48 protein-coding genes are annotated in these 57671 nt (G+C 72.5%); 19 read left to right on the top strand and 29 right to left on the bottom strand.

The annotated features are described in order from the left end of the window. Window positions 1–999 carry a ketopantoate reductase family protein gene (locus tag ACIBNA_RS36620; protein WP_399169521.1) on the bottom strand — a complete coding sequence of 333 codons (999 nt, stop codon included), beginning with the start codon at window positions 997–999 and terminating at the stop codon, window positions 1–3. 103 nt (window positions 1000–1102) lie between these two features. Here ACIBNA_RS36620 and ACIBNA_RS36615 point away from each other — a divergent pair, with 103 nt between their 5' ends. Beyond that, window positions 1103–1717: an RraA family protein gene (locus ACIBNA_RS36615; protein ID WP_399169520.1), complete on the top strand. Its 615-nt coding sequence runs from the start codon at window positions 1103–1105 to the stop codon at window positions 1715–1717. On the opposite strand, the gene uppS is transcribed toward ACIBNA_RS36615, so the two are convergent. Further along, entirely contained in the window at window positions 1707–3512 is a 1806-nt protein-coding gene (uppS, locus tag ACIBNA_RS36610; protein WP_399169518.1) for a polyprenyl diphosphate synthase, read from the bottom strand. The two genes, ACIBNA_RS36615 and uppS, sit on opposite strands and share 11 nt — an antisense overlap. A 343-nt stretch (window positions 3513–3855) precedes the next feature. Beyond that, window positions 3856–4548 (bottom strand): ANTAR domain-containing response regulator, encoded by a 693-nt coding sequence (locus tag ACIBNA_RS36605; protein WP_399169517.1) that lies wholly within the window; start codon window positions 4546–4548, stop codon window positions 3856–3858. A 187-nt stretch (window positions 4549–4735) separates the two neighbouring features. On the opposite strand from ACIBNA_RS36605, the gene ACIBNA_RS36600 reads away from it, so the two are divergent. Together ACIBNA_RS36600 and ACIBNA_RS36595 are read left to right on the top strand one after the other, a co-directional pair. Continuing rightward, window positions 4736–5092, top strand: a complete 357-nt coding sequence (locus ACIBNA_RS36600; RefSeq protein WP_399169516.1) for an STAS domain-containing protein — start codon at window positions 4736–4738, stop codon at window positions 5090–5092. After that, complete coding sequence (locus ACIBNA_RS36595; protein WP_399169515.1) at window positions 5089–6042, top strand: anti-sigma factor RsbA family regulatory protein; 954 nt, start codon at window positions 5089–5091, stop codon at window positions 6040–6042. Before ACIBNA_RS36600 ends, ACIBNA_RS36595 begins: the two co-directional genes overlap by 4 nt. A gap of 31 nt (window positions 6043–6073) precedes the next feature. Here ACIBNA_RS36595 and ACIBNA_RS36590 read toward each other — a convergent pair whose 3' ends face one another. The 8 genes from ACIBNA_RS36590 to ACIBNA_RS36555 form a co-directional block, all read right to left on the bottom strand. Then, window positions 6074–7111, bottom strand: coding sequence for a rod shape-determining protein (locus ACIBNA_RS36590; RefSeq protein WP_399169514.1), 1038 nt, complete (start codon window positions 7109–7111; stop codon window positions 6074–6076). 164 nt (window positions 7112–7275) lie between these two features. Continuing rightward, complete coding sequence (locus ACIBNA_RS36585; RefSeq protein WP_399169513.1) at window positions 7276–10515, bottom strand: SAV_2336 N-terminal domain-related protein; 3240 nt, start codon at window positions 10513–10515, stop codon at window positions 7276–7278. Continuing rightward, window positions 10505–11524, bottom strand: a complete 1020-nt coding sequence (locus tag ACIBNA_RS36580) for an AAA family ATPase (RefSeq protein ID WP_399169512.1) — start codon at window positions 11522–11524, stop codon at window positions 10505–10507. The genes ACIBNA_RS36585 and ACIBNA_RS36580 overlap by 11 nt, the downstream gene beginning before the upstream one ends. A gap of 70 nt (window positions 11525–11594) precedes the next feature. Further along, window positions 11595–13283: a trypsin-like peptidase domain-containing protein gene (locus tag ACIBNA_RS36575; RefSeq protein WP_399169551.1), complete on the bottom strand. Its 1689-nt coding sequence runs from the start codon at window positions 13281–13283 to the stop codon at window positions 11595–11597. 32 nt (window positions 13284–13315) lie between these two features. Further along, entirely contained in the window at window positions 13316–13690 is a 375-nt protein-coding gene (locus tag ACIBNA_RS36570; protein WP_399169550.1) for a CU044_2847 family protein, read from the bottom strand. A gap of 80 nt (window positions 13691–13770) precedes the next feature. Next, a complete protein-coding gene (locus tag ACIBNA_RS36565; RefSeq protein WP_399169511.1) occupies window positions 13771–15111 on the bottom strand; it encodes a carboxyl transferase domain-containing protein in 1341 nt (446 codons plus the stop codon). After that, entirely contained in the window at window positions 15104–16561 is a 1458-nt protein-coding gene (locus ACIBNA_RS36560; RefSeq protein ID WP_399169510.1) for an acyl-CoA synthetase, read from the bottom strand. The genes ACIBNA_RS36565 and ACIBNA_RS36560 overlap by 8 nt, the downstream gene beginning before the upstream one ends. A 48-nt stretch (window positions 16562–16609) precedes the next feature. Beyond that, window positions 16610–17938, bottom strand: coding sequence for an SLC13 family permease (locus ACIBNA_RS36555; RefSeq protein ID WP_399169509.1), 1329 nt, complete (start codon window positions 17936–17938; stop codon window positions 16610–16612). A 195-nt stretch (window positions 17939–18133) separates the two neighbouring features. Between ACIBNA_RS36555 and ACIBNA_RS36550 the strand changes: the two genes are divergently transcribed. Next, window positions 18134–18838 (top strand): FadR/GntR family transcriptional regulator, encoded by a 705-nt coding sequence (locus tag ACIBNA_RS36550; protein WP_399169508.1) that lies wholly within the window; start codon window positions 18134–18136, stop codon window positions 18836–18838. 141 nt (window positions 18839–18979) lie between these two features. Here ACIBNA_RS36550 and ACIBNA_RS36545 read toward each other — a convergent pair whose 3' ends face one another. Next, entirely contained in the window at window positions 18980–20074 is a 1095-nt protein-coding gene (locus ACIBNA_RS36545; protein ID WP_399169507.1) for a MerR family transcriptional regulator, read from the bottom strand. Between the two features lie 173 nt (window positions 20075–20247). Here ACIBNA_RS36545 and ACIBNA_RS36540 point away from each other — a divergent pair, with 173 nt between their 5' ends. The 5 genes from ACIBNA_RS36540 to ACIBNA_RS36520 all read left to right on the top strand — a co-directional run bounded on the left by ACIBNA_RS36540 (window position 20248) and on the right by ACIBNA_RS36520 (window position 25580). Continuing rightward, a complete protein-coding gene (locus ACIBNA_RS36540) occupies window positions 20248–21126 on the top strand; it encodes a RimK family alpha-L-glutamate ligase (protein ID WP_399169506.1) in 879 nt (292 codons plus the stop codon). 179 nt (window positions 21127–21305) lie between these two features. Beyond that, the gene (locus tag ACIBNA_RS36535) at window positions 21306–22247 is read left to right on the top strand and encodes a hypothetical protein (protein WP_399169505.1); all 942 of its coding nucleotides are present in this window, start codon (window positions 21306–21308) and stop codon (window positions 22245–22247) included. A gap of 74 nt (window positions 22248–22321) precedes the next feature. Further along, the gene (locus ACIBNA_RS36530) at window positions 22322–22780 is read left to right on the top strand and encodes a hypothetical protein (RefSeq protein ID WP_399169504.1); all 459 of its coding nucleotides are present in this window, start codon (window positions 22322–22324) and stop codon (window positions 22778–22780) included. Between the two features lie 178 nt (window positions 22781–22958). After that, entirely contained in the window at window positions 22959–23408 is a 450-nt protein-coding gene (locus ACIBNA_RS36525; protein ID WP_399169503.1) for a hypothetical protein, read from the top strand. 9 nt (window positions 23409–23417) lie between these two features. Next, complete coding sequence (locus ACIBNA_RS36520) at window positions 23418–25580, top strand: peptidoglycan-binding protein (protein WP_399169502.1); 2163 nt, start codon at window positions 23418–23420, stop codon at window positions 25578–25580. A gap of 17 nt (window positions 25581–25597) precedes the next feature. Here the strand turns inward: ACIBNA_RS36520 and ACIBNA_RS36515 are convergent, their stop codons facing one another. The 10 genes from ACIBNA_RS36515 to ACIBNA_RS36470 form a co-directional block, all read right to left on the bottom strand. Then, window positions 25598–26206 carry a hypothetical protein gene (locus ACIBNA_RS36515; protein ID WP_399169500.1) on the bottom strand — a complete coding sequence of 203 codons (609 nt, stop codon included), beginning with the start codon at window positions 26204–26206 and terminating at the stop codon, window positions 25598–25600. Then, complete coding sequence (locus ACIBNA_RS36510) at window positions 26172–26999, bottom strand: FkbM family methyltransferase (protein ID WP_399169499.1); 828 nt, start codon at window positions 26997–26999, stop codon at window positions 26172–26174. The genes ACIBNA_RS36515 and ACIBNA_RS36510 overlap by 35 nt, the downstream gene beginning before the upstream one ends. Then, window positions 26996–27217, bottom strand: coding sequence for a Trm112 family protein (locus tag ACIBNA_RS36505; protein WP_399169498.1), 222 nt, complete (start codon window positions 27215–27217; stop codon window positions 26996–26998). Before ACIBNA_RS36505 ends, ACIBNA_RS36510 begins: the two co-directional genes overlap by 4 nt. Continuing rightward, window positions 27214–28119, bottom strand: a complete 906-nt coding sequence (locus ACIBNA_RS36500; RefSeq protein ID WP_399169549.1) for a hypothetical protein — start codon at window positions 28117–28119, stop codon at window positions 27214–27216. The genes ACIBNA_RS36505 and ACIBNA_RS36500 overlap by 4 nt, the downstream gene beginning before the upstream one ends. 15 nt (window positions 28120–28134) lie before the next feature. Then, window positions 28135–28875: a methyltransferase domain-containing protein gene (locus ACIBNA_RS36495; RefSeq protein WP_399169497.1), complete on the bottom strand. Its 741-nt coding sequence runs from the start codon at window positions 28873–28875 to the stop codon at window positions 28135–28137. Continuing rightward, complete coding sequence (locus tag ACIBNA_RS36490) at window positions 28872–30119, bottom strand: condensation protein (protein WP_399169496.1); 1248 nt, start codon at window positions 30117–30119, stop codon at window positions 28872–28874. The genes ACIBNA_RS36495 and ACIBNA_RS36490 overlap by 4 nt, the downstream gene beginning before the upstream one ends. Further along, window positions 30116–34243: an alpha-(1->3)-arabinofuranosyltransferase family protein gene (locus ACIBNA_RS36485; protein ID WP_399169495.1), complete on the bottom strand. Its 4128-nt coding sequence runs from the start codon at window positions 34241–34243 to the stop codon at window positions 30116–30118. Before ACIBNA_RS36485 ends, ACIBNA_RS36490 begins: the two co-directional genes overlap by 4 nt. Continuing rightward, window positions 34240–35022, bottom strand: a complete 783-nt coding sequence (locus ACIBNA_RS36480; protein WP_399169547.1) for a class I SAM-dependent methyltransferase — start codon at window positions 35020–35022, stop codon at window positions 34240–34242. Before ACIBNA_RS36480 ends, ACIBNA_RS36485 begins: the two co-directional genes overlap by 4 nt. Then, complete coding sequence (locus ACIBNA_RS36475; protein ID WP_399169494.1) at window positions 35022–36173, bottom strand: glycosyltransferase family 4 protein; 1152 nt, start codon at window positions 36171–36173, stop codon at window positions 35022–35024. Before ACIBNA_RS36475 ends, ACIBNA_RS36480 begins: the two co-directional genes overlap by 1 nt. A 206-nt stretch (window positions 36174–36379) precedes the next feature. Continuing rightward, window positions 36380–37375, bottom strand: coding sequence for a DUF3068 domain-containing protein (locus tag ACIBNA_RS36470; RefSeq protein WP_399169493.1), 996 nt, complete (start codon window positions 37373–37375; stop codon window positions 36380–36382). A gap of 214 nt (window positions 37376–37589) precedes the next feature. Here ACIBNA_RS36470 and ACIBNA_RS36465 point away from each other — a divergent pair, with 214 nt between their 5' ends. Beyond that, entirely contained in the window at window positions 37590–37742 is a 153-nt protein-coding gene (locus ACIBNA_RS36465) for a hypothetical protein (protein WP_399169492.1), read from the top strand. 2 nt (window positions 37743–37744) lie between these two features. Beyond that, window positions 37745–38989, top strand: coding sequence for a PucR family transcriptional regulator (locus tag ACIBNA_RS36460; RefSeq protein WP_399169491.1), 1245 nt, complete (start codon window positions 37745–37747; stop codon window positions 38987–38989). A 41-nt stretch (window positions 38990–39030) separates the two neighbouring features. Here ACIBNA_RS36460 and ACIBNA_RS36455 read toward each other — a convergent pair whose 3' ends face one another. After that, complete coding sequence (locus ACIBNA_RS36455) at window positions 39031–41043, bottom strand: TerD family protein (RefSeq protein ID WP_399169545.1); 2013 nt, start codon at window positions 41041–41043, stop codon at window positions 39031–39033. A gap of 239 nt (window positions 41044–41282) precedes the next feature. On the opposite strand from ACIBNA_RS36455, the gene ACIBNA_RS36450 reads away from it, so the two are divergent. Both ACIBNA_RS36450 and ACIBNA_RS36445 read left to right on the top strand, forming a co-directional pair. Further along, window positions 41283–42056, top strand: coding sequence for an IclR family transcriptional regulator (locus ACIBNA_RS36450; RefSeq protein ID WP_399169490.1), 774 nt, complete (start codon window positions 41283–41285; stop codon window positions 42054–42056). After that, on the top strand, window positions 42053–42907 hold the full coding sequence (locus ACIBNA_RS36445) for an SMP-30/gluconolactonase/LRE family protein (RefSeq protein ID WP_399169489.1): 855 nt from the start codon (window positions 42053–42055) through the stop codon (window positions 42905–42907). The genes ACIBNA_RS36450 and ACIBNA_RS36445 overlap by 4 nt, the downstream gene beginning before the upstream one ends. Before the next feature lie 123 nt (window positions 42908–43030). On the opposite strand, the gene ACIBNA_RS36440 is transcribed toward ACIBNA_RS36445, so the two are convergent. Genes ACIBNA_RS36440 through ACIBNA_RS36430 form a run of 3 tightly spaced genes read right to left on the bottom strand, consistent with a single transcriptional unit; the run spans window position 43031 to window position 46262 of the window. Continuing rightward, entirely contained in the window at window positions 43031–44434 is a 1404-nt protein-coding gene (locus ACIBNA_RS36440) for an NAD(P)/FAD-dependent oxidoreductase (protein ID WP_399169488.1), read from the bottom strand. Next, complete coding sequence (locus tag ACIBNA_RS36435) at window positions 44431–45651, bottom strand: MAB_1171c family putative transporter (protein WP_399169487.1); 1221 nt, start codon at window positions 45649–45651, stop codon at window positions 44431–44433. The genes ACIBNA_RS36440 and ACIBNA_RS36435 overlap by 4 nt, the downstream gene beginning before the upstream one ends. Continuing rightward, a complete protein-coding gene (locus ACIBNA_RS36430; protein WP_399169486.1) occupies window positions 45648–46262 on the bottom strand; it encodes a toxin-antitoxin system, toxin component family protein in 615 nt (204 codons plus the stop codon). Before ACIBNA_RS36430 ends, ACIBNA_RS36435 begins: the two co-directional genes overlap by 4 nt. Before the next feature lie 237 nt (window positions 46263–46499). Here ACIBNA_RS36430 and ACIBNA_RS36425 point away from each other — a divergent pair, with 237 nt between their 5' ends. From ACIBNA_RS36425 to ACIBNA_RS36410, 4 genes are all read left to right on the top strand, one after another. Next, complete coding sequence (locus tag ACIBNA_RS36425; RefSeq protein ID WP_399169485.1) at window positions 46500–47858, top strand: extracellular solute-binding protein; 1359 nt, start codon at window positions 46500–46502, stop codon at window positions 47856–47858. Continuing rightward, window positions 47855–48796, top strand: coding sequence for a carbohydrate ABC transporter permease (locus ACIBNA_RS36420; RefSeq protein ID WP_399169484.1), 942 nt, complete (start codon window positions 47855–47857; stop codon window positions 48794–48796). Before ACIBNA_RS36425 ends, ACIBNA_RS36420 begins: the two co-directional genes overlap by 4 nt. Beyond that, window positions 48793–49647: a carbohydrate ABC transporter permease gene (locus ACIBNA_RS36415; RefSeq protein WP_399169483.1), complete on the top strand. Its 855-nt coding sequence runs from the start codon at window positions 48793–48795 to the stop codon at window positions 49645–49647. Before ACIBNA_RS36420 ends, ACIBNA_RS36415 begins: the two co-directional genes overlap by 4 nt. Window positions 49648–49741: 94 nt before the next feature. Next, window positions 49742–51256, top strand: coding sequence for an alpha-N-arabinofuranosidase (locus ACIBNA_RS36410; protein ID WP_399169481.1), 1515 nt, complete (start codon window positions 49742–49744; stop codon window positions 51254–51256). Window positions 51257–51271: 15 nt separating this feature from the next. Here the strand turns inward: ACIBNA_RS36410 and ACIBNA_RS36405 are convergent, their stop codons facing one another. After that, on the bottom strand, window positions 51272–52342 hold the full coding sequence (locus ACIBNA_RS36405) for a hypothetical protein (RefSeq protein WP_399169480.1): 1071 nt from the start codon (window positions 52340–52342) through the stop codon (window positions 51272–51274). 126 nt (window positions 52343–52468) lie between these two features. After that, on the bottom strand, window positions 52469–55447 hold the full coding sequence (locus ACIBNA_RS36400; RefSeq protein ID WP_399169479.1) for a beta-galactosidase: 2979 nt from the start codon (window positions 55445–55447) through the stop codon (window positions 52469–52471). A gap of 92 nt (window positions 55448–55539) precedes the next feature. On the opposite strand from ACIBNA_RS36400, the gene ACIBNA_RS36395 reads away from it, so the two are divergent. Beyond that, entirely contained in the window at window positions 55540–55998 is a 459-nt protein-coding gene (locus ACIBNA_RS36395; RefSeq protein ID WP_399169478.1) for an RrF2 family transcriptional regulator, read from the top strand. 340 nt (window positions 55999–56338) lie between these two features. After that, entirely contained in the window at window positions 56339–56989 is a 651-nt protein-coding gene (locus ACIBNA_RS36390) for a DUF4360 domain-containing protein (RefSeq protein WP_399169477.1), read from the top strand. A 53-nt stretch (window positions 56990–57042) separates the two neighbouring features. On the opposite strand, the gene ACIBNA_RS36385 is transcribed toward ACIBNA_RS36390, so the two are convergent. Continuing rightward, window positions 57043–57432: a hypothetical protein gene (locus ACIBNA_RS36385; RefSeq protein ID WP_399169476.1), complete on the bottom strand. Its 390-nt coding sequence runs from the start codon at window positions 57430–57432 to the stop codon at window positions 57043–57045. Window positions 57433–57671 lie beyond the last annotated feature (239 nt).

The raw sequence follows: 57671 nt of genomic DNA, 5'->3' as shown, positions 1-57671 counted from the left end.
TCAAGGGCTCGCCGCGATGCGCCTGCTCAGTTCCTCGGCCGTCAGGCTGCCCGGCTCCCGGCTCCGGCCCACGCTCTCCCGGGCGGCGTGCTGCAGGGCCGCGTTCACCGGGGTGGGCACGCCGTGCTCCCGGCCGAGCAGCACGATCTCCCCGTTGAGGTAGTCCGTCTCGATGGATCCCGCGCCCCGCGCCAGGCTCTGCCAGGACGAGCCGCGTGAGCGCTCGCCGTCGATCGGCTGCGGGTCGACCGTCCCGCTGCGCAGCTCGGTGATCTCGGCCTCGCTCGCGTGGGCGATGCCCGCGGCGTCGAGGGCCGCGGCACCCTCGGCCTTCGCCCGGGCGACCAGGTCCTGCGCGGTGGCGTCGGAGACGGAGCCGCACACGGCCTCGACCACGTTGGCGAGGTTGCCGAGGAGCTTGCCGTACTTCCAGCGCATCACGTCCGCCACCACCGGAGCCAGGAAGCGGGACTTCTCCAGGTCGTCCGCGATCCGCCGGGCGGTGTCGTCCGGGCCCGTCCCGTACCGGCCGATGACCAGAGCGCCGGTGTACGGGCCGCAGGACGCGACGACCTCACCGGGGTTCAGGTGGGTGCAGGGCAGGACGACGCACACGCCGTAGACCTCACGGAAGCGGCGCAGTGCCAGGCGCTCGTTCTCCACGCCGTTCTGGGCGCACACCACAGGCAGGCGTTCGCCCGCCGTGCCGCCGCCCGCCACCGGCCGCGCGGCCCACGCGTCCAGGGCGGCCACGCTGTCCTGGGTCTTCACGGCGAGTACGAGCACATCGTCCTCGCGCAGTTCGACGTCCTCGGGCCGTGCCACGACGGGCACGTCGAGGGTGAGCGTGCCGGTGGGGACCTTCAGCCGCAGCCCGCTGTCGCGCAGCGCCCCCAAGTGCGCGCCGCGGGCGACCAGGACGACGGACCGGCCGCTCTCGTGCAGCCGCCCCCCGATCGAACCGCCGACTGCCCCGGACCCGATGATGATGTAGCGCATTCCGCTCCCCGGCTCTCCGCTTCAGGTGTCGTGCCGAGCATCCCGCGGGCGCCGGCTGAAACCAAGTGGCGTCGGCTGGTGCCCTGTTGCTTGGATTCCCGGTGTGACTTCTGCCTTCAAGGACGTGCCCCCCACCACCCTCGCCGATCTGCTGGGCCGTGAGCAGGTCATGGACACCGGCATCCGTCCGTTGTGGAACTCGCCCCGCATCGCGGGGCCCGCGTACACCGTGCGGTGCGTGCCCGGCGACAACCTGATGCTGCACGCCGCGATCTACCGCGCCGAGCCCGGCTCGGTCATCGTCGTGGAGTCGGGCGACGTGGACTACGCGCTGGCCGGCGGCAACGTGTGCGCCGTCGCCCGGCGCCGGGGTGTCGCGGCCTTCGTGGTCGACGGTGTCATCCGCGATCTCGGCGAGGTGCGCGAGGCGGGCTTTCCCGTCTTCTCGCGCGGTGTCATCCCGATCCCCGGAACCAAGGAGAAGGCCGGCGCGCTCGGTGAGCCGGCCCGCGTCGGCGGCGTGCTCGTGCACCCCGGCGACATCGTCGTCGCCGACGAGGAGGGCATCGTCGTGACTCCCGCCGCCCGCCGGGAGGAGATCCTCGCCGCTGCCCGGGCGAAACTCGCGAAGGAGGCCGAGGAAACCCTCGACACCTGGGAGGCGAACCACCGTGCCCGCATCGAGAAGGCGCTGAGCGAGCAGGGCTTCACCGGCTGACCGGACCTCCCGGGATGCCCATCGGAGCGGTGCCGTGGCGGCGTTGGCGGTGGGTGTACGTGGTGATCGCCTGCCACAGGTGGCGGCGGTCGGTGTCGGGCCAGAGGTCCGGGGTGAAGTGCAGCTCGGCGTAGACGGTGTGCCAGGGCAGGAAGTTGGAGGTGCGCTGCTCGTTGCCGGTGCGCCAGAGCAGGTCGACGTCCGGCATGTCCGGGTGGGGCAGGTGCCGCGCGAAGTCCTCCTCGCCGATCAGGTCGGGATCGAGATGGCCGGCCCGGGCCCGGCGGGCGAGGGCGGCGGCGGTGCGGGTGAGCTCGTCGCGGCCGCCGTAGTCGATGCACATCGTCAGCGTCAGGCCGGTGCGGGCGCGGGTGCTGCGCTCCCGCAGGTGAAGGAGGTCGGCCAGGTCGGGCGGCAGGCGGCCGGTGCGGCCGTGCCAGCGCTGCCGGACGTCGAGGTCGCGGAAGGGGTCGTCGACGACCTCGCGGCGCAGCAGGTCGAGGATCGCGTCGACCTCCTGCGGATCGCGGTGCCAGTTCTCGGTGGAGAAGGTGTAGAGCGTCAGGTGCCGCAGGCCGATGTCCAGGGCGCCGTGCACCACCTCGCGGACGGCGGCGGCACCCGCCCGGTGTCCCTCGTGCCGGGGCAGGCCGCGCTGCTGGGCCCAGCGGCCGTTGCCGTCCATGATCACGGCGACGTGGGCGGGGAGCCGGCCCGGCGGGATGTCCGGGGGCCGGTGGCAGCCGGGGTGCGGTGGCGGGGGCCGGAAGGTCCGGGTGCGTGCCGTCCGGTCGGCCGGGAGCGGGCTGCCGTGTCCGGCGGGCCGTGCGGGCGGCACCGTCAGCGGAGTCAGGCTCCAGGCCAGGGCGGCGCGGGCCCGGGCGGGGACGAGGATGCGGGTCCGGGCGTGGAGCGCGGGCCGGGGCGGGCGCCGCAGGAGGGCCGGGCCGGCGGAGCCGATCGCGTCGAGCTGGGCGCACAGCAGGGCGGCCATGGTGTGCAGGACGGTGGCGGGCCCGGGGTGCATGCCGCGGCCGAGGCCGTCCTGGGTCACCCACTGGCGGGCCAGGCCGGTCAGCTGCGTGACCAGGGCGGCGACGGCGGGGCTCCAGCGCCGCTGCGCCAGGTCGTCCGCGGCCCCGGGGTAGGGCTTCAGGGCCTCGTCGGGCAGGAGGAGGTCGCCCTGGGCGAGGTCGGCGGACAGGTCGGTGAGGATGTCCGTGAGCCGCACGCCGTCCAGGAACTCCTCGTAGGTCTCCCGGGCGTCCAGACGCAGTGCCACGGGGACGCCGGCCCGGTCGAAGAGGGTGCGGACCTGGCCGAACCAGGGCAGCAGATTGTCCCGGCCCCAGGTGCGCCACGCGGCCCAGTCGGCGAAGTGCCTGCCGTGGGTGTCGTCCTGGACCTGGACCATGGCGCCGTGCAGTTCGGACAGGTCCAGGCGCCAGCGGGCCGCGGTGTCGACCAGGGCGTGGCGGATCGGGTCCGGGCTTGTGCCGGTGGGCAGTTCGCGGTGCAGGGCGGTGATCCACTCCTCGACTCGCGCGGCCCGTCCGGCGGCGGGCGCGGTGCGGTCGTCGCCCAGGTCGTCGAGCGCGTTGGCCGCCGCCCACAGGGCCCAGCAGGCCGGGCGCAGCGCCGCGGGCACCAGCTGGATCAGCGCGTACTCCGCCGGGTCCTGCTCCCTGGTCCGGCGCCGGCACAGCCCGTAGGCCGCCCGCAGCGCCGGATCGTCGCCGATCACAGCGCGCGCGGAGGGCGCTCGTCGGGTGTTCGCGGGAGGTGCGTCGCTCACAACGAGGACGGTACGTCAGGTTGCGCGGTGGCCCGTGCATGCGGGCCGGGGCCGCGTCGGGACACCTCCTGGGAGGCGGTGTCGTCCTCCTCGGCACCGGAGCGGCCGTGTGCTGCGCTCCGGCCGTGGCCGGCCGAGTACCCCCGTGGGCCCCGGAGCACCGTGGCCGGGGTGAGCGGACCGGGCGGGGTGGCAGGTCAGGGCCGGCGGGCCCGTCGAGCGCAGGCTCTCCACGAGGACGGCATGGGCGCGGCAGCCGCCGGCAGGGTGCCGCTCAGCGGCCTGAGGCCCGGCCGATGGCGTACGGGCCGACGGCGAGGGGGCGGATCTCCCGGGCTCGGTCTCAGGTTCGGCGGCGGGTGAGGGCTTGCTGCAGGGCCTCGCGGAGGGCGGGGGACGGGCGGGGGCCGTCGGGTTTCGCGCTGGCCGTCACGGCGGCGGCCACGTCGCGGAGCTTGGTGTTGGAAAGCTGGGACGTCTCGCGCAGGACGTGCCAGGCCTCGTCGGACGTACAGCCGTGGGTGGCCATGAGGATGCCCCGGGCCTGGTCGATGACCGGGCGGGAGGCGATGGCCTGGCGGAGCTGCTCGACCTCCTCCTCGAGGACGTGCAGGCGCTCCGCGCGTTCCACTGCGACCGCGGAGGGGGCCGGGGCCGACGGCTGGGCGGGCTCCGGGTCGGGGTGGGACGTGGCGCGCAGGGGGTCGGTCGTGTCCAGGCCCGCCAGCTCCAGGATCCGGCGCGGCTGGCCGTGCCAGTTCGTGGTCGTGACCGTCACAAAACGCCGGCGGGCGAAGTCGCCCAGCACGTCGAGGAACTGCAGACCCGCCGTGTCCATGAAGTGCACGCCCCCCATGTCCAGGTCCACCCGCGTGATCGTGGGCGGCAGCTCGGCCAGGGTCCTGGCCAGTGTTTCCGCGCAGCCGTGAACCAGCTCACCGCACGGGGTGAGCTCGGCCCGGTCCGCGCTCACGCGGCCACTGATGACCAGTGTGTTCAGCCCTCCTGTGTGATGTGGTGATGCCGCTGACGTCATGTCACCGCCCTTTCGGTGCTCGTCGGTCGTGTTCCTCCTCGCCGGAACTGCTCGACGTCACTCGCCCCCGTCGACGTCGATGTGAGGTGCGCCTGCCCGCCGTACGGCGTACTACACACCACAGCGGGGAATGAGCTTCGCCTGGACGGGTACGAGCGCTGTGGTCGACCAGCGTGGGGAGAGGGGCTTGAACACTCAGTATCGGGTGCCGGCCGCCGGGGCCTGTGGTCCCGTGCCGGGCCTGGCGGTGTTCCCGCTGTCCGGGCGGCAGGGTGTCCGGGCGGCGGGCGAGGTCGTCCTGACGACACGTGCGATCTGGGAAGGCGTACTGGAGCAGGCCGTTCACGAGGATGAGGACGTGTACTACCTGGAGTTGTCCGACGTGACGTTCGTCGACGTCGCGGGCGCGGGTGCGCTCGCGGCCGCCGCCGGGCAGCTCGGGGACGGTCGGCGGTTCGTGGTGCGTCGGCCGCCGCCGGCCCTGCGGCGGACGCTGGACCTGCTGTGGCCCGACCACGCCGGGATCGAGGTATCGGTGTCATGACCGCTGCCGTGGCCGAACCCTTCGGACCCCTGGAACCCTTCGTCCATCCCGCGCTCTTCTACCGCGACGAGGACGAGTACCTCGACGTCACCGTGCCCTTCGTGCGCGAGGGCCTGGCGGCCGGCGACCCCGTGGCCGTCGCGGTGCCCGGCAAGAACCTGGCGCTGATCCGGGACGCGCTGGGCGAGGCCGCCGAGGCGGTGCGGCTCCTGGACATGTGCGAGGCCGGCCGCAACCCCGGGCGGATCATTCCCGGCGTGCTACGCGCGTTCGCCGACGCCCAGCCGCCCGGACGCCGGGTGCGGATCATCGGCGAGCCCATCTGGGCCGGGCGCTCCGACACCGAGTACCCCGCCTGCGTCCAGCACGAGGCGCTCATCAACGCCGCCTTCCGGGGCCGTACGGCGACCATCCTGTGTCCGTACGACGTCGAGCAGCTCCCCGAGCGCGTCCTCGCCGACGCCCACGCCACCCACCCGACCGTCATCCCCTCCGGCTCCCGGCTGGAGCAGGGCAGCGACGCGTACGCCCCCGGGGACGTCGTCGCCCGCTACAACGAGGCGCTGCCGCCCGTGCCGGACGCGCTGACGTATCCCTTCGACTCCGGCTCGCTCTCCCAGGCCCGGCACGTGGCCGCCGGGGAGGGCGCGCGGCTCGGACTCACCGGCGTCAAGCTGGACGACCTGGCCCTCGCCGTGGCCGAGCTCACCACCAACAGCGTGGTGCACGGCGGCGGCTCCGGGGTGCTGCGGGTGTGGACCGAGGACGGGTACGTGGTGTGCGAGGTGCGCGACGAAGGTCGGCTCGCGGACCTTCTGGCCGGGCGCCGGCCCGTGCCCCGCGACCAGCGCGGCGGGCGCGGGCTGCTGCTGGTGAACCTCATCGCCGACCTGGTGCGGGTGCACAGGGGAGACGACGGGACGACCGTGCGCTGCTGGTTCGCCCGCTGAGACCCGCTGAGGGCCTCGCCCCGCCGGCCGCTCAGGATCCCAGCGGATCCAGCGCCAGCGGTTCGATCCTGCCCTCCAGCATCGCGCCGAGGCCCTGCACGGCGCACACGTCCGGCCGCTCGGCGATGTGCACGGGCATGCCGGTCGCCTGGCGCAGCATCTGGTCCAGGCCCGGCAGCAGCGCGCTGCCGCCGACCATCATGATCCCCCGGTCGGCGAGGTCGGCGACCAGGTCGGGCGGGCAGGCCCGCAGCACCGTGCCGATGCCGTCGAGGACGGCGGTGAGCGGCGTCTGGATGGCGTCCCGCACGGCGGCGGTGTCGACCTGGACGGAGCGGGCCAGGCCGGTGGCGACGTCCCGCCCGTGGATCTCCGTCGAGGCCGGGCCGTGCGGGGTGAGGCCGTTGCCGGACAGGGCGAGCTGCAACGGCCGTACCGACTGGCTGGGCAGCATCAGCTCGTGCTCGTGCCGCAGGTGCTGCACGATCGCGTGGTCGACGGCCTCGCCGCCCACCGGGATGCGCTCGGCGGTGACGATCGAGCCGAGGGACAGCACGGCCACCTGCGTCGCCGCGGCACCGCACACCATGATCATCGTGGCCTCGGGCTGCTCCACGGGCAGTCCGCAGCCGACGGCGGCGGCGATCAGCGTGTCGACCAGCTCCACGCGGCGGGCCCCGAGTCCGACCAGCGTCTCGATGGCGGCGCGCTGGGCGAGCGGGTCGGCGTCGTGCGGGATGCAGGCCGCGGCGCGCAGGATCGGCTTGCGGCGCAGGCTGCGGCGCATCTTGTCGCCGAGCAGGTGCCGCAGCATGCGCTGCGCCATCTCGATGTCGACGACGGTGCCGCCGGAGACCGGATGTACCACCCGGATGTAGTCCGGTGTGCGGCCCGTCATCTTCTCCGCGAGCTCGCCGACCGCGATCAGCGCGCCGGTGCGGGTGTTCACGGCGGCGGCGGACGGCTGGTCGACGACGAGCCCGGCGCCCTTGACGTAGACGCGTGTGCGGGCCGCCCCGAGATCGACGGCGAAGTGGCAGCGGCGCAACTGCTCCAGACTGGCGGTCATGGCAGGTCCTCCCGAGAGCACAGACCGTGGGAGGCCGCCAGGTGGCGGGCCTCGCATACGTGGGGCCGCCGGGCGGCGGGCCTCCCTCGCATCGTGCGCGGGAGAGGGCGGGGGCGCCTTTCGGAGGGGGCCGGGCGGGGTGCCGCCGAACGGGGGGTCCGGCCTCACCGGGCCTGGAGAGAGCGCGCGGCCTCCAGGAGCGGTGCCAGGGAGGTGACGGTGGTCTCGCAGCCCGCCTCGTCGAGCTGACGGGCGGCGGTGGTGTTGCGGGCGAGGCCGATGAAGCGCACTCCGGCCTGTTGGGCGGCGGTGAGTTCGGCGACCGTGGAGCCGATCAGTACGCCGGTCGCGGCGGCGCCGCCCAAGGAGTGCATCGCGCGCAGGAGGCAGTCGGGGTGCGGGGTCAGCAGGGCGAGGTCCTCGCCGCGGGCGTGGATGCCGGTCAGGGGGAGGCCGTAGGGCTCGAGGTAGCGGTGTACGGCCGGGGCGCCGACGTCCGTGACCACGCTGACGCGGCGGCCGGAGTCGTGCAGGGCCCGGACCAGCGGCACGGAGTTGTGGGTCGTCGGCGCGTCGGGGACCGCGCGCAGTTCGATCGCGTCGAGACGGTCGCGGAGCAGGGGGCCGAGCCGGTCCTGGGCGAAGGCCCGCAGGACGTCGAGCGGATGCACGAACGTCTCCCGTGCCGCGGCGGCGGCCAGGGGCCGGCCGGTCAGGGCGTCCTGCGGGTCGCGGTGCTCGGTGACGAGGGCGAGCAGGTCGAGTGCTGCCTCGCGGGCGGCGGTCGCCGAGAACAGGCGGGCCATGGGGCCGTCGAAGCCGAGCAGGACGGTCTCGGCCTCGCCGAGGAGACCGGACAGCGGACGTGCCGAGGGGGCCGGGACCCGCGGCATGCCGGGCAGGGCCGCCCCCTCGGGGGCCAGCTGCACCGATGCCGCCACCGACAGCCCCGGCACCGGCCACCTGCGCAGCCCGGCGTTGACCGCGCGCTGGGCCGCGCCCGCCCGGCGCAGCGGATGGCGGCGGGTGAGACGGGCCGCCTCCTCCAGCAGATGGCCGAGCAGCGGCTCGGACACCCGGGTGACCTCGGCGCGGACGAAGGCGACCGGGTCGTCCACCCGCCAGGACAGCTCGACCGCGGCGGTGAAGGCGCCCTTGCCGGAGCTCGGCAGGGAGACCCAGTGGTGGGACTGGTGGGTGGTGAGGTCCACCTCGTAGTACGTCTCGAGGCGCGGGGGCCGGTCGCCGTGCGGCTGGGCGGGGTTGAGGAGGGTGAGCGGGCCCTCGGGCTGGGTGTGGACGATGGCCGTGCGGCCCGGGGCCGGTATGCCGAGCCGGCGCAGGTCGTGCGTGATGAAGGGGCCCCGCACCAGGTCGCGGGCCTCGGGTTCGGGGTCGGCCGTGGAAGGGGACAGCGGGCAGTACCAGGCGACGGGCGGGGTGTCCGTGGCGCCGCCCCGGTAGAGGGGCTGGAAGCGCTGCGGCCCCTGCGCCGCCGAGCTGTCGGCGAACTGCTCGTAGACGTCCGGGGAGACGACCACCTGGATGTCGGCGGGCACGGGCGGTGCCTGCGGCGGCGGGGTGGGCCGGTCCCAGAACGTCACGGTCAGACGCGGCGGGTCCACCAGCCCGGTGAGCACCTCGGGCAGCCCGCGCAGGACCGCGACCAGCACGGGGAGCACGTAGGTGCCGGGTTCGGTGTGGACGACGTAGCCGTTGCCGCGGACCCTGACCTCGAACTGGGAGGCGGTGAGGGAGCCGCGGGAGAGCATCTCGTGCACCGCGTACTCGAGGGTGATGCGCGCCTCGGGGTGGCCGGTGAGGTCGTCGGCCTCGAAGAGGATCGTGGGGCGGGCGCGGTGGCCCAGCCGTCGTACCGTCTCCTCGCTCACCGTCGCGAACGTCGTGCCCGAGCCGTCGCGTTCGCCCGTCGTCTCGGCGTGGAACTCGCCGGCCGCGAGGCCCGCCCGTTCGTCGATCAGGCCCCCGACCTGTTCGAGGAACTCGCGGGTGCGGCTGCGGGTCGTGCGGGGCAGGGAGCGCAGGAGCAACTCCCGTACGCCGGGGCGGAACTCGTAGGAGCCGGGTGGGCCGGGGACGGAGGCGAGCATGCCGCTGAGGATCACCTCGGCCAGGTGCTGGGGGCGCGGGTCGCGGTCCACGGTGCGCTGGACCAGGCGCATCACCGGGACCGAGGGGACCGCCAGGGCGAGGTGCCCGGCGAGGCGGAAGGCCTCCGGGGACGCGGTCGCGCGGAAGCGCAGGACCAGGTCCTCCGGGGAGGACGAGGCGATGTCGGGGGTCGGTTCGGCGGGCGGGGCGGGGGAGGGCGGCAGCCATGCCGCCGCGCCCGGGGTGCGGGTGCCGCCCGGGTCGGCGACCAGGGCCGCCCAGTGGGCGAGCCAAGGGGCGCCCGGTTCCAGAACCGGAATGGGGAGGGCCTGGTCGGGGGGTGGTGCGGCTTCGTAGGGGGTGAAGGCGAGCGTCGCCGAGGGGGCCGCCGTGGACGAGGAGGTCAGCAGACCCGGCTCGGCGGGGAGTGCGGTGGTGGGCCAGAGGTGTTCCGGGAGGGGCTGGACCACGGCGAGCGGCAGGTGGCGGGCCCAGTGGCGCAGGGTGCGGTACCAGCGGTCGCCCGCCGCGCCCGGACGCCACTGCGGTCCCATGCAGTCGCTGACCACGAGGGTGACGGTGCGGCCGTCGTCGAGGACGGGGACGTGGCGGGCCCGGCCGTCCGGGGTCGCCGGGTGCAGGGTGACCGTACGGAAGATGCCCGACTGGGCGAGCGCGGTGTGCAGTTCGCTCACCAGGGGGCGCCAGACCGGCATGGTGGGGCCGGTGTCGTGCACGAGGTTCAGGCGCAGCCAGCGGTCGGGGGCCGGGCGCAGGACCGGGAACCACACATCGGGGTGGGCGCCGAGCCGGGCGATGCGGTCGGCCGTCGCCCGCTCGTCCAGGACCCGGACGTGCGGGGAGGGCACCTTGCGCTTCAGCGGGCGCAGGGCGCGCTGGAGCGCGAGGGGGTGGGGCAGCATCGCGGGTGCGGGGGCGAGGAGGGGGGATCCGCCGCCGCCCGGGGAGTCGTGCCGGTGGTGCGGGGAGCGTGGGGCGGGCAGGGCCAGCGGGACGCGGTCGGAGGTGTGGGGGACCGGCTCCGGCTCCGGTTGTGGGGGCGCGGGGGCGGGGGTTTCCGCCTCCGCGGGGGTGCTTCCCTCGTGTGCGGACGGGGCGTCGCCCTCGCCGGGCTCCCCCGACGGCTCCCCTTCCGGCCGGTCCGGCTCCAACTGGGCGGCCATCCACAGCAGTTCGGCCAGCTCCCGCGGCGTCGGCGGCGCACCGGCCGCGGACAGGGCCGCGGCCAGCCGGGCGACCGGGGACGGCCCGGGGCCGTGGTCAGAAGCCATCGCCGTCGGCCGTCGCGCTGAGGTACGGCATCAGCTGCTCGGCGAGGTCGTCCCGGGACTCGGCGTCGAGGCCCGCGACTCCCGTGAGGTAAAGGGCGTTCAGCAGCTGGTCGGTGGCGAGTTCGCCGCCGCTCGCCCGCTCCAGGAAGCGGTTGATCAGCCGGTCCGCGTGACCGTCCGGGGTGTCGAGGTGGGCGCGGACGATGTCGGTGAGCTGGTCCCGGTCGGGGCGGCGCAGCTTCAGCCGGACGCAGCGGCGCAGGAAGGCGGGCGGGAACTCACGTTCGCCGTTGCTGGTCAGCACGACGAACGGGAAGGCCCTGCAGCGGACCCGGCCGCGGTGGACGGTGACCGGGGTGTCCGTGCCGTCCGCGAGGACCTCGGCCGCGCCGTCGCCGAAGTGGCGGGCGGCACGGACCAGTTCCGGGATCTCGTACTGGCCCTCCTCCAGCACGTTCAGCAGGTCGTTCGGCAGGTCGAGGTCGCTCTTGTCGATCTCGTCGACGAGCAGGGCGCGGGGCCGGTCGTAGGGGAGCAGGGCCGTGCCGAGCGGGCCGAGGCGGAGGTGGTCCTCGACGTCACCGGCGGCACGGCCGGGCCCGTCCTGCCGCTCCCTGGCCGCGTACAGCCGGGACAGCGGGTCGTACTGGTAGAGGCCGTCGGCGAGGGTGCTGCGGCTGGTGATGTTCCAGCGCAGGACCGGGCCGAGGCGCAGCTCGCGCGCCACCGCGTAGGCGAGCGAGGACTTGCCGGTGCCGGGCGGGCCGGTGACGAGCAGGGGGCGGCGCAGGCAGAGCGCGGCGTTGACGAGCCGGACGCTCTCCGCGGTGGCCACGTAGGACTTCGCCCGGTGCACGCGGTCGGGCGAGACGGCCGTCGCGTCGTCGCTGTCGTGGGGCGGCGGCAGCGCGGGCCCGCCGTCGAAGGCACGCCAGGGCGGTGGGGCGGGGAGGTGGTCGATGCCGTCGTGCGGCTCGTTCCTGCCGGTGTAGACGGACCAGTGCGGCATGGGGGATGGTCTCCGCTCTCCGTTTTCGAGCTGGTGTTTCTCAAGGGCGCCGGGCCGTGCCCGCGGTGGGTCAGGCCACCGGGGTCCGGGCGTGGGCCGCGGCGACGGCGTGCGGGTCGGTGAAGAGGCGCGGGTCGTCCCACAGCAGCTGGATGCCGTGGGCCCAGTGGTCCTCCTCGGCGTCGGCCTCCTCGCGCAGGGCCAGGATCCGGCGGGGGAGTTCGGCGGGCGGTACGGCCGTGAGGCAGGCGTCGAGCGCGTCGAGGAAGGCCTTGCCGGTGCAGCCGTCCGCTCCGGAGCAGTCCTCCTGCCCCGAGCCGCAGCCGTCACGCGACCACACGATCACCGGGGCCGGCGCGGTGAGCGAGATGTCGAACTGCGGCCGGGTGCGGGAGGCGGCCGGGGCGGTGCCGAACCCGGCGAGGCAGGCGTCGGGCCGTCGCAGCCGCATCCGCAGCCGCCCGGGCTCCTTTGGCCCGCCGCACTCCACGCGGTGCATCCGCGCGCCCGGCAAGGAGTCCAGGCGCTTCCAGGCCCGGGTCAGGACATGCCGGGTGCTGGCCTTGCGCCGGGCGTGGTCGGTGACGACCAGCGGGTAGACGCAGCCGAGCGGCGTGGCGTCGTCGGGGGCGCTCTCCCAGCGGTCGACGGGCCAGTCCAGCCAGTCCCGGGGCAGCGCGAAGGCGACCAACTCGTCGGCGCCGGGCGTCAGATACCGGAAGGCCGCCTCGATACGGTCCTGGACGTACGCGCGCAGCCGGTGCTGCTCGACCGTGCCGGAGTCCACCGGGTGCCGCCGCCCCTCGCTGTACGCGGACACCTCGACGCGGACCAGGCCGTCGCCCGCGCCGCTGTGCCCGAGCTCGACGAGGATGGGCGACCAGTCGGGCGCCGACGGCTCCACGGCCGGGGTGTGCAGCAGGGCCTGAAGGCGGTCGGCGAACCGGGACACCGTCCGCGCGGCGCCCGGGCCGTCCAGTTCGCACAGCACGAACAGGGCCGCCGACCACAGCGAGTCGAACCCCTCCTCGGGCGGCGGCGGATCGAACGGGTCGGCCGCCGCGGTGTAGAGCCGTACCGGGTCGCAGTCCACGCCGGCGCGGGCCGCCTTCTCGACCAGGGCACGCAGCCGGGCCCGGTCGGCGGTGGTGTGGTCCGAGGTGGGGACCAGGCTCTGGAGGGCGGGCCAGTAGCGGGCCATGACCTCGGTGGGCATCATCCGGCCGGTGCGCACGTCCCGGGTGCCGGCCGCCGCCGTGGCCATGCCGACGACTTCGCCGGTGTCGGCCAGGGTGACGGCGGCCCCGCTGAAGCCGGGGGCCAGGGGCTGGCCGCCCGGGTGCCAGGCCTCCAGCTGGATCCACTCCCGTTTGATCAACTGGGGTGCGGTGACGCGGTATTCGGCGAGGGTGCCCTCGTCGAAGCCGGCCGGGAAGCCGTAGACGACGAGCTTGCGCGGTGTGGTGCCGTGCGCGGCGTCGACCGGGGCCAGCGCGGCCGGGGCGATGGGCACCTCCCGGTCGAGTTCCAGCACGGCGAGGTCGCCGAGGTCCGTGCTGGAGCCGGTCCAGCCGCCGTGGGCCACCACCCGGGCGGGCACGGGCGGGGAGCCGGGCCGCTCCGTGAAGGTCACGGCCAGGCCTTCGCCGTCGCCCACGACGTGGGCGCACGTCAGCACCGTGCCGGGTGCGACCAGGAACCCCGCTCCGGCCACCCGGCCCCGTAACTCGATCCGGGCGTGCCACTCGGCGCTGTTCAGGGCGCTCACCACTGCGCTGTCCACGGCGCTGTTCATGACGCGGCGCCGGCCTCCGGGGCGGACGGGGCCACCGGCGTGGACGGTGCTTCCGGCGCGGACGGCGACCATGACAGTTTCACCACCAGATGGCCCTCGGCGGTGCCCTTGGCGATGAACGCGCCCGTCTCCGCGGACAGTTTCACCCCGAACTCGATCTCCACGCCGTCGGGCTTCAGCGAGCCGTCCCGGAACACCCGCAGCGCGGACTCCGCCGCCGAGCGCACCCCGTCCAGGGCGCCCTCGAAGGTGCGGGTCGCCTGGACCGTACCGTCGCCGCGGGAGACCAGGCGGGAGCCGGACCGCTCCTCCACCGCCTCGACCGCGACCACGGCACCGTCACCGGTCCTGAATTCGACCAACCCGTCCACGACACCCCCGTCGTCCCACTGCACTGAGCATTTCCGTTGTTACGGAAGGTACTTGATGTCGCGTGGGGCATCCACCGCACTCACGGTCCCACCGTCCCCCGGATCACCCCCAGCTCCACCAGATCCTGCGGCCGGATGCGGAGCTGGTCCGCCGTCGCCTCCACCTCGCGCGGCGGCCGCTTGAGGATGGCCGCCGCGAGCTCCGGCGCGATCACCGAGAAGTAACTGTCCGGGGTGGCCCAGGTGTTGCCGGGCGCGGCCAGCGCCAGCGCCCCGCCGGACCCGCCCTCACCGATCACCAGAGTGGTCACCGGGGTGCGGGCGCCCGCCACGGCCCCGAACAGGTCCGCGATCGCGGCGCCCGCGCCCTGCCGCTCCGCCTCCGCGTCGCTGGCGGCGCCCGGGGTGTCCACGAGGGTCAGCACAGGGATGCCCAGCCGGTCCGCGAGGCGGATCAGACGGGCGGCGGTGCGGTAGCCGGCGGGGCGGGTCGCGGTCCCGGTCTGCGCGGCGTACGCGACTGTACGGCCCTCGTGCGTGCCGAAGCCGCACAGCATGCCGTCCGGGTCCGTGCCGCCGCAGCGGTCGCCGCTGATCGCGGCCCGGTCGGAGAAGTAGGCGTCCAAGTAGGCGGCGGCGCGCGGGCGTCGGGGTGAGCGGGCGCGCCGTACGGCGTCCCACCCGGTGGCGGGCAGGCCCGCGTCGGCGCCGAGCGGTTCGGGCGGCGGGGCCGGCGTGGTGGACGGGCACGTCAGCAGTCGCAGCCACCGGCCCAGCGTCTCCCGCAGCTCCTCCGGCCGTACGACCGCGTCCGCCGCCCCCGCCGCGACCTGCGCCTCGGCCGTGTACGCCGCCGGGTCCGCGTCCGCCGGCCGCACCCGGGAGCCGGCGAAGCCGACCTGGGCCCCGGGCAGCGCGAGGACCACGTCGGCGCCCGCGCCCAGGGTGGCCCAGCCGCCCCCGGTGGTCGGATCGCGCAGCACGGCGATCTGCGCGAGCCCCGCCTCCCTGGTGAGCGCCGACTCGCGGGCCACGCGCTGGAGTTGGCCCAGGGCGAGCATGCCCTCCTGCATCCGGCTGCCACCGGTGGCGACCAGCGGCACGACCGGGAGGCGGTGCTCACGGGCGTAGGTGTACGCCGCCTCCAGCCGGTCGCCGGTGCGCTCCCCCAGGGAGCCGCCGAGGAAGCCGAACTCGAACGCGATCAGCACGGCCCGGGTGCCGCCGACCCGGGCGGTGCCGCAGACCACCGACTCCTGCTCGCCGGTGCGTTCGGCGGCACGGGCGCGGGCGGCGTCGTAGCCGGGCCAGGCGAGCGGGCCGTCCGGCCTGGGCTCCCTTATGGAGATGGGCAGTTCGGCGAAGGTGGAGTCGTCGGCGAGGGCGTCGACGACCGCGCGGGCACTGAGGCGCTCAGTCATGGGGCAGCGCCCGCTTCATGATCTTCCCCATGTCGTTGCGGGGCAGGGCGTCGAGGTGGTGGACGACCCGTGGGCGCTTGTGCGGGGCGAGACGCCTGGCCACGTGATCCGCCAACTCCTCCAGCGACGGCGGTGACTGGGGCTGCGCCGGGACGATCCACGCCACGATCCGCTCGCCGAGGTCGGGGTCCGGCTCCCCGGTGACGGCGGCCTCCCGCACCCCCGGGTGTTCCAGGAGCGCGTTCTCGATCTCACCCGCCCCGATCTTGTAACCGCCGCTCTTGATCAGGTCGGTGGCCTTGCGGCCGACGATCCGGACATAGCCGTCGGGGTCGCGCACCGCCATGTCGCCGGTGCGGAACCAGCCGTCGGCGGTGAAGGCGGCGGCGGTCGCGTCGGGCCGGTTCAGGTACTCGGTGAACAGGTTCGGGCCGCGCACCTGGATCTCGCCGACGGTCTCACCGTCCAACGCGGTGACCTCCGAGCCGTCCTCCTCGACGAGCCGCAGCTCCACGCCCGGCAGCGGCACACCGACCGTGCCCGGGCGGGCCTCGCCGTCGGCCCGGACGCTGGTGTTCATCAGCGTCTCCGTCATGCCGTACCGCTCGATCACCCGCCGCCCGGTCGCGGTCGCGATCCTGCCGTGGTCGTGCACGGGCAGCGCGGCGGAACCGGACACCAGCAGCCGCGCCCCGGCCAGCGCCTTCACCAGCTCGGGGTCGCCGGTCACCGCCTCCGCGATCCTGTGGTACATCGTCGGCACACCGAACAGCATGGTCGCCCCGGCGTTCAGCTCCCGGGCGACGCCCTGCGTCGTGAAACGGCCCAGGTGCCGCACCGAGCCGCCGCGCCGCAGCGGGCCGAGGGTGCCCAGGACCAGGCCGTGCACATGGAACAGCGGCAGTCCGTGGACGAGTACGTCGTCGCCGGTCCACTGCCACGCGTCGGCCAGCGCGTCCAGGGTCGAGGCGATCGCCCGGCGCGGGATGACCGCGCCCTTGGGCGGGCCGGTGGTGCCGGAGGTGTAGACGATCAGCGCCGGGTCCTCGTCGTCCGCGTGGTCCTCGGGGACCGGGCCGGTGCCGTGCACGTCGACGTCCAGGCGGGCAAGGTCCCGTACGGGGGCGGGGAGTTGGTCGTCCGGGGCCGTGAGCACCAGGTCGGGCGCGCTGTCGGACAGGATGTGCCCGAGTTCCTTCTCGCCCGACTTCGGGTTGAGCGGCACGGCGGGCACGCCGGCCAGCAGCGCGGCGACGACGGCGACGGCGGTCTCCATGGTGGGCGTCGCCCAGACGGCGACCCGGCGGGCCTCCTGGATGCGTCCGGCCGTCGCACCGGCCGCGGCGGCGAGCTGCGCGTAGGTCAGGGAGCGCTCGCCGAACCGGAGGGCGGAGCGGTCGGCCGGGGCGCCGGCCGGGGCTTCGGTCAGGGCCGGGAAGAGAGGGGTCACGCGTCACATCTCCTTAGCTGTTTTCCTGTCGGACCGGTCAGCGGCCGGCTATCCCCAGCCGGGGACGACCATCACCAGCCAGGCCGCCGCCGGTACGACCGCCACCACGATCCCTCCGTACACCATCAACTGCCGGAAGAAACGCTCGCGGTCGACGTCCGGGGCGGCGGCGAGGACCAGTGCGCCGTTCGTGGAGAACGGGCTCACGTCCACGACCGTCGCCGATACGGCCAGTGCGGCGACCATGCCGATGGCCCCGATCTCGCCCCGTTCCAGGAACGGCACGGCCAGGGGGATCAGCGCGCCCATGATTCCCACGGAGGAGGCGAAGGCCGAGACGAGGGCGCCGATGTAGCAGAGCAGGACTGCGGCGAGCAGGGGGACGCCGATGTTGCCTACGCCCTCGCCTGCCCAGGTGATGGTGCCCATCTCGTCGAGGACGCCTACGTAGGTGAGGACGCCGCAGATGAGGAGGACTGTCGGCCAGGCGATTTCGCCCACTGCCTTTCGGCTGTCTTCCGGCCAGGCGGTGCTGAGGATGACGGCGAGGGTGATGGCGGTGAGGCCGGCGTCGAGGTCGAAGACGAGGACGGCGACTACCAGAGCCAGGAGGGAGGTGAGGGTGGCAACGCGGGACGGAGTGAGGCTGGTCGTTTCCGGGCTCGGCGTGCCGGTTGCCGAGGTCGGGTCGGGCCGCAGCTCGGCGGGGCGAGGTGCCGCTCTCTGTGGGACGGGCGCCGCCCCAGCGGCACGATCGCCCACAGTTATGTCTCCCCGCAGTTTCAGGCCACCGCACACCACGAACACCACCCCCGCGATCACCAAGTTCGCGGCGAGGGACGACAGGAACAAGACCACCTCGTTGCCGGGGAGCCTCTCGCGTTCCACGATGCCGTTGACGATCGAGCCGTAGATGCTGATGGGGGAGAAGCCGCCGGCCTGGGCGCCGTGGACCACCATCGCGCCCATCAGCAGCGGGCTGATCCCGTACCGGGCGGCGAAGCTCAGCGCGATCGGGGCGACGATCGCCACCGCGGCCGGGCTGACCGCGCCGATCGCCGTGAGCGCGCCGGTCAGCGCGAACATCACCCACGGGATGAGCGACACCCGCCCCCGCACGAGCCGGACGGCGGCGTGCACCAGCCAGTCGGTGGTGCCGTTGGCGCGGGCGATCGCGAAGAGGTACGTGACGCCGACCAGGACGACGAACAGGTCGCCGGGGAAGCCGGCGAAGATGCCGTCCGCGTCGAGACCGGCGACGAGCCCACCCACCCCGAAGGCGGCGGCGAAGGCGAGCGCGCCCATGTTGACGGAACGGGTGGTGGCGATGACGAACACCACGACGAGGACGAGGATCGAGATGAGTTCGGGGGACATACGGGCTCCCGTCTTTGGGCCCCGGAGCGGCTGGGAACACCCAGAAGAGTGGCCGAGTGGCTGAGCCACTTGAGTGCGTTGGCTGAACAGCGTGGGTGCGGCCCGGGTGTCCGTCAAGGGGTCGCGCGAGAATTGGTTCAGCCACTCGGCCAGTGAGGGGCGCCGGTGTTACGCTCCCCGCGAGAGGGGGACCCCGTGACCGACGCCCTGCGCCCCATGACGAAGCAGCGCCTCTACGAACAGGTGCTGGAGCGGCTGCGTCAGTACGTCGCCGAGGGGGGCCTGCGCGCCGGCGACCGGCTGCCGCCCGAGCGGGATCTGGCCCAGCGCCTCGGGGTGAGCCGCGCCTCGGTGAAGCAGGCGATCGTGGTGCTGGAGGTCCAGGGCCTGGTGGAGGCCCGGCACGGCGGGGGCACGTACCTCGTGCGGGACAGCCTGGACACCGAACCGGTCGAGCGGATGGTGGAACGCCGCCGGCGCCTGCCCGACGTACTGGAGGCGCGGGAGGCGCTGGAGACGAAGCTCGCCGAACTGGCCGCGGAGCGGCGCTCGGAGGAGGACCTGGCCGCGATGCGCTCGGCGCTCGCGCACATGTCGGAGGAGATCGCGGCGGGCGGTCACGGCGTCGAGGGCGACCGGCTGTTCCACGCGGCCGTGACGGCGGCGGCCCACAGCGCTCTGCTCGCGGAGTTCATGCGCTCCATCGCCGAGCAGATCGCCGAGAGCCGCACCGAGTCCCTCCGCCAGCCGGGCCGCCCGTCCCGCTCCCTCTCCCAGCACCAGGCCATCCTCGACGCGATCGCCGCACAGCAGCCCCGCCAGGCGGCCACGGCGATGCGGCGCCACGTCCGTACGGTGGCGAAGGTGCGGTTGCTGGACTGGGAACCGGAGGAGTCCTAGGGGGTGTCCGCAAAGTCCCGCCTGCCCCGCGACGCCCGGCACGCTCCGCCAAGCTCTTCGAGCAGGGGGGACCCCCAGAGCACGCACCGAACGCCGCGGGGCCCGCCCTCCGGGCGGACGACGGGACTTTGCGGACACCCCCTAGCGGCCCGCGCGCTCTCCCCTCTCCACGACGTCCGCCACCACACAGCTGACGTTGTCCGGCCCGCCGGCCTCGTTCGCCGCCGTGACCAGGGCCTGAACCGTTTCGTCAGGGGCGGTGGGCGAGGTGAGGAGCTCCCGGATCCGGTCCTCGGGGACGACGCCCGACAGGCCGTCGGAGCACAGCAGGTAGCGGCCGCCCGGGTGGGCGTCGTGCAGGCGGAGGTCCGGGATCGTGGTGGCGCCGTCGCCCGTCAGGGCCTTCAGGAGGAAGGATCGCTGGGGGTGGGAGGTGGCCTCCTCGGGCGTCAGGCGCCCCTCGTCGATCATCGACTGGACGACCGTGTGGTCGTGGGTGATGAGGAACAGTTCGTCGTCGCGCAGCAGGTAGACGCGGGAGTCACCGATGTGCACCAGGGCCAGCCGTGAGCCCGTCCACAGCAGGGCGGTCAGGGTCGTGCCGATGTCGTCGGCGCCGTCGGCCACATCGCGGACGGCCTGCGCCGCGCCCCGTACCGCGTCCTCCAGGAGGTTGAGGACCCCGCCGGCCGGGATCTCGTCCGAGTCCAGGAAACGCAGTGCCTCCACGGCGGCGCTGCTCGCGGGGGCGCCCGCCGGCCCGAAGCCGTCGGCGACGGCGAGCAGCCGGGTGCCCGCGTAGGCCGTGTCCTGGTTGGCGGGGCGGACGCGACCGGTGTCCGAGTGGGCGGAGTAACGCAGTTCCAGCATGGCGGTGTCCTTTCCGGACTCTCGTGATTCCGCTGTCAGGTGATCGACCAGGAACGCGGCGAGATCCCGCCGTACCGCCGTCTCCGCCTCGACCCGCGCCCAGTAGGCGCGGATCTCCCGGGCGGCGGCCGTGGAGTCGCGGTCGTAGAGCCGGCACACCTGGCGGATCTCGGCCAGCGGCATGCCCAGCCGCCGCAGCCACGCCACCAGTCGAGCCTGCTCCAACTGCCCGACGGCGTAGTACCGGTATCCGGTGTCCGGGTCCACCCGGGCGGGCCGCAGCAGGTCCAGCTCGTCGTACAGGCGCAGTGCCTTCGGTGAGAGCCGGCCCGCCTTCGCGAACGCGCCGATCGTCAGCATGCCCATGCGATCTCCATGAGATTCCCCTGCGCTCCGCGCGTTCCTCGCGCTTGCCTGGTTCCGCCACCGATGCTGGGGCTTCACCAAAGGTGAAGGTCAAACAGGGTGTCGCGGTTCCGGGCGGGATTGTTAGCCTGCGCCGGAATCGAATCGATCGTTCGTCCGAGGATGGAGTCGCCGTGGCCGGCACCCCGCGCATAGCGCTCGTCACCTACGACCCCGGTGGCGTGGAGAGCAAGGACCGGGATCTGCCGGTGCTGGTGGGGGCGCTGCGAGAGGCCGGGGCCGAGGCCGCCGCCGTCCACTGGGACGACCCGTCGGTCGACTGGGCCGGCTTCGACCTGGCCCTCATACGCTCCACCTGGGACTACAGCTGGCGGGCCGAGGAGTTCGCGGCGTGGGCCGAGCGGTGCGGGAAGGCCACGCGGCTGGCCAACCCGGTGGACATCGTGCGGTGGAACGCCGACAAGAGGTACCTGGGGCAGCTCGCGGAGGCCGGTGTGCCCGCCGTGCCGACCCGCTACTTCGCGCCCGGCGATCCCGTCGAGCTTCCCGACGACCGCGAGTACGTCGTGAAGCCCACCTCCGGGGCAGGGGCCCGGTACGCCGCCCGCTACCCGGCCGGGGAGCGGGACGCCGCCGTACGCCAGGTCGAGCGGATGCACGCCGAGGGCTTCACCGTCATGCTCCAGCCCTACCTGACCAGCATCGACACGCACGGCGAGCGGGCCCTCCAGTTCTTCGGCGGACGCCTCCTGCACGCCAGCCGCAAGGGCGCGGTCCTCGCCCCGGACACACCGTACGACACCGAGAAGGTCGCCCACCCCGACCTCCGGCCCTGGGAGCCGACCGCCGCCGAACTCGACGTCGCCGAGCGGGCACTGGCCGCCGTACCCGGGCAGCCGGAGCTGCTGTACGCGCGCGTGGACCTCGTCACCGGGCCGGACGGGGAGCCATGTGTGATGGAACTGGAGCTGATCGAACCGAACCTGTTCCTGTGGCTGCACCCGGAGTCCGTGCCGCGGGTGGTCGAGGCGGTCCTGGCCGCGGCCGGCTGACCACGACGGGCGCTGCCGGCGCAGCGTCGGGCCCGATACGGAGCATGCGATTCCCCCTGGTGTTCCTGGGCTTTTGCGGCTGAACGAAAGACCCTGGATGCTCACGCTCGCCTCGGACAAGCTCAAGGAGCGAAGGGGCGCGAGGAATCGCGCCACGACTCGGGGGAGTGCGTACCACCATGAGGCGAGCGATCAATTCCGCATGCACGGCCACGGTGATCGTCACGTTGGCTGTGGCCGGCTGCACCACGACCACGAACGAGCAGTCGGACTCCGCACGGACGCAGCAGGGCGCCGCGGCCGAGGGCGCCGCGGGCCCGGTACGGGAGCTGACCGACGCCGAGGTGATCCTGATCGAGCGAGCCGAGCAGCTGCTGGTCAGGAAATGCGTGGAGAAGGAAGGCTTCAGATACTGGCTGACGCCGGTGACGAGCGTCGAGGAACGGCAGAGCCGGGGCTTTGTACTGAGCGACGTCGACTGGGCGCGCACATACGGTTATGGCGGACAGCTCGAGAAGAAGGCCGAGAAGATCCGCCGGAGCGATCCGAACCACGCGTACGCCAATTCCCTCCCGGAGGCGGAACGCATTCGCTACTCCAAGACCGTCAGCGGCGATCCTTCGAAGGGCATGCTGTCGGTCGAACTGCCCGCGGGCGGTACCGTTCAGACTCCTCGCGACGGCTGCTGGGCCGACACCAGGGAGCGACTCTACGGTGATCGCGCGACCTGGTTCCGCGTCAAGAAGATCGCCACGAGTCTGACTCCGCTGTACGTACCGGATCTCGTCAAGGACAAGCGCCTGGTGAACGCCGTCAAGGCGTGGGCCCGGTGTATGCGTGCGGAGGGCCACGACTACGCCGACCCGAACGAGCTCCGCGACAAGCGGTACGTCGTCACCGAGGGGCTGAGCCCCGCGCGAGCACACGCCACCGAGGTGGAGCTGGCTGTCGCCGAAGCCACGTGCGCCGTGAAGACTTCCCTGGCCACGACGGCACGCTCCCTCGAACGCGAATACCGCACCAGGAAACTCGGGCGGTACAGCGACGACATCGCCCAGTACCAGCGCATGAGGCTGGACGCACTGGCCAGGGCCAAGGACGTCATCGACTCGCAGGTCTGACGCCTCACCGATTTCCGCAGCATCGCAGCTACGGGATGTCTCACAGAACCCCATGAAAGAAGGAGTGACGCATCATGCGTAAAATCCCTGCCGTTCTGGCGGCTCTCGCCTTCGCCGGCCTCGGGGCATTCGTCCCTGCGACAACCGCGCAGGCGGCCGTGAGCTGCAGTGACAACTACACGAATGCGCGGTCCGGGTACATGTACGCCTACAAGCACGCGTACTGCGAGTCGCACATCGGCAACTCCGACAGCTGGGACTCGGACTGGGGCAACAGCTCCGGACCCTTCCAGGGCGGTGACACCAACGAGGCGTCATCGATCCTGAACAAGGGGAGCAGCTACGAAGTCCAGTTCTTCAACGGGACCGGTCAGGACTGGGCGGGTGGGCACATCTGCCTGTCGAGGGACGAGTCCTACGCCTCCAACCTCGAAGACGACGAGTTCCACAACGGTGTGGACGCGAACGACGAAATCAGCTCTCACCGCTGGGTGAACCCCAACTCCAACAACTGCGACCAGTGGGCGACGTGACCTTCCAGCCGCGCAGCTGAGTTGGCGCACCCCGCCATGGCCCACCGGTCAGTCACCGGTGGGCCATGGCGCCCCGGACACCCGGTGCCGCCCGGCCTCGTCCCGGCACCCGGCCACGCGACGCCCCGCTTCCCGACGCGACGTCCCGCTTTCCCGACGGCACAAGGAGCGATTCACCATGCGCAAGATGCTGACCGCGGCCGCGACTCTCGCTCTCGCGGCGTCCGGTGTGCTCATCCCCGCGACCAGCGCTCAGGCGTCCACGGCCTGTGACCGTTTCTGGAGCGGGGCGTTGCCCGGTTACGTCTACGCGTTCGGCAACACCGATTGTGGGGGCTACTTCGGCCGAGCCGGCAGCCACGACGCCGACTGGGGCGACAACGCCGGCGCCTTCCGAGGCGGGGACGACAACGCGGCGACCTCCGTCCTGAGCAAGGATTCCGCAGGCCTCGCCGTCATGTTCCACGAGCGCCCCGGCTACGACGGCGGCCATCTCTGCCTGGAGCCGTCCGAGGCCTATGCGGACAACCTCGCCGGGAAAACGTTCAGCAATGGCGCCGCCGCGAACGACAACATCAGCTCCCACCGCTGGGTGCCGAGTTCGGCGTGCGGCACCTTTCTCGACTAGGAGTTCCCGATGCCCATCGACATCCGGCCCAGATCGGCCTGGGCCCCGTATGCCGCCACCACCGTGACGGGAGGCCTGCTCATCTCCCAGAAGGCATGGGCGGATTTCCACGGCGACTACACGAAGGCGACCCAGGAGCTGATCGACGAGGTAGGAGCCGCACCGAAACCGACGCCCCATCGTGAGTGGTCCCCCTGGAAAGGGGGAGCGTTCATTCACCACCGCGGCGGCGGCTCCTCCGGTCTCGACACCGAGGAGAAATGCGCCAAGGACGTGGCCGACGCCTGGTCGGACATGCACGGCAAGGCCGACGAGGACATCGGCTACAACTACTTCGTCTGCCCGCACGGAAAGATATACGAGGGACGCGGCCTCGAACGGGGAGAGGCCAACGGAGGCGACGCCCCCGCCCAGGGAAACGTGCCCAAAGGGCACATCTGGGTAGCGGAGCACGGTGCGGTCGGCCGGAACGCCGCCTTCTACTCCATCTGCGGTCTCCTCCGCTCCGAGGACGAGCCGACATCCGCGATGCGAACCTCGATCAAGAGCCTGATCGCGCATCTGCGGTCGGAGGTTCCGGCCGGCAGAAAGGCCGGCCCCAACATGTTCCCGCACTCCAAGGGATACGGCACGGAATGCCCCGGCAACCTCCTGCCCTATGCGCACACCGGCTCCCTGATGGATCCAGGAGTTCCCGCCACGAGTACGCCGAAGCAGCTTCAGATCATCTCGCGTGCGCAGTGGGGAGCACGTCCGCCCCGCAGTGAGGTGAAGGTCCCGCTCTCGCAGCGCACCGCCTTCACCGTCCACTATTCCGCGGGGCCGGCCGGCCAGTCACCCAGGGCGATCCAGAACTACCACATGGATTCCAACGGCTGGTGGGACATCGGCTACAACTTCCTCGTCGACAGGCAGGGCCGCATCTTCGAAGGGCGCGGCTGGGCCAACGAGGGCGCGCACGCGAAGGGTTACAACACCACCCACTTCGGGGTCTGTTTCATCGGCCGGGACGGCGATGCCACCACGGCGGCGAAGAACTCCATTCGGAGCCTCTTCTTCGCCGCCCGGGAGAAGACCGGCAAGCCACTCACCTCGACCTATCACGGCGCGCTCGACTCCACCCAGTGCCCGGGCGCGGCGCTCCGCGCCTGGACACAGAACGGGTTGCCGGGAACCACGTATCCCATCGTGGGCGGTGAACCGGTCTACGACGGCGATCCCCCGGACGACGGCTCCAGCGGGGGGCTGACCACCGTGCGGTCCATCGCCGCGCAGCAACGAGCCGTCAACGGGCTCGGTCACAGCCCGCCCCTGACCGTGGACGGCCTCTTCGGCCCGCTCACCGACGCCGGTGTGCGCTGGCTGCAGGGCAAGGTCGGCGTGGCCGCCGACGGCCTGTGGGGGCCGCGGACCGAGGCGGCGTACGTGGCCTACCTCGGTGCGGGCGGCGGCGGCGGGCTGGCCACGATCCGTTCCATCGCCTCCCAGCAGCACGCGGTGAACGGGCTCGGCTACACTCCGCCCCTCGACGTGGACGGCGAGTTCGGTTCGCTCACCGACGCCGGTGTGCGCTGGCTGCAGGGCAAGGTCGGCACCAAGGCCGACGGGCTGTGGGGATCCGACACCGAAGCGGCCTACGTGGCCCACACCGGGGGCTCGGGGCACACGGGCGGTGGGCTCACCACCGTACGCTCGGTCGCCTCCCAGCAGCACGCCGTGAACGGACTCGGCCACACCCCGCCCCTCGACGTGGACGGCGTCTACGGCCCCCGCACCGAAGCCGGAGTCCGCTGGCTGCAGGGCAAGGTCGGAGTCGAGGCGGACGGGCTCTGGGGGCCGGCCACCGAGGCGGCGTACGGCAGCTATGCCGATGGTGAACAGCTCGACGTGGACGGGAACTTCGGGCCCGCCACCATCGCCGCGACGCAGCGGGCGATCGGCGTCACCGCCGACGGCGCCTGGGGACCCGGGTCCAAGCGCGCCCTGCAACAGCACCTCAACACCTGGGCCGGCACCGCCCTGATCGAGGACGGCGACATCGGTCCGGACACGGTGAAGGCGCTTCAGGGCCACCTCAACAAGATGATCGCCGCCGGTCTGATCATGGACGGCCACTGGGGTACCGCCACCACCAAGGCGCTCCAGACCGCCCTCAACCAGGGGAGGTTCTGACCGCGGGCCGGAGCGCCTCAGCCCTGACCGCCGGTGACGGCCACCCGCTGCAACAGCCCCCACGTGAACTCCGCGACGACCTCCCACCGCACACCCTGCGCGTCCGGCGCGGTGAACGCCAGTCCCCAGCGGGTCGGGGCCGAGCCCTCCAGGGGACGGGCGGGGGCGAAGGCGCGGGCCGCCTCGTCGACCGTGCAGGACCAGGGGGTGAGGTCCTCGAGCGTGCGCAGGCCGGGTCCCTCGGCGCCCTGGGCACGGACCAGCCACTCGTTCCACACCGCGCCGTTAGGGGCGGTCAGGACCTCGAAGCGCAGGCCGGGCCAGAGGGAGACGGGCCAGAGCCAGGCCTCGCAGTCCAGGTCGCCGATCCGGCGGGCGGTACGGGACTCGGGTTCGCCCAGCACCGATCGGTAGCGTGACAGGGGTGCCCGGGACCGCGGGGAGCGGACCATCGCCTGCCAGCGCTTGTTGGCCTCGCGCATGTCCGCGAGGGACACCCCCAGCTCGTGGCGGGCGTCCTCCACCAGCTCGGGGTTGTGGTCGGCCATGCGGCGCAGCAGCACCAGCTGGAAATCGAGTGGTGTGAAGGGGCTAGCGGGGCGCTTTCCGGAGGGCATGGGAACCATCGTCGCCCACCGGCGCGGTGCCCGGGCGGCGGCCGTCCGGGAGGAAGAGGACCGAGTTGACGTAGCGCGGGCCCCGCAGGGCGTTGTGCGGCAGGACGCGGCGCAGCAGGCCGTGCGAGACGACGTAGGAGGCGTCCGCCTGGTGGTCCTCCAGGGGGAACTTCGCCAGCGGCACCCACCTGTCGCCGGGCAGCACCCAGCCCTCGTAGCCCAGCAGGGACAGGTACGTCACCACCGGGCTGATCGGCTGGATGCGGGACTCCAGCTCCACGAACAGGGCCGGGCGGTCGCGGGCCAGCAGGCCCGTCGCGCCCCGCAGGACCGCCGGCTCGTTGCCGTCCACGTCGATCTTGATGAAGCCGACGTTCCGCAGGCCCAGCTCGTCCAGTGTGACGCACGGGACGTCCAGCGCCCGGCCGTGGATGTCACGCCGCACCAGCGACGACACGCCCCGGTCGCCCGAGTCGTCCGACGGCAGCCACAGGCGGGCGATGCCCGGGCGGTCCGAGGCCGCGGCACGGATCACCCGAACGTTCGGCGGGACGGCGGCGGCCAGCAGGCGGGCCAGATGGGGCACCGGTTCGATCGTCACGACGTGCTCGGCCAGGCCGGACAGCCGGTGCGTCCACGGCCCGTACCAGCCGCCGACGTCCACCGCCGTGCCGCAGTCCGGCGGGCACAGCTCGGCGAGCCGGGCCAGCTCCGGTTCGAACCGGGGATAGAGCGCCCGGGCCGTCGCGGCCACCAGGCGGGTGGGCAGGAAGGGAGCGAGGCGGGCTGCCAGGCTGGTCATGGGGCCATCCTCTGGAGAAGTTCCTCGTGCTCGTCGTCCGAGACCTGCTCACCCGAGGCCGGCAACAGCTGCGGAATGCCGTCGACGATCGGATAGCGGCGGCGCAGCCGCGGGTTGTACAGCGCCTCCTCCTGCTCGGCCTCCTCGGCCAGCAGATGCAGCGGGCCCTTGTCGAGCGGGCACGCCAGGATCTTCAGCAGCGGGTCGTCGGGCTTCATGGGGATGCCAACTCCTTGGCTGATGCGGGGGGTTGGGGAGCGGGGTCGTGCTTCGGCATGGTCAGCAGCACGGCGACCGCCAGGGCCGTGCCCGCCACCCGCAGCGCGAGCCGCAGCGGCTCGTCCGGCAGGGCCTCGCCGAACGACAACGTGCCGAGCACCGCCGTGAACAGGGACGTCACGGTCGTGCACACCGGCACGATCAGCGAGGCCCGGCAGCGCTGGAGCGCCGCCTGCGACATCACCAGGCCGAACGCGCCGGTGAACAGCAGCAGATACGGATACGGGGAGCTCAGCAGGTCCAGCACCGCACCGCCGATCCCGCTGGTCGTCAGATGGCTCGACACGCCCTTGATGGCCAGCGAACTGACGCCGTACAGCAGCCCCACGGCCACGCCGTACTCGACGCCGGTCGTCGGCCGCCGGTGCCGGTTGCGGGCCCGCCGCTCGGCGGAGCCGTACAGCCACAGCCCGGCCGCCAGCGACGGCACGCACACCAGCAGGATCAACGGGTACGGCGCGTCCTGGCTGACGGTGTCCGAGCCCTCGCGCAGCGACAGCACCACCATCAGCAGCGCGAGCAGGATCGCACCCAGCGCGTACCGCTCCCGGCCGCTCGTCTCCTCCCCGAGCAGCCGGGCCGACAGCAGCACGAGCAGCACCAGGCCGGAGACGAAGATGCCCTGCGCGGCGGCGATCGGGAGGGTGCGGTAGACGACGAGCTGCGCGGCGAAACCGGCGGCCAGGGCGAGGGAACCGCCGATCCACAGGGGGCTGCCGAGGACGAGACGCAACAGCCGGGCCGGCTGCCGGATCGTCACCTCGGGCAGGGAGGTGAGCGCCCGTTTCTCCAGCACGAAGCCCAGGCTGTACAGGGTGTTCGCCAGCAGCGCCGCGGCCACTCCCCACCACATGGGCTACGTCCTCCTGGCGTGCAGCAGCAGGATCGACGCGAGCTGCGGCCGGGCGCAGGCCAGCCGGTCCAGCGGCCGCAGCGGGCGCGGTACGCCGTGGAAGGGAGCGCCTTCGAGCGTCACGACCGTGAACCCGGACGCGGCGACGAACTCCCGCAGCGCGCGGGGTGTGTACAGGCGCAGATGGCCCACGACCTCCGACCCGGGGCGGCCGTGGATCGCCCGCAGGCTGACCTCGGAGAACACCGGCTGGACCCCGGCCAGCAGCAGGGCGCGGTTGTACCAGGCGGCCAGGTTCGGGGTGGACAGCATCAGATGGCCCCCGGGGCGCAGCACCCGGCGGATCTCGTCCAGGGCGGCGTCCGGATCGACGAGATGCTCGATCACCTCGCTGAACAGCACGGCGTCGGCCGACTCCGGCGCGAACGGCAGTCCGCCGCCGGTGAGTTCACCGCGGACCGCGTACGGGATGCGGGTGCGGGCGCGCCTGAGGGCGTCCTGGGACCAGTCGACGCCGATGACGCGGTGGCCGGGCAGGAGCGGGGCTGCGGTGGCGGCGGCGGTGCCGTCCCCGCAGCCGATGTCGAGGATCGTCCGCGGCCTGGGGTCCGCCGAGCCGAGTGCCCCTGCCAGCATGCGGGCCTGGCGGATGCTGCGCGGGGTGCCGGAGGCGACGGGGACGGCCGGGTTCTCGTAGAAGTCGCGCAGGTCGCGGGGCGGGGACGCCGGGGTGGTCGTCGTCACGGGGTCACCTCCGTGGTGTGCAGATAGTGCTCGAAGAGGTCGCGGAGGTGGGCGCCGTCGCCGTGGCTGAGCAGGGCCCGGGACCAGCGCAGGGCGAGGTGGAGGCGGCCGGCGGTGGAGGCGGTGGTCACGGTGAGGCCGCGCGGCATCCGGGCCGGCGCCGAGAACCAGACCGCGTGCGCGCGGCCCGTCTCCTCCCCGAAGTCCAGGGGGTACGGGATGCGGCCGATGTTGCTGAGCAGGGTGGTCGACGTCCAGGGCGCGGCGGCCCGGCGCAGGGTGCGGGTGAGGGCGGCGCGGGCGGCGACGGGGGCCCAGGGGGTGGTGAGGAGGGCGGCGCCGTGGCCCAGTTGGGGGCGGGGCAGGGACTTCAGTGCGCGGGTGCGGGTTGCCGTGCGGCGCAGGAGGGCGGGCATGTCGCTGACGTCCAGCTCTTCTGGAGCGAAGGGGACTTCCACCAGGCGGGTGCCGTTGCCGATGGGCATCGTGGTGTCGCGGGGGCGGTCGTCGACGGGCATGGTGATGCGGAGGGTGCGGGGGTGTGCGCCGTGCTCCCTGTTCCAGTGGGCGATGGTCAGGGCCGTGGTGACCATGAGCTGGTCGTTGACGGTGTACGGGGAGCCCTTGGGGCGGTGGGGGAGAGGGAGCTCGGTGACGAGCATGCCGTTGCCGGGGGAGGAGTCGGGAGTGCCGGGCGCGACCCTCGCAGGACGGGACCAGGTGGTCGGGCTGTCCGGGGCTTCTTGGAGGGCTTGGGGCGTACGGGTGGGGGGCGATGCCGGGGAGTTGTCACTGCCTCCGTACAACTCTGCGGCGGTGGCCAGGATCCGGAGGCAGGCCGGGCCGTCGAGGGCGGTGTGGTTGATGGTGAGGAACAGGACCGAGCCGACCCCCTCAAGGCGTATCGGCGGTGACGCCGACAGGGGTGGGGCCTTTGTCAGAGCCCGGGCCCTCGCGTCCTGCAAGGCCCGCGGGCCCGTCGGCTTGAAGGTCACCACCTCCGTGTCCGGGGCGTCCGTCAGCTCCCACTCGTAGCGGCGTCGGTACCACGGGCCCCGGGCCTCCCGCATCAGGATCCGCGGGTGCCTGTGCAGGGCCTCCGTGAACGCCTTGCGCAGGCGGGTCTGGTCGACCGGGCCGGGGAGGTGGACCTCGATGTGGACCGTTTCCGGCTCCGCCTCCTGGAGGCAGTGCCGGGACACCTCGTCCACCACCGGGAACGGGATGCGTACCGGTGTCGTCATGCGGGCTCGTTCCTCCCCGTGGAGGGCTCGTGCAGGCTCACCAGTCCTGCGAACAGGCCGATCAGTGCCAGCAGTTGGGCCGTACGGCCGAACGCGCCCTCGCCCACCGGCTCCCCGGCCCCGATCGCGGCAGCGATGCCCGCTCCCGCCAGCGCCACGAACGCGATCGGCACCAGCAGCGCGTGCCGCCTGGCCGCGAGCAACGCCAGGGCCGGGACCAGCAGCGCGAGCCAGCCCGCGATCACCGCCCCGACCAGCGTCAGTGCCACCGTGCCGAGCCACAGGCCGGGCAGCGGCGGGACCGGTTGCGGTGCGTCGGGGTTGGGGGCGTTGCGGCGCCAGAGCGCCAGGCCCAGCAGCAGCGCGATGCCGACGCCGCTGCCGATCAGCCCGGCGTCGTAGGTGGTGGCCGGTTCGTAGGACAGCTTGACCGTGCCGCCCGCCCCGGCCGGGATCCGCCAGCCCTGCTGCCAGCCGTCCAGCCGCAGCGGGGCGAGTTCCTTGCCGTTGAGGGTAGCCCTCCAGCCGTCGTTGTAGTTCTCGTACGTCGTCAGGTAGGAGGCCGCGCCCGAGCCGAGTGCCACCTCGCGCCGGTCGCCCAGCCAGTCCCTCACCCGCAGCTCACGCCCGGCCACGGCGGCCTCCGGGACCGTCCCGCGGGTCAGGGTCACGTCCGTGAGCGCGAGCGGGCCCGCGTCGCCGCCCTCCAGACGGTGGTCACCCGAGGACAGCTGCACCTCGGCGTCACCCCGGCCCTCCTGGCAGAGCGTCACCTCCACGCCCCGCCGCTCCACCAGGTCCCGCACCGTGCCCTTCGCGCTCGTCTGGTACAGCTCGCCGTCCAGCGCGACGTCGGGGCCTTTGCCGCACGGCAGGGAGAACTTGCGGGTGCCGTCCGGCTGCGGGGTGCGGTACTGGTCGAGGGAGGGGATGTACGCCTCCGTGAGGCCCACCGGGAGGCGCAGCTTCTCGTCGGCGACCGGGTTGTGCAGGGTCAGCGGGGCGGTCTCGGTGATCGTGATGTCGAGCCGGTCCGTGGTGATCGGCGGGAAGCGGACCCAGCCGTTCTCGTCGACGCCGGCGATCGTCGCGCCGTCCGGGGAGCTGATGTGCACCTGGGAGGCGCGGGTGGACAGGCCGCCCGCGGGGGCCAGGACCAGTTCGCCGACCGGCTGCTTGCCCTCCCAGCTCAGGTGGATCGTCGGCTGGTCGCCCGCGATCCACGCCGTCGTCAGGTCGCCGTCGGTGAGGTTGCGTGCCGCGAGGCCCGCGCCGAGGCTCGCCGTGGAGTCGGCGGTGGCGACGATCCGGGACTGCTGCTCGGGCGCGACCTCGTACAGCAGCCGGTCCAGTTCCTCGCCCGGCACCGGCACCGCGCTCGCCGTCACCTCGTACGTCCCGGCGGCCGGTGTCGTGAAGCGGCGGTGCAGGCCGGCCTCGGTGCCGGTCGCCCAGAGGCCGGTCGGGTCGGAGGCCCGGTGCAGGGAGACGACTGTGGCGTCCGACGTCGCTTCGTCCGCGTCCGTCGGGAGCCGCAGCAGCCGCGTCACCTGCACGTCCGGCAGGTCGATCTCGGAGAAGCCCGCGCCCGTGAGCCCGGCCCGGCGCTCCACCGAGTCCACGATCGTCAGCTTCATCCACCGCGTGCCGCCCTCGGGCGCCTTGACGCTCTGCGCCGTGCCGTTCGGCCGGAGGAAGCTCGTCCGCGCGCCCTTCTCCGTCTCCACCCGCACCTTCGTCGCCGCCGCCCGCACGCTCTCCTGCGGCAACGGCGTGACCTTGAAGGAGGACGGCATGTCGTAGGAGCCGGTGAAGCCGATGCGCAGCCACTGCCCGTCCGGCGTGTCCGGCGAGCCCTCCGTCCACGCGGTGTCCGGGTTGCCGTCGAAGGCGTTCACCGGGTCGTACTGCGGCAGATGGAAGAGCCAGTTGCCGTACGAGGAGGCCGTCACCGAGCGGGCGCCGCGCAGTTCGGCCACCGTCTGGTGGCCCGCGCCCTCGGTCGGCAGGATCTGGCGCGGCTTCTCGCCCGGGTCCTGCTGGGCGTCGGGCGCGTTGCGCTCGTCGCGCGTGTACGTGTACGACGTGCCGGCGTTGACCAGGCCGAACCGGGTGTCGGCGCGCCGCATCCCGTCGCCCACCACCTGCACCGCCGGGGTGCCGAGCCCCGGGTGGTGGTCGCCGGTCAGGACGGTCGCCCGCCCGCGCAGTCGCGACGCCAGCGGCAGCAGCGCCTCCGGGCCGCCGGACACCACGGCCGTGTCGGAGACCGGCATGAGTCCCGCCTGCCCGGGCCGGAGCACGTCGTCCCCGGCCGGCCGGTAGATCTCCACCGCCCGCTGCCGCGGGTACAGCCCCTCGACCTGGAGCGGGGCGTCCTGCGCGATCCGGCCGCCGGTCATCACCGGCCCCAGCCCCGTCACCCGCTCGTACCCCGACTGTTCGAGGGTGCGCTTGACGGTCGCGGTCGGCACATGGCCGATCTGGTCCGGGTCGAGATCGTTGCGTACGACGACGTAGTACAGCCCGGCCCGGCTCAAGTAGTCGGCGAGACCGGGGACTTCGGCGCCGGACAGCAGTGCCTGCTCGACGGCGTCCATGGCGCGCCGATTGCCGGGCGTGCCGAACGGGACGTAGTCGCGCTGGGCCCACCGAGACTCGGCGAGCACGTCGAGCGGCTGGTCGATGGGCGAGCCCCAGGTGTAGACGCCGTGCGCGGTCGCCGGCACGACCAGGGCGCGGGAGTCGGGCGAGTACTTCCCCAGCCAGTCGGCCGTGGCCTGCCAGTAGGTGGGGAGCTTCTGGAAGGAACCCGGGTTGAGGATCGAGCCGTTGAGGTACGGCCACAGCAGCCCCGGCAGGATCAGCACCGCCGCGACCAGCGGGGCGAAGCGCCGGCCGCGCACCGGGCGGGCCCCGCGCGGCTCGGCGGCCACACCGACCAGATGGGCCAGGCCCAGCACGAACGCCAGCGCCAGGCCCGTCTGGAACTTGTAGATGTTCCGGAACGGCGACAGCCACCCGTCCAGCCAGCCCTGCACGACCCCGTGGAACGGCGCCCCGAACGCCCCGCCGTACCCGGCGAGCAGCACCAGCGCCGCGACGAGCACCGTCAGCACGAGCCACCGCCGCTCGGGCATGTCCCGCCGGGCGAGCCCGGCAAGACCGAGCCCGGCCGCGAGCGCCGAGCACACGATCACGACGACGGAGGAGGCCACGGCCCACCCCGCGGGCAGCCACGCCTCACCGAAGTGCAGATAGGCGACCCAGTTCCCGGCGCCGCGCAGCGCCTCGGTCGCCGACATGGTGTCCGTCGTCGTCTGCGACGTCTCTATATAGGGCAGGAAGTTCTCGCCGTAGACCCCGAGCAGCAACAGCGGCACCCACCACCAGGCCGTCACGACGATCACGGCCGGAGCCCACCAGGCGATCAGCTTGCGCTGCCGTGGCCCGGGCGGCCGGGACAGCAGATACAGCCCGACCGGCAGCAGGGACGCCAGCGTCGCCGAGGCGTTCACGCCGCCCATGAACGGCACGAGCAGCGCCGACCGCAGGGCCGCGACCCGGGCGGCGTACCGCTCGTTCGTCAGCGGCAACAGCACCCACGGCAGGAACGCACCGGGCAGCGCGGCGGCCGACGTCGACCCGACGACTGTCGTGAACACCGGCCACAGCGCGTACGCCACAGCCCCCAGCAGCCGGGACGCACCGCTGCCCACCCGTAGCCGCTCGGCCAGCCGCAGCGCGCCCCAGAAGGCGACCGACACGACGATCGACAGCCACAGCCGCTCGGCCAGCCACACCGGCAACTGCACGAGGTCGCACAGCCAGTAGAACGGCAGCATCGGCCACAGATAACCGACGTACTGGTCCTGGATCCCACCGAACCCGGCCCGGTCGTGCCACAACTGCCCCAGGTCGGCGAGGAACTGACCCGGGTCGACCGTGACACCGAGCTTGGTGTCGAAGGTCTGCCGTCCCGGCTGCACCGCCAGGAACAGCACGAACACCACGGCCCAGAAACCCAGCAGCCAGCGCCGCGACCGCGGGCCCTCGGGGGGACCCGCCGCGGTCGCGGTGGTGGGGACGGCTGCCGGTGGAGGAGCCTGGACCGTGGTTGTCATGTAGGACACCGCCGCAGGATGAGGAGGAGGTTCCAGGTGGCGAACTCGCGGATGCCGGGCGCCTTGACGACGGTCTCCGCGAGGAACGGCCAGTAGCGGGAGCGCGCCGAGACGACCGTGACGTCGTCCCGGGCACGCACCTGCCGCAGGGTGGATCCGATGTGCACCGCGAACAGGTTCTCGCCGAGCGTGTGCTTGGCGGGCCTGCCGGTCCGCCGCAGATAGCGGGCCCGGGCCCGCTCGGCACCGAAGTAGTGCCACGGGGCCCACTCGTGCCCGCCCCACGGCGACAGCCAGTTGGTGAACGACACGTAGATCAGCCCGCCGGGCCGCGTCACCCGGGCCAGCTCACTCAGGAACGTCTCCGGGTCGGCCACGTGCTCCAGCACGTTGGAGGAGAACGTGACGTCCGCGACGCCGTCCCGCAGGGGCAGCAGGTATCCGTCGGCGACGACGGCGGAGTCGGGGGGTTTCTCGCCGAGTTCGGCCATGTCCGGCTCGAAGAGGAACGCGTGCGCTCCGCGTCGCCGGAACTCCTCGGTGAAGTAACCGCTGCCGCCGCCGACGTCGATGACGGTACGCCCGGCGACGGGACCGTCGTAGGCCTCGACCTGATCGGCGGCGTCCCGGGCGAGCAGCGAGTAGCAGCTCTCGGGATCGTCCTGTTCATGGAGAAAGGCGCGGAACAGGGCAAGAGATCGTCGTAAGGAGGGGTCGTTTCCATAGGGGCGCGGGGCTGTGACACGTGCGGCTCCGCCGCGTGGGCGTTTGGGCGGTATCACGGGGCCCAGCCCCTCACCGCCTCCGCGGCCACCGCCCGAAACTGCCGCACAGTCCGGTCCCACCGGAACTGCGCCGCCCGCTCCCGAGCAGCCTTCCCCATCAACTCCCGCCGCGACCCGGACAGGCCGAGCGCACACCACGCGGCGGCGAACGAGGACTCACCCCGCGCGAGAACGCCGGTCTCACCATCCACCACGGAGTCCTTGAGCCCCGGCACATCGAACGCCACGGTCGGCGTCTCCCGCGCCGCGGCCTCCGTCACGACCAGACCCCATCCCTCCACCGCCGAGGGATGCAGCAACAACCAGGCCGCGCACAACAGCCGATGCTTCTCCGCCTCCGTCACGTACCCGGTGAACTCCACACCAGGACCGGCAAGTTGCTCCAGTCTTCCTCGCTCGGGGCCGTCCCCGACGATGACCAGCCGCCCGCCGGTGACGGGCCGCACCCGCTCCCACAACCGCAGCAGCAGATCGATCCGCTTGTACTCGACAAGCCGGCCGACGGCGACGAACAACGGCTCCGGGGAGCGCTCGGCCCGCGGCCCCGGCTCCTCGACCCCGTTGTGCACGACCCGGATACGGTCCCGCTCGACGCCGATCGCGCGCAGCGCGTGGGCGGTGGAGGGGGAGACCGCGACCAGCAGACTCCGCTGCTGCGCCCCGGTCAGGGCCCAGTGTTCGAGTCTTCGGCCGATCCGCGCGGCCGGCGACAGCGGCCCGCCGAAGCGCATCTTCCACAGGTCGGTATGGACGTGGTTGACCAGGCACAGCGTGGGCCCGGAATGCCACAGCGGCGCCAGGTACGGCATGCCGTTGCACACCTCGACCAGCAGGTCGCAGTCGCCGACCTGGCGGGCGAAGGCCGACCGGGCGCGCAGGTAGTGCCCGTAGGGGCCGCCCGCCGACACGACCCGGTAGTCCCGGAAGGCCGCGGGGCCCCCGCACAGCAGGGTCACCTGGTGGCCGAGCCGGGTCAGGCCGTCGGCGAGCTTGTCGACCAGCAGCTCGGAGCCGCCGGCGGACGGGTTGTCCAGATCGCGATGGGCTAGGAAGACGATCCGGCGCGGATGTGGGGGAAGCGCCGGAAGGTGCTGCGGCGCGCTGGGGGACGCGGCGCGCAGCTGGGACGGCACGTGCTGGGGCATGGGTGCTCCAACTCGTCTCGGGGTGCGGAACTCAGCGTGGGGGCAGGTCTGGCTCTGGGGGTCTTGCTGTGGGGGGCCTGAGCCCTTCCTGGGAGGGGAGTGTGGACGGGTTGTGCTCGGGTGGGGTTGGACAGTTTTCGCCCGGACGTTCTCCACGGCTACTCACCGGCGTGACAATTTCGGGCTTTGTTAGAGCTGACGTCACATCACATCGTGAGGGTGGGCTGGGGCGTACTGGACGTATCGGACGGAGCGGGCTGCTCCGGCTCCTTCCGCCCACGCGCCACCAGAACGCCACCCGCCACCGCGAGCACCACACCCGCCACACCGGCCCCGATCGGCAACGTCGTACCCACCAGGCGCAGTTGACCGCTGTCCCGCTTCGCCTGCCGCACGGCCTCCTTCTGGGTCTCGGTCGTGAACGCGACCTTCCGGCTGTCCAGCAGCACCGCCGCGTCCTTCTTCCCGCCCGGCGCCCGCAGCGTCCGCTTCGGCCCGGTCTGCGCGTAGATCACCCGGCCGGTGGCCTGGTCGACGACCAGCTCGAAGCCGTGGTTGGAGTACCACTCCTCGGCCAGTACCTGCGGCCGGCCGGGCTGGTCGACGAGGCTGCCGGGCACCATCCGCGTGCCGGTCCTGGTCGGCGGCACGGAGCCGGTGAACTTGTAACCCGTGTAGCCCTGGACCTTCTCCGTGCCCCGGTAGCGCAGCACGACCGTGCCGCCGAGGGTGTTGTCCCACCACTGGTAGGAGCGTTTCCGCACGTCGAAGGGGAACTTCAGATACGCCTCGCCCTCGATGTAGGGCTTCTCCTCGCAGCAGTGCACGGGCCGGGTGGTCTTGCGGTCCATCACCCAGCGGTGCGGCGTGAAGTCCAGCGCGTCGTGCGGGTCGGCGGCCGGCAGCGACTTGTCGGTGTCGACCGTGGTCGTCACGTCCCAGACGGCCTTGCCGCTGCGTTCGCTGGCCTCGACGTTGCCCCGCACCCGCTGGGTCACCGTGATCTTCCGGTCGGGCACCGTCTCGATCCGGTCAGTGTCGAAGACGCTGCCCCGGCCGGTGTAGACGGCGGTCGTGTCGATGTCGATCGGGTTCACCGCGGCACGCGGCTGCACATACCAGGCGAGCAGTGGCGCCAGCACCAGCAGGAACGTGCCGAGACCCAGCAGGACCAGGGAAAAAGGAGAGGTAGTACGGCGCATCCGGGCACTCCAGTGGCTTGGGACGGCTCGACGTACGAGAGGGCCGGCACGGCGGCGAGATGTGCGCGTGCGGCTGGGCCGGGAACCGTAGGACGCTCTTGACGGGGTGTCAATGCTTGTCGAGACTGGGCGCGACAGGCAGGGACGGGGTGCCGGGGTGGGGCAACCTCCGGACGATCTCCGGACGAATCCGGACAGAGAGGCTGACCCTGCGATGTCCAGACTGCTCGCTGCCGCGTTGACCGTCGCGCTCGCCGCCGCCCTTGCCGTGGGCGCCGCGCTCGGCGTCGTCGCGCTGCTCGAAGCCCCACCCGACCAGCCGAACACCCCCCTGATCACGTACGAGCAGGCCGGGCAGGGGAGTTGACGGTGACGGCCGCCCGCACCGCAGCCGTCACGACGCGCTCGGCATGGCACGACGTACCGCGCTTCCAGGTGCGCCGGTTCGCGGCGATCGCCATGGCCGAGGCGCCCGCGCTCGCCGAGGAGATCCTCTGCGAGATCCAGCGCGAGTACCCCCATCTGCCGGTCGTCCTCGACGACTCCGGCGAGCCCATGGCCCTGGTCGGCATCCGCCGCGCCATCGAGGTCTTCGTGCAGCACCTGGAGCACTCGGAGGGCAGGCCGACCGTCCCGCCCGGCGTCTTCCAGGACTTCGGCCGCGGCGAGGGCCTCAACGGCCGCTCGCTCGACTCCCTCCAGGCCATCTACCGCATGGGCGTACGCCTGGCCTGGCGCCGCTTCGCCGACATCGGCCAGCGCGTGGAGATCCCGCCCCCGGCGATGTACGAACTCGTCGACGCGGGCTACGAGTACCTGGACGGCCTGGTCGACCAGTCCGTACGCGGCTACGCAGAGGCCGCCGCCCGCCAGGCCGGCGAACGCCTGCGCCTGCAACGCCGCCTCATGGAACTCCTGCTGGCCGAACACCACCGCGGCGACCCCACCGAGGCCTTCACCGAACGGGCCGCCCGGATCGGCTGGCCCCTGCCGGCCAAGGTCGCGGTCGGCGTCCTGCTGCGCCCCGCCCGCGAGGCCATGGCACCCGCCGTCGGCCAAGGCGTCCTGCTCGACATGGAGTACGAGCAGCCCCGCATGGTCGTGCCCGAGCCGGACGCGGCAGGCCGCCCCGAGCTCCTGCACCGGGCCCTGGCCGGTTGGTCCGGCGCGATCGGCCCGCCCGTCCCGCTCACCGACGCGGCGAAGTCGCTGCGCTGGGCCGAGGCCGCCGTACGCCTCATGGAACGGGACCTGCTCCCCTCGGGAGAGGTCCTCTACTGCACCGAGCACACCGAGGCGCTGGTCCTCCTCCAGCCCGAGGAACTGATCGACGACCTGGCCCTCAGATGCCTGGCCCCCCTCACCCACTGCGGCCCCACCCACGGCCGCCGCCTCGCCGAGACCCTCCTGGCCTGGCTGGAGACCCGGGGCGGAGCACCCGAGGTCGCGGCCCGGCTCGGCGTCCACCCCCAGACCGTCCGCTACCGGCTCCGCCAGATCCGGGAACTGTGGGGCGACGAGATCGACGACCCCGACCGGCGCTTCGAACTGGAGCTGGTGCTGCGGGCGCAGCGGTTGCGGGGGGAGTTGGGGGCGGTGCGGGGGCGGCGGTGAGCCGGGCGGCGCACCCGGCGGTGATCACAGCCGCCCTGGTGTCACACCGCGGCCCGCTCCTTCGCCGTGGCCCGCCCGGATGCCGGAGCGTCCAGGTGGACCACCACCGAGGTGTAGAACCGGTGCACGGCGTCGTCGACGCTGCGGATGAAGCCGGACTCGGCGTTGCCGCGCCCGCTGCCCATGCCCTTGAAGAGGGACAGGCGGAAACCGGTGATGCGGGTGGCGCTGTCCTTCGGAAGCAGATCCGCCGGTTCGGGCCGCAGCCGCTCCAGCGTGCCCCGAGGGCCGCCCGTCTGGCCCTCCACCAGCGTCTCGACGTGCAGATCCGCCGGCGCCTCGGCGAGGCGGCGGACCAGACGCTTCGCCCAGGTCAGGGGGTAGCCCTGCTCGGGTGCCGGGATTTCCACGGACGTACGCAGCTTGGCGGTCCGCAGATCCGCGCTGACGGTGAGCAGCCCGGGCGCGCCCTCGACCCGCAGCTCCGCCTGGAGCCTGCCCTCCACGCACAACTGGTCGGCCAGCCGCGCGCGGCGGGCCCCGGGGTCGGTGCCGCGCCGGGTGCGCTGGGCGGGCAGCACCTTCTGTCCGAGTTCGCCGCCCAGTCGCAGGCAGACCTGGCGGATGAGCCGCTCCCAGCTCTCCACCACCTCCAAGGCGCGCGGGTCGCCCTGGCAGAGGGTCTCGTCGTCGATTCCGTTGCGCACCGGCACCCAGGCCGAGCCCATGTTCTGGAAGCCGTGGCAACCGGAGTTGTCGTGCTGGAGGTAGTGCAGCAGGTCCTGGAGCAGCCAGGTGCGGGCCGCGTTGCCGACGCCCTCGTGCCGGATCAGCATCTGGGCCTGATGGGCGACTTCGGCCCAGGACAGGTGCCAGAGCGCCACCTGGTGCTTGCGACGCCGGTCGATCTTGACGTCGACCAGCGGGCTGCCCTCCAGCGCGACGTCGTTCGACAGCGTGATCACGGCCTCGTAGCCGCGGCGGGCGGCGATGTCCATGTAGGCCTGGACCTGGTCGGACTTCAGGGCGTTGCCGTTGGTCTTGGTCTCGACGAGTGCCGTCCACAGCTTGCCGGCGCGCTCGACGCGGATCACTCCGTCGGGGCGCCGGGGCGTGTCACCGTGCGGCAGGGAGACCTCGGTGAACGTCTCCATGCGGCCGGACGGCGCACCGAACGGGGCGGTGATCCGCCTGCCGAACCGGGGCACCTGGGCCATCACCGACAACAGCACCGAGGTGGCGCGCATCTCCCGGTCCCGGTCGCCCTTGAGCGCCGAGACCGGAAAGAGCCGCGCCTGCTTCCAGGAGTCGTTCTCCGCCAGGCTCTTCGCGGGCGCCCTGGGCGGTGTGACCCTCCTCTTCGCGGTCCGGGGCCGGGCCGTCCGCTTCTTCGGGGCGGCTTCCTCGTCGGCCGGCGGGCGCGGTGCCGGGACGGCCTCCAGTGCCGTCTGCGGCCGGGCGTCAGGAGGGACGACGGCGGATGATTCCTCCGCCACCGCCGCCGCGGACTCCGCTTCGTCGTCCTCGATGTCGACGCCGAAGTCCGTCGCCAGCCCCGCCAGCCCGCTCTCGTACCCCTGCCCGACGGCCCGGAACTTCCACTCCTCACCGCGCCGGTACAGCTCACCGAAGATGATCGCGCTCACCTGACCGGCGTCCTCGATGACGAACCGGAGGAGGCTTTCGCCGCCCGCGTCCGCCAGCGTCACCTTCAGGTCGTCCAGCTCCCCGAAGCGTGCCCCCTCGTAGCGGCTCGCGGCCACGACGATCCGCTCCACATCGTCCGGGACCGCGGTCAGGTCGAAGCTGATCCGGTCCTCGCTGCCGTCCCCCGTCGGCTCCTTGCCGAGGAGCTGCACACTGCCGTCGGCGGCCACCGGGTTGTTGTAGAAGTAGAAGTCGGCGTCGCTGCGTACCTTGCCGTCCGCGTCCAGCAGCAGGACGGACACGTCGGCGTCGCCCTCACCGGTCGGGCTGGACCAGCCCAGACTGACGATCGCGGATTCGATGTTCTCGCTCAGGGCCGTCAGAGACACGTTCGAGCCCATGGTCATATCGCGCACAGAGATCCCCCCACCCTTGCGACACCTGTGACGTGTCGCACACAGGGCACTTTAATGTGCACTGAACGTGCCTGTGGTGTGCTCGTGGGTTTCCGCCCGTCGGTCCTCTGCCCATTGCCCGGGCAAACCTCTATGGCTAGCCTGTGTTCGTCATGCCGATCGCCTGTTGATATCTCGAACGTTGATATCGCTGACACAGGCGCCTGAGACATATAGGGAGGGGGCCGGTCGTGGGACGCCTCGTACCAGCCGTAACCCGGGCTCTCGACATTCTCGAGCTCTTTCTCGACGGGGACGGGACGCTCTCCGCCCCCGACATCGTGCGCAAGCTCCAGCTGCCGCGCACGACCGTGCACGAGCTGGTGACCACGCTCGCCGCCCGGAAGTACATCGTCCCCGTGCCCGGCCAGCCCGGACGCTACCGGCTCGGTGTACGCCCGTACCAGCTCGGCGCCCGCTATTCCGAGCAGCTCGACCTCGCCGCCGAGGGGCAGCTGGTCGCCCGGTCCGTCGCCGAGACCTGCGACGAGACGGTGCACGTGGCGATCCTCGAGGACACGGACGTCATCTACATCGCCAAGGTCGACTCCACGCACGCCGTGCGGATGGTGTCGGCGGCCGGGCGCAGGCTGCCCGCCCACTGCACCTCCGTCGGCAAGATGCTGCTGGCCTCCCTTCCCGAGCACGAGCTCGCCGCGCGGATCCCCGACAGCGCCGAGCTGGTCGCGATGACCCCCAACAGCATCACCGACCCGGCCGCCCTGCGCGAGGCCCTGGCCGAGATCCGTGAGCGGGGCGTCGCGGTCGAGAACCGCGAGTCCAACCCGGACGTGAGCTGCGTGGCCGCACCGGTCCGCGACCGCACCGGCCAGGTCGTCGCCGCCCTGTCGATCTCCGTGCCCATGATCCGCTGGAGCGAGGATCGCCGCGCCGAGCTGGAGCAGCTCGCCGCGAAGGGCGCCGCCGAGCTCTCCGAGCACCTCGGCCACCGGAGCGTGGCATGACGACGACGCCGTACGAGGTCGCCGTACGGGCCGAGGCCGAGCTCGGCGAGGGGCCGACCTGGGACGCGGCGGCCGGCCGGCTCCTCTGGATCGACATCCTCGGCTGCCGGGTGCACACCTACGACCCGGCCACCGGGCGCCGCACGGTCCGCCGGACGGAACAGCACGTGGGTGCCGTCAAGCCGCGCGCCGGCGGGGGACTGGTGCTGAACCTGCGCGACGGGGTCGGCCTCGTCGACCCCTCCGACAGTGGCTTCCGCTGGCTGCACCGCGAGCCCGTGCCCGGCCGCCGCGCCAACGACGCCGCCGTCGCGCCGGACGGCTCGCTGTGGGCCGGCACCATGCGCTACGACGAAGCGCCCGGGGGCGGCACGCTGTCCCGGATCACCGGTGACGGCTCGGTCGAGGTGGTCCTCGACGACGTGGCGGTGAGCAACGGCACGGGGTGGAGTCCCGACGGTCGGCTCATGTACTACATCGACTCTCCGACCCGGCGGGTCGACGTCTTCGACCACGCGGACGGGCGGCTGTCCGGGCGGCGGACCCTCGCCGAGATCGAGGACGGCGCGGGGTTTCCCGACGGGCTGACCGTGGACGCCGACGGTTGTGTGTGGGTGGCGCTGTGGCAGGGGGCGGCGGTGCGCAGGTACACGCCGGAGGGGCAGCTGGATCGGGTGATCGAGTTGCCTGTGCCGCTGGTTACGGCGTGTGCGTTCGGTGGGGCCGGGCTGAGTGACCTGTACATCACGACGGCTCGGACCGGGCTGACGGAGCCGCCCGCGTTGGCGGGGTCGGTGTTCGTGGTGCCGGGGGCGGGCAAGGGGGTTGCCCAGCCCGCGTTCCAAGGCTGAGGTCCGCTGGTAGGGGTGGGGGCGCAACCCGGCGCTGCGGGGTGCCGCTCTCAGTGGGACGGGTGTCGCCTGGGGGCACCTCCCAGGCCCTTAAGGCACTGGGGGAGGCACGACTGCCCGCAGCTACGCCAGTCCGGCGGCCTTCCGTTCCTCGGCGGTGAGTGGTGGCCCGCTCAACCCCGGCCGCAACGGCCCCACCGCCGCCGCCACCATCACCGAAGGCGTCAGCAACACCCCCGCCCCCCGCTCCAGCGACGTCACGTCCGTCACCCGGCGGGCGATACGGCCGTTGCCCGTCGCCGTGTACAGCAGCCGGTCGACGTACGCGGTCACGAGCCGGTCCCGCAGCGTGGGGCCCTGCTCCGTCGCGCCGGAGTAGAAGACGTCCTGCCCGATCGCCAGGTCCCAGGCCGCGCCGACCGGGCGGGACACCGCCTTCTGGATCAGCCGGGACAGCCCGGGAGCTTCCCAGCCGTGCCGCCGTACCGTGTCCCGCAGGAGCAGGGCACTCTGCGCGGCGACGGCCAGGCCGTGCCCGTAGACCGGGTTGAACGCGGCGAGGGCGTCGCCGAGGACGGCGAAGTTCCGGGGCCACACCGGCATCCGCTCGTAGAAGTGCCGGCGATTGACGGTGGTGCGGGTGAACGCCACGTCGGACAGCGGCTCGGCCCGCTCCAGCAGCTCGCCGATGACGGGGTGCCGCAGTTCCTCGCGGGCGAAGCGGACGAAGTCGTCGTTCTCCGGGGACGGCCGGCCGCCCCGGGTGCCGCACAGGGTGACGATCCACCGGCCTTCCTCGATGGGCAGCAGGAAGCCCGCCCGGCCGGGCCCGCCCTCGCGCCGGTCGGGCTGGATGTTGACGATGGGGAAGCCGTCGCGGGCCGCGGCGGGGGCGAGGTAGAGGCGGCTGGCGTACGCCAGGCCCGCGTCGACCTCGCGTCGCTCCGCCAGGGGCAGGCCGAGGGCGGTCAGCCACCGGGCGGCCTGGGAGCCGCGGCCCGAGGCGTCGACGACCAGGCCGGCGGCGAGGGTCCGCTCGGGGCCGTCGTGGGGCCGGATCCGGACGCCCGTGACGGCCGCGTCCGTGCCGGTCAGGCCCACCGCCTCCGCCCGCTCGACGACCTCGATCCGCCGGTCGGCCAGGACCCGGGCGCGGACCGTCGCGTCCAGCAGGTCCCGGCCGGCGAGGATCACGTGGTGGGACTCGGCCCAGCGCCGGAACCAGCCGCGTGTCCCGAGGGCGACGATGCCCGTCGTGACCGGCAGCCGGTTCGCCCCGGCCGCCTTGAGCACCCCGGTGATCCCCGGCAGCAGTTCCTCCACGGCACGTGCGCCGCCCGACCAGAGCATGTGCGCGTGCCGGGCCTGCGGCAGTCCCTTGCGGGGGCCGGGGGAGGCGGGCAGCGTGTCGCGCTCCACGACGACGACCCGGTCGGCGACGTCGGCCAGGGCGCGGGCCGCGAGCATGCCGCAGTGGGATCCCCCCAGGACGACGGCGGTTCTGGCGGGGGTGGGACGGTCAGTCATGCGCGGGCGTTCTCTCTCCCGGGGGCGGCCGCGCGTGAGCGTACCGCCTCGATGTGGTCGCGGTGACGCAGGGCCAGGGACACGGCCTGGATCTCCTGGAGCAGGTAGGCGGTGTCGGGGCCGGACGGGGAGGCGGCGCTGTCGGTCTGCGGGGCCCGCTCCCGCGCGGCGACGGCGTCCAGGATCGTGACGGCGGCGGCCAGGGCCTTGGCCCGGCCGGGCTCGAACCCGAGGCCCAGGGCGGCGTCGTAGGAGCGCTCCCGCAGGTCTTCGTCGAGGTGCCGGGAGAGCTGGAGGAGTACGTCGCGGATGTACGTCTCGCGGCGGATCAGGCGCAGTTCGCCGGTGGCGCGCGGGGTGAAGGGGGCACCGCCGCCGTTCACGGTGCGCAGCAGCAGGTACAGGGGGCGCAGCTGCCAGTGGGCGAGCCGGATGCGCCAGCGCTCGTGCAGGTACTGGCCGCCGTGCGGGATGATGAAGCCGATGGCGACCATGGTGGCCGACAGGCAGGCGGCCGAGGGTGCCAGGTAGGTGCTCAGCCAGTCCAGGTTGTGGCCCGTCAACCGGGCGATGACGGCGGTGAGCTTGGCGGCGTCGAAGAGCAGGTTCGTCGCGTAGCCGACGCCCAGGAAGCGCAGGCCCCAGCGCAGCCAGGCGTCGAGGCCGTCGGTGCGGACCCAGTTCCAGATCAGCCGGGCCGTGACCGAGCAGGCCACGGTGTGCGCGAGCAGGTAGAGCAGGATCTCCTCGCGCATGAAGGGCGTGGTGGCGTAGTACGTGTCCAGGTCCCGGCGGCGTTCGACGGGGACGTCCGCGAGCCAGAACAGCACCCACAGGGCGACGACCACACCCGCGTAGGCGAAGACGACCCACCGGGCGGCGCGGCGCGTCGAGGCCGAACGGTCGGACAGGCCGTTGCGCCAGGCGACGATCAGCAGCAGCCAGGACGCGCACAGCGCGGTGAGCAGCGAGTACACCAGGGGTGCCGCGATGTTCGGCACGCCGGTGACGCGGTTGGTCCAGCCGATGACCGACGGGGTCGCGAAGACGAACACGGCACAGGCGAACAGCAGCAGCCCGCCGACGGCCCGCAGCATCGGGTCCCGCCACATCCTCACCAGGCTGGGCAGCTTGATGACCAGGGCGATGGTCAGCGCCCCGATCGGCAGCCAGAAGGAGACGGAGTAGCCGTCCAGGACGTCCCGTGCGTGGGTCATCGCACGCCGCCTCCGTGTCCGCGGTAGCCCATCGACCGCCGCACCGGATCGAGCGCGGCATCCGGCTCGTCCGGGACGGTCCCGTCCGCGACGGTGCGGAACACGGCCGCCAGCCGGTGCCCGAACTCGTCGGCCTCGGCCTCGTCCCGCTCGCGCGAGCCGTCCCGGGCCGCCACGGTCAGCGCCGCGGACTTCCAGCCGGGCTCGCGGTCCAGGGCCCGGGCCGCCGCCGTACCGGCGGCATGGTGGTGGTCGTGCCCCGCGTGCAGATGCCACAACTCATGCCCGAGGATGACCAGTTGCTGCACCGCCTCGGCCCGCTCCTCGACGATGACCAGGTCGAAGTCCTGGAACTCCACGCACAGGCCGGTCACTTCGATCTCGTCGGGGAACCGCTCGAAGCGCAGCTCGACGGGACGCCCGCCCCGCCGCGCGCTCATCTCCTCGCACAGCGCCCGGCACAACGACCGTACGTCGGCCGGTACTTGCTCCCTCGCCCGGACCGCGGCGGCGAGCCCGGCGGCCAGGCCGCGCATGGCGGAGCCCCTCCTGGACCGCCTGAGCGCGGCGGTGACTCGGGCCGCCTTCATCCGCGCGCCCGCGATGTCCATCGCTCCCCCTTCTCACCGCCGGCCGACGGCTTGGCCGCGCGTCCGAGACTACGCGCCCGAAAGTGTTCGCGTCATGCGGTCCGGCGCCCGTAGTTCAACGAAGAACGACCGTTCCTGCTCGAAAGTCGCGTCCAAAGTTCCGGGCCGACCATTGACGCGCACGCACTTCGAACTTACGGTCCCGTTCGAAGTCACGAGCGCCTACCGATATATCGAACACGACAGCAAAGGCAGGGCATGGGACGACCTGACCTGAATCGCAGGCAGCTTCTCGGCGGGCTCGGAGGACTCTTCGTCGCGAGCAGCTTCGGCTTCGCCGCGCTCGGCACGGGCGCCGACGCACTCGCCGCCGACGCCGACACCCGCGTGCGCTACTGGAACCTCTTCAGCGGCGGCGACGGATACAACATGATCGCGATGCTGGACGCCTTCCGTAAGGCCAACCCGGACATCGCGGTGAAGGACTCCACCCTCCAGTGGGGCAGCCCCTTCTACACCAAGCTCGCCATGGCCGCCGCGGGCAACCGCGCACCCGACCTCGGCGTCATGCACCTGGGCCGGGTCACCGGCTTCTCACCCGGCCGCTTCCTGGACCCCTGGGACGTGGACCTGCTCGCCGAGTACGGCGTACACGAAGCGGATTTCAACCCGGTGCTGTGGAAGCGCGCCGTCATCGACGGCAAGCTCTACGCCCTCCCGCTCGACATCCACGTCCAGCTCTGCTTCTACCGCAAGGACGTGCTGAAGAAGGCGGGCCTGCTCGGTGACGACGGCCGGATCGTGCCCGTCACCTCCACCGACGAGTGGTTCGACGTGCTGAAGGAGGCGAAGAAGGCCACGAAGAAGGGGCTTCAGACCATCGGCATGTGGTCCACCGACCAGAACTTCCAGTGGTGGTTCTTCGTCGCCTTCTACACCCAGCTCGGCGGCACCTGGTTCAACGCCGCCCACACCGAGGTCACCTTCGACACCGGCAAGGCCACCCAGGTCCTGGAGTTCCTGCGCCGGCATATCACCGAGGGGTACTCCAACCCGGGCTTCGCGGGCCTCGCCGGCGCCGAACAGTTCGTCAACGGCTCCCCCTTCGTCTGGGAGGGCAACTGGTCGGTGCCGGTCTACTCCGGGGCCAAGGTCGACTATGGTGCGACCCCGCTGCCGCCCGTCTTCGGCAAGCCGGCCACTCACGCCGAGTCGCACGCCTTCGTCCTGCCGCACCAGTCCGACCGCGGCGGCGCCACCAACGAAGCGGCCCACCGACTCGCCGCCTACGTCGTCCGGCACGCCCGGCAGTGGGCCGCCGGCGGCCACATCCCCGCGTACACGCCCACACTGTCCACGGCCGCGTACAAGGCGCTGAACCCGCAGAGCGAGTACGTCGCCGCCATGGACCACCAGGCCACCGAGCCGAAGGTGTGGTTCGCGGGCTCCACCGGCATCCTCGCCCAGCGCGTCGGCCCGATCGTCGTCTCCTCGACGATGGGCTCCGCCAAGCCGGAGACCGCCGCCCGCCGGATGGAGGGCGCACTCACCCAACTGCTCGCCATGAAGAACCCCATGGACGGCCACACAGCCGCAGAAGGAGGTGCGGCCGCATGATGGCGACCAGCGCGCAGACCATCGTCGCACCCGCCCGCGCCAGGACCACCGCCGACAGCGCCGGCCTCCGCCGTGGGCAGGGCTTTCAGCACGGTGGCTGGTTCGTGGCCCCGTTCCTCCTGTTGTTCACGCTCTTCGTGATCTGGCCGCTGCTGCGCGGCGTCTACCTCAGCTTCACGGACGCCAACATCTCGGGCGAGGGCGCGAGCTTCGTCGGCCTCGACAACTACCGCGAGGCCATCGAGGACCCGCTGGTGTGGGACTCCCTCGGCCACAGCGCGTACTTCACGCTCCTGGTCGTCCCCTGCATCACGGTCCTCGCGTTCCTCCTCGCGATGCTCGCCCACCACATCGAGCGCGGCAAGTGGCTGTGGCGGCTGTGCTTCTTCGCCCCGTTCCTGCTGCCGTCCACCGTCGCGGCCAACCTGTGGCAGTGGCTCTTCAACCCCGGCACCGGAATGATCAACCACGTCTTCGGCATCGAGACGCCGTGGCTGACCGACAAGTCGTACGCGATGCTCGCCATCGTCATCCAGACCCTGTGGTGGACGGTCGGCTTCAGCTTCCTGCTCTACCTCGCCGCTCTCCAGGGCATCCCCGGCCACCTCTACGAGGCCGCCAAGCTGGACGGCGCGAACGCCTGGCACCGCATGGTCCACATCACCCTGCCGATGCTGCGCAACATCACCGGCCTCGTCGTCGCCCTGCAGATCCTCGCCTCGCTCCAGGTCTTCGACCAGGCCGTCGTGATGATGGACTTCCTCCCCGGGCCCGAGGGATCGACCCGCACCTTCGTGCAGTACACCCTCGAAGAGGGCTTCACCAGCTACCGCGTGGGCTACGCCTCCGCGATCTCCGTCATCTTCTTCGTGATCATCGCGGCCGTCGCCCTCGCCCGGATGTGGCTGCTGCGCAACCGTGAGGAGACCGCCCGATGACCACCGCCGTACCGGTGAAGCCCCGCAGGGCGTGGACCCCGAGCCAGATCGTGCTCACCCTCCTCGGCACCGCGGTCTCCGTCGTCTTCCTCGCCCCCTTCGCCTGGGGTCTGTTCACCTCCCTCAAGTCGGAGACCGAGGCGGTGGAGGTCCCGCCGCACTGGCTCCCTCAGGACTGGACGGGCCAGGCCTGGAAGGCCCTCTTCGAGACCGGCAACATCACCAACTGGTTCGTCAACTCCGTGGTCGTCTCCGTCTGTGTGACGTCCGTGGTGCTGCTCGTGAGCGCCCTGGCCGGATACGGCTTCGCCCGCACCGAGTTCCGCGGCAAGAAGCCCCTGATGGGCCTGGTCATGGCCGGACTGATGATCTCGCCCGCCGTCCTCGGCGTGCCGCTCTTCACCACCGTCCAGCAGATGGGCATGGTCGACACCTACTGGGGCATGATCCTGCCGCAGTGCGCGCCCGCCGCGATGGTCTACATCCTCTACAAGTTCTTCCAGGGCATCCCGCGCGAACTGGAGGAGGCCGCCTTCATCGACGGCGCGGGCCGCTGGCGCGTCTTCTTCACCATCGTCCTCCCGCTCTCCCGCCCCTCCCTCGCCGCGGTCGGCATCTTCACGTTCATCGCCTCGTGGAACAACTTCCTCTGGCCGTACATGGTGACCAACAACCCCGACCTGATGACCATGCCGAACGGCATCGCGACCGTCATGAACTCCTACGGCATCCAGTGGGCCCAGCTCATGGCCGGCGGCCTGATGGCGGGCCTGCCCCTGATCATCGTCTTCGTCTTCTTCCAGAGGCAGATAGTGGCGGGCGTGGCCCATACGGGTTTGGCCGGGCAATAACGGCCATGTTTTTCAGGGGCGCGGGGAACTGCGCGAACAACCCCCACAACCCGCAGCCGCGACTGGACAGCACCACCCACCTCGAAAGGCGAAAATGCAAAAGGCCCGCTTCACCCTCGACCCCGATTTCACGATCGGCGAAGTAAACCCCCGCCTCTTCGGCAGCTTCGTGGAACACCTCGGCCGCTGCGTCTACACCGGCATCTTCGAACCCGACCACCCCACAGCCGACGACAAGGGCCTGCGTCAGGACGTCCTGGACCTCGTCCGCGAACTCGGCGTCACCGCCGTCCGTTACCCAGGCGGCAACTTCGTATCCGGCTACAAGTGGGAGGATTCAGTCGGCCCGGCTGAGAATCGCCCTCGCCGCCTCGACCTCGCCTGGCACTCGACGGAGTCAAACCGCTTCGGCCTTTCCGAGTACATCGACTTCCTCCGTAAGATCGGCCCCCAGGCCGAGCCCATGATGGCCGTCAATCTCGGCACCCGAGGCGTCGCCGAAGCCCTCGAACTCCAGGAGTACGCCAACCACACCGAGGGCACCGCCCTGTCGGACCTCCGCGTCACCCACGGCGACAAGGACCCCTTCGGCATCAGACTGTGGTGCCTCGGCAACGAGATGGACGGCCCCTGGCAGACCGGCCACAAGACCGCCGAGGAGTACGGCCGGGTCGCCGCCGAGACGGCCCGGGCCATGCGCCAGATGGACCCCGGCGTCGAACTCGTCGCCTGCGGCTCCTCCAGCCAGTCCATGCCGACGTTCGCCGAGTGGGAGGCGACCGTCCTCAAGGAGACGTACGACCTCGTCGACTACATCTCCCTGCACGCCTACTACTGGCCCGAGAACGGCGACGTCGACTCCTTCCTGGCCTCCGCCGTCGACATGGAGTCCTTCATCGACAACGTCGTCGCCACCGCCGACCACGTGGGCGCGAAGCTCAAGTCGAAGAAGCGGATCAACCTCTCCTTCGACGAGTGGAACGTCTGGTACCTGCCCGAGTGGGAGGCCCGCGCGAAGACCTTCGAGCAGGACGACTGGCCCGAGGCCCCCCGCCTCCTGGAGGACAACTACAGCGTCACCGACGCCGTCGTCTTCGGCTCGCTCCTCATCGCCCTGCTCCGGCACGCCGACCGCGTCACGGTCGCCTGCCTGGCCCAGCTCGTCAACGTCATCGCGCCGATCATGACCGAGCCGGGTGGCCCGGCATGGCGGCAGACGACGTTCTTCCCCTTCGCCCAGGCCGCCCGGTACGGCCGCGGCCAGGTCCTCGACGTCCGCGTGGACTCACCGACGTACGAGACGAAGAAGTTCGGCGAGACGGACCTGCTGCACGCCACCGCCGTACGCGCCGAGGACGGCACGGTCACGGTCTTCGCGGTGAACCGCAGCCGGACCGACGCCCTCCCGCTCGACGTCGCCCTGAACGGCCTCGACCTCACCCGGGTCGTCGAGCACAGCGTCCTCGCGGACGCCGACCCCGACGCCCGCAACACCCTCGACGACCCCGAGCGGGTCGCCCCGCACCCGGCCGACGGCACGGCTCTCCAGGACGGCACGCTGAGCACCGTCCTGGAGCCGCTGTCCTGGAACGTGATCCGGCTGGCGTAACGGCCCGCGGACCGGTCAGCGTTCGATGCGCGGCTGGGCGGTCGAGGACGGCGGGGGCGACGTCGTGCCGACCGCCCAGTAGCCCTCGGAGCCCGGCACCGTCGCGAGGGCGTTCATGACGACGGGGGTCGTGGCCAGCGGCCCCCGCTCGCTCACCCAGGCCGTGCCGTCCCACCGCAGGTAGTGGGCCCGGGTCTGGTCCCAGAAGTCCCACCCGGAGATACGGTCGGGACGCCCCTGAGCGTCGCCCACGATGCCGGTCAGCACTCCCACGCCGAACGGTGCCGTGACGTACTCCCAGCCGGTGCCGTCCCCGTGCAGCAGCCGGACGCCGGGGGGCTTGCCGGGCGGGCCGCCGATGCCGTAGTCGTAGCCGGTCATCCAGATGTCGTCGCGGGCGACCGGAAGCAGCCCGGTGAAGCCGGCACGGATCCCGCCGGGCGCCGGCAGCACGGTCCAGGCCGCTCCGTCCCAGCGGGCGACCAGCTCACTGCCGTACACCCAGACGTCGCCGCAGGGCGCGCGGTGGATGCCGTAGGGCGGGATGGTGGTCGCGGCCGGGGGCGCCGCCAGCCAGGTCCACTTGCCCCGGTGGCCGTGCAGCAGCACGGAGCCGTCGCTGTTCCGGCCGGAGACCCAGACGTGCCCCCGGGGTCCGGTCGTGACGGCGGCGAGGGACGTGCCGGGCGCCCCGCGCCCGGGGAAGTCGGCCTCCCGCCACGTCAGTCCGTCCCAGGCGAGCAGCCGGGCGGTGCCGGAGGTGTCGGTGCCGACGGCCCAGGCGCGGCCGTCGGACGCGGCGGCGACGGAGCCCAGATAGCCGCCGAAGCCGGGCCCGGTGCGCTGCCAGGCGGTGCCGTCCCACACGAGCGCCAGCGCCGTCCCCCGGCCATGGCCGATGCGGCCCTCCTCGCCCACGGCCCAGGCGAGGCCCGGACCCGCTGCCGCCACGTCGAGCAACTGCGCGGCCGGGGCGGCCTCCGGGGCTGCGACGGCCTGCCACTCGCGGGCCTCCCCCAGGAGACCGGGAGCCGCCCAGGCCGTTCCGCCCCGCATCGAGGCGAGCCCGAGCCCGGCCCCGACCAATCCGCCTAATCCACCGATGAAACGCCGTCTTCGCACGAGGTTCCCCTCCCTGTCGGCAGCCCTGAAAGGCCAACACGGTGGCCCAGCCTGCCGGAGAAGGCAATGCACGAGGACGGCTCGATCCGGTCACACCGGCTTGACGGGAACCCCTCCGGCGGCGGCGCCCAACAGCGTGAGCCGGACATCCCTCGGCCCCGACGGTGTGGTCCCGTCCGACAACACCGCCAGCGCAAGTGTGTTGGCACCACGTGTGCGCAGGATCCCGTTCGGCAGCACGAACGTGTGCTGCGGCCCTACGTCGTTGATGTACTGGCCCATGTTCCAGCCGTTGAGGAAGACCTGGACGCGGTAGGCCCGCTCCGGGTCGTCGTCGAGGACGAGTCCGACGGAGGCGTCGACGCCCGGGTCGACGTCCAGCCGGAAGTCCGTCCGGTACCAGGTGACGCCCTGCCGCCGGTCGGCACGCGGCAGTTCGGCGTCCTTCCAGTCCCCGTCGTCGTACTCCGGGAGATGCCAGCCCTCGCGCTCCCCGTACAGCCCGCCGTTGTTCATCGGCCCGCGCACCGGGTCGTGCGTCGACGCGCCCTGGATCCGCCAGGTCACCTTCGGGGAGGCGCCCTCGAAGGTGACGGCGGTCAGTCCGCGCGCGGCCTTGTGGGTGTCGAGCGCCTTGCCGTCCATGTCGTGCTGCATCCGCCGGACGAGCACGGACAGGACATGCCGCTCACCACTCCCGCTGCGGTCCTCACGGAACCGCTTGCGCAGTTCCTCCGGCAGGGCGAAGCCGGCCCTGGCCGTCCAAGTCCCCTGCCGCGCCCGGTCCTTGTCCGGCACCGGCATCCGGTGCGTGCCCAGCGGCTCGCCGTCCAGCCAGGCCATCAGCAGGCCCTGCGTGCCCGAGCTGTAGGCGAGGGAGACGGACTCGATGCCGCCCTCGCCGGTCCACTCGCCCCGGTACCAGACGTCGCCGTAGTGGAAGCCGTAGTCGTCGGCGAACAGGACGGGCTGCCCGTCGGGCACGGGCGTGGTGCTGAACGACGTCTCCTTGTCGGCCGCCGTCCAGCCGGAGTCGTCGAAGCCGGGCTCGGCCTCCGGGTTCTCGGTCCGCCGCCGCCAGCCGTCGAGGGCGGGCAGCGCCGGCCGGGCCACGCCGGGCAGCGGCCGCAGCGCCAGCAGACTGCCGGAGGCGCTGATCCGGGTGGGCACCCGACGCCCGTTCCACGTGACATGGGTGATCCCGCGCGGCCCCCACACCTCCAGACCGGTCGCCGCGGTGGTGTCACCGGTGAGGTGGGCCGTGGAGCCGCGCAGCTCGGCCGAGCGCAGCAGCGCCGGGCCGTAGACGAGGAGCGGGCCGGACGGCGTCTCGTACGGCCACAGCCGCAGGGCCGTCGCGTCGTCGGCGAACAGCAGCAGCATCGGCGTGTCCACGCCGTCGCCCTCGACCCGCACCCGGCTCAGCCCGCCGGCGCCGAGCGGAGCGGTGACGTTGAGCTTGCCGAGATTCCAGGACCACGCGGGCTCCGCGTCCAGCCGCATGGGCGTCGGCTCGTCCGCGCAGTCCAGTACGACCTGCGCCAGATCGCCCCGCCGGCCCGCGAACACCGCGATCTCCTGGCGCCCGGCGGTCAGGCTCAGCATGGGCTGCGCGGTGGCGTGCACCAGCGTCCGCTTCCCGAGCTTCAGCCCGGCGGCGATCAGCTTGGCGTCCCGCGCCGGGACCGTGACCGGCACGTCGATCCCGGCGTCCGGCAGCGTCGAGGTGACCGCCTCGCCGGAGTCGTTGCGCAGGACGTAGAAGTGGGCGCCGGTGTCGGGGTTGGCCAGGTGGTAGACCTTGATCCGCTCGTCGGCTGCCCGTACGGCCTTCGCCCGGTTCAGCTTGGCGAGGTCCGGCACGTGGCGCAGCAACTGCCCGATCTGGTGCATCGGGGCGAGCTTGGGGGTGGCGTTGCGGGCCTCGTCGAAGGCGGCCCCGTAGTCGTACGACGTGTAGACGACCGGCGCGGGCAGCCAGCCCCAGGAGGTGCCGCCGTACGTCATGTAGACGTTGTGCAGCGTGATGCCGTTGGCGAGGTTGGTGAGGTAGAAACGCCGCTCGTACGCCGCGTCCCGGGTCCGGCGCGACTCGGCGTACCCCTTGCCGTCGAACCAGGACCCGCCCCACGGGTCGAACCAGCCCCCGCCGAACTCGGGCACGAACCCGGGCGTGCGCGGACTGGCCGTGGCCCCGCCCTTCGCCCCGCCGGTCCCGAAGTGCCCCCAGTCGGGCGGCACCTGGTCCGGCTCCGGATACCCGTCGAACCCGTACAGCCAGCGCCCCTTCTCACCGCCGGTGCCGAACGACCCGGGCGCCCAGTACCCGTTGCGCCCCTTGTCGTTGTGGAACAGCGGCACGTCGATGCCGTCGGCGCGGACCTTCTCGTACAGGTACGACATGTAGGCGCGCCCGGTCGGTTCGTCGACGTGCGCGTCGTACTCGTTCTCGATCTGGTACAGCAGGACCGTGCCCGTGCCCCGGGTGAACAGGCGCTTCGCGACGATGGCGTTGACGGCGGAAAGCCACTCGTCGACGTACCGCAGATACGTCGGGTCCGAGGTCCGGGCCCTGCCCTCGGTCGCGGTCAGCCAGCCGGGGAAGCCGCCGGCGTCGACCTCCGCGTTGATGTACGGGCCGGGCCGCAGGATCACGTACAGACCGGTCTCGGCGGCCATGCGCAGGAACAGGTCCAGGTCGCGCACACCCGTGAAGTCGTACCGGCCGGGAGCGGCGGAGTGGTAGTTCCAGGCGACGTACACGCTGACGGCGTTGTAGCCGTGCGCACGCGTCTTCTCCAGCATGTCCCGCCACAGGGACGGGCTCGGCAGCCGGAAGGGGTGCAGCTCGCCCGACCAGAGCACCAGGCGGCGGCCGTCGACCAGCAGCGAGTACCGGTCGAAGCCGACCTCGTGCCGCCGGCCGTCCGCGCTTGGCACCGGTGGCGGAGGGCCCGTGGGCACGCTCCGTGCCGTGTTGGCGGAGGTCGGCGACCCGCTGCCGGTCAGCGCGAAGCCGAGCGCGGCCGTGCCGGCGAGAGCGTGGAAGGTACGCCTGCTGAGCTCCAAGGGAGCGCCTCCTGTTGTGCTGCCGTGCCATACGTGGTGCTTACGTGGTGCTGGTGCCTCATTGTCCACAGGCCGACCGCGACAATGGCCGTATGAGGATCTCGGCACGTGCGGACTACGCGGTACGAGCGGTCGTGGAACTGGCCGTCCGGCAGGGCGAAGGGCCGGTCAAGGCGGAGACCGTCGCCACCGCGCAGGACATCCCCCACAAGTTCCTGGAAGGGATCCTCGGCGATCTGCGGCGCGGCGGTGTCGTCGACAGCAGGCGCGGCGGGAGCGGCGGTTACCGGCTGGCCCGGCAGGCCGCGGAGATCACGGTCGCGGACGTGATCCGGGCCGTGGACGGACCGATCGTCTCGGTGCGCGGCGAGCGCCCGACCGGCCTCGCCTACACGGGCACCGCCGAGCCGTTGCTGCCGCTGTGGATCGCCCTGCGGGCCAATGTGCGCAGGATCCTGGAGGGCGTGACGATCGCCGACCTCGCGGCCGGCGCGCTGCCCGAGCCGGTGGAGCGGCTGGCGGCGGAACCGGCGGCCTGGGAGAACCCGTGACGGGCCGCGCCCGCGGGGGAGCCGGTGGGTGATCCTCATCGCGTCCTCGGAGTGTCCTGGTCTGACGCACTGGTAACGCACCTTATGCGCCCGCCGGTACCGCTGGTGTCGACGGGGCCCGTGTGGACGGGGCCCCGCGCCCCTTCCCCTGATGTGATCCCGCCATTGTGAATGGCCGAAGACCGCCCTGGCCGACCCCTTCCGCCCTGCGTACGATGCGACCGCTCCCGGCCTTCACAGCTCCTTCATGCAATGGTCACAGGTCGGGCGCGCATGCGCTGTCGTCTTGACATGCCCATGCCATTCCCTGCTCCACCCCCCACGAACGGATGGGAGAACCATGGCCGGTGGCCTGCTTCTGAGCGGCGCGATCGCCGCGCTCCTCACCAGCGCACTCCCCGCACAATCCCCGTCCTCCGGGTTCGTCGACCCGCCCCCGGACAAGATCGTCATCAAGGTCGCCACGGTGAACGGCTCCGGCTGTCCGCAGGGCACGGCCGCGGTCGCCGTCTCCGAGGACAACACGGCCTTCACGGTCACCTACAGCGACTACCTCGCCCAGGCCGGCGGGGGCTCCGACCCGACCGCGTTCCGCCGAAACTGCCAGCTCAGCCTGATCGTCCACGTGCCTCAGGGCTTCACGTACGCCATCGCCAGCGCCGACTACCGGGGCTTCGCCTCACTCCAGCGTGGCGCGAGCGGCTCCCAGCGAGCCTCGTACTACTTCCAGGGCTCGCCCAGCACGGTGTCCAAGAACCACCCCTTCAGCGGCCCCTACAACGACAACTGGCAGGCCACCGACGAGACGGACTGGGCCCAACTGGTCTACGCACCCTGCGGAGTCCAGCGCAACTTCAACATCAACACCGAACTCCGGGTCAACGCCGGCACCCAGTCGGCCGACAAGGTCAGCTTCATGACGATGGACTCGACGGACGGGGACATCAGCACGGTGTACCACATGGCGTGGAAGAAGTGCCCGGAGTCCTGACGGGACGAGGGGTGGCCGGCCGGCCTGGCGGGCCACCCTGGGCTCCGGGAGCCTCAGCTGCGGCGGCCTGTGCCGGCCCCGGCCAGCGCCGTACCGAGAAGCACGTATGCGGTGAGGGCCAGGACCGGTATGTGCCCGCCCGCGCGGTCGATGTCGTCGGTGAAGTACCCGGACAACCCCAGCCAGACGAACCCACCGACGGCCACCAGCACGGTGTTGCCGGTCTCCCCCATCACCCGCATGCCGGCCCACAGCAGAAGGGGCATGAGAATCCATGAAGCGGCCGTGGTGAGCAGGAACTCGAAGGCGCCGGCCCACATGTCGTCTTCGCTCGCGGCCGCGCTCTCGCGTGCCCCCGCGAAGCCGGCGTACATGAGGGAGTGGCAGGCCGCGGTGGAGACGGCGACGGTGACGGCGCCTTTGACGAATCGTACGTACCGCATGGCGGGAATCCTCGCTCTTCGCAGGCGGATGGGCCCCGACACAGGTGCGTGGGGCCACTGCCGAGATCTTCGTGATGCGGCGGTCTCGCAGGCGCGGGATCCCAGGCTCTGCGGGCGTGGCCGGCGGAGTGGTCAGTTCGGGGCCTAGGTGTGCTGATCGGACAGGTTGGTGACGCGGCTGGCTGGGGTTTGGCCGCCGATGCCGGTGTGGGGTCGGTGGTAGTTGTACCAGTCCAGCC

This window comes from Streptomyces sp. NPDC050164 (assembly GCF_044459945.1).
Classification (GTDB): Bacteria; Actinomycetota; Actinomycetes; order Streptomycetales; family Streptomycetaceae; genus Streptomyces; species Streptomyces coeruleorubidus_A.
The sequence above is the reverse complement of the archived record's forward strand: the minus strand, read 5'-3'. Positions and strand labels throughout refer to the sequence as shown.

Bases quoted from the DNA above. Each gene is read 5' to 3' on its own strand.
- ACIBNA_RS36620 (WP_399169521.1), bottom strand. From the start codon at position 999: ATGCGCTACATCATCATCGGGTCCGGGGCAGTCGGCGGTTCGATCGGG.
- ACIBNA_RS36605 (WP_399169517.1), bottom strand. From the start codon at position 4,548: ATGACGTCAGCGGCATCACCACATCACACAGGAGGGCTGAACACACTG.
- ACIBNA_RS36595 (WP_399169515.1), top strand. From the start codon at position 5,089: ATGACCGCTGCCGTGGCCGAACCCTTCGGACCCCTGGAACCCTTCGTC.
- ACIBNA_RS36590 (WP_399169514.1), bottom strand. From the start codon at position 7,111: ATGACCGCCAGTCTGGAGCAGTTGCGCCGCTGCCACTTCGCCGTCGAT.
- ACIBNA_RS36585 (WP_399169513.1), bottom strand. From the start codon at position 10,515: ATGGCTTCTGACCACGGCCCCGGGCCGTCCCCGGTCGCCCGGCTGGCC.
- ACIBNA_RS36580 (WP_399169512.1), bottom strand. From the start codon at position 11,524: ATGCCGCACTGGTCCGTCTACACCGGCAGGAACGAGCCGCACGACGGC.
- ACIBNA_RS36565 (WP_399169511.1), bottom strand. From the start codon at position 15,111: ATGACTGAGCGCCTCAGTGCCCGCGCGGTCGTCGACGCCCTCGCCGAC.
- ACIBNA_RS36555 (WP_399169509.1), bottom strand. From the start codon at position 17,938: ATGTCCCCCGAACTCATCTCGATCCTCGTCCTCGTCGTGGTGTTCGTC.
- ACIBNA_RS36545 (WP_399169507.1), bottom strand. From the start codon at position 20,074: ATGGGCATGCTGACGATCGGCGCGTTCGCGAAGGCGGGCCGGCTCTCA.
- ACIBNA_RS36535 (WP_399169505.1), top strand. From the start codon at position 21,306: ATGAGGCGAGCGATCAATTCCGCATGCACGGCCACGGTGATCGTCACG.
- ACIBNA_RS36530 (WP_399169504.1), top strand. From the start codon at position 22,322: ATGCGTAAAATCCCTGCCGTTCTGGCGGCTCTCGCCTTCGCCGGCCTC.
- ACIBNA_RS36525 (WP_399169503.1), top strand. From the start codon at position 22,959: ATGCGCAAGATGCTGACCGCGGCCGCGACTCTCGCTCTCGCGGCGTCC.
- ACIBNA_RS36520 (WP_399169502.1), top strand. From the start codon at position 23,418: ATGCCCATCGACATCCGGCCCAGATCGGCCTGGGCCCCGTATGCCGCC.
- ACIBNA_RS36515 (WP_399169500.1), bottom strand. From the start codon at position 26,206: ATGGTTCCCATGCCCTCCGGAAAGCGCCCCGCTAGCCCCTTCACACCA.
- ACIBNA_RS36510 (WP_399169499.1), bottom strand. From the start codon at position 26,999: ATGACCAGCCTGGCAGCCCGCCTCGCTCCCTTCCTGCCCACCCGCCTG.
- ACIBNA_RS36505 (WP_399169498.1), bottom strand. From the start codon at position 27,217: ATGAAGCCCGACGACCCGCTGCTGAAGATCCTGGCGTGCCCGCTCGAC.
- ACIBNA_RS36490 (WP_399169496.1), bottom strand. From the start codon at position 30,119: ATGACGACACCGGTACGCATCCCGTTCCCGGTGGTGGACGAGGTGTCC.
- ACIBNA_RS36485 (WP_399169495.1), bottom strand. From the start codon at position 34,243: ATGACAACCACGGTCCAGGCTCCTCCACCGGCAGCCGTCCCCACCACC.
- ACIBNA_RS36475 (WP_399169494.1), bottom strand. From the start codon at position 36,173: ATGCCCCAGCACGTGCCGTCCCAGCTGCGCGCCGCGTCCCCCAGCGCG.
- ACIBNA_RS36470 (WP_399169493.1), bottom strand. From the start codon at position 37,375: ATGCGCCGTACTACCTCTCCTTTTTCCCTGGTCCTGCTGGGTCTCGGC.
- ACIBNA_RS36465 (WP_399169492.1), top strand. From the start codon at position 37,590: ATGTCCAGACTGCTCGCTGCCGCGTTGACCGTCGCGCTCGCCGCCGCC.
- ACIBNA_RS36455 (WP_399169545.1), bottom strand. From the start codon at position 41,043: ATGACCATGGGCTCGAACGTGTCTCTGACGGCCCTGAGCGAGAACATC.
- ACIBNA_RS36445 (WP_399169489.1), top strand. From the start codon at position 42,053: ATGACGACGACGCCGTACGAGGTCGCCGTACGGGCCGAGGCCGAGCTC.
- ACIBNA_RS36440 (WP_399169488.1), bottom strand. From the start codon at position 44,434: ATGACTGACCGTCCCACCCCCGCCAGAACCGCCGTCGTCCTGGGGGGA.
- ACIBNA_RS36435 (WP_399169487.1), bottom strand. From the start codon at position 45,651: ATGACCCACGCACGGGACGTCCTGGACGGCTACTCCGTCTCCTTCTGG.
- ACIBNA_RS36430 (WP_399169486.1), bottom strand. From the start codon at position 46,262: ATGGACATCGCGGGCGCGCGGATGAAGGCGGCCCGAGTCACCGCCGCG.
- ACIBNA_RS36425 (WP_399169485.1), top strand. From the start codon at position 46,500: ATGGGACGACCTGACCTGAATCGCAGGCAGCTTCTCGGCGGGCTCGGA.
- ACIBNA_RS36420 (WP_399169484.1), top strand. From the start codon at position 47,855: ATGATGGCGACCAGCGCGCAGACCATCGTCGCACCCGCCCGCGCCAGG.
- ACIBNA_RS36415 (WP_399169483.1), top strand. From the start codon at position 48,793: ATGACCACCGCCGTACCGGTGAAGCCCCGCAGGGCGTGGACCCCGAGC.
- ACIBNA_RS36410 (WP_399169481.1), top strand. From the start codon at position 49,742: ATGCAAAAGGCCCGCTTCACCCTCGACCCCGATTTCACGATCGGCGAA.
- ACIBNA_RS36395 (WP_399169478.1), top strand. From the start codon at position 55,540: ATGAGGATCTCGGCACGTGCGGACTACGCGGTACGAGCGGTCGTGGAA.
- ACIBNA_RS36390 (WP_399169477.1), top strand. From the start codon at position 56,339: ATGGCCGGTGGCCTGCTTCTGAGCGGCGCGATCGCCGCGCTCCTCACC.
- ACIBNA_RS36385 (WP_399169476.1), bottom strand. From the start codon at position 57,432: ATGCGGTACGTACGATTCGTCAAAGGCGCCGTCACCGTCGCCGTCTCC.